Genomic DNA, 56,600 nt, shown 5'->3' with positions numbered 1-56,600 from the left:
AGTGCAGGGCATCAACCTCGACGACCCGATCGAAGAGATCATCGCCCAACTGCGCCTGAACAAACGCACCCGGCTACCGGTATTCCACAGTGATATCAATCAGGTCGAAGCGGTGCTCAACACCCGGCAGATCCGCCACCTGCTGCCCGACGCCAGCCTGACCAAGGAAGCCCTGCTGGCCGCCTGCCACGAACCCTACTTCGTCCCCGAAAGCACCCCGCTGCAACTGCAACTGCTCAACTTCCACAAGCAGCAACGGCGCCTGGGCATGGTGGTGGACGAATACGGCGAAGTGCTGGGCATCGTCACCCTGGAAGACATCCTCGAAGAAATCGTCGGCGAGTTCGAAAGCGAGCACAGCCTGGACAACCCCCACATCCACCCGCAGGCCGACGGGCGTTATGTGGTGGAAGGCGCGGCCTCGATTCGCGAACTGAACAAGAGCCTGGGCTGGCACCTGCCCAGCGACGGCCCCAAGACCCTCAACGGCCTGGTCACCGAAGCCCTGGAAACCATTCCCGACAGCGCCGTGTGCCTGAAGATCGGCCGCTACCGCCTGGAGATCCTCGAAACCGAGGAAAACCGCGTCAGCCGCGTGCTGCTCTGGCACACCAGCAGCGTTCCCGCCCGGGTCTGACTCGCAGCCGATACGCCACAGGCGCTGATGCCGGCGCCCTGTCCCGCCTGCAACGGGCTCTCGTGGCCTTGCGCAGTGACGCAAACCCGGCAACGAGCACAGGCCTTGTTGGATCGTTAGCAGCCTTTCTATAATCGCGCTGCTTACCCAAGCCCCGCAGATCCGCGTGCTACCCGCACCGCAGACGATCCTGCAGGCATCACCCGCCACCGTTCGACGTCACTCCCATCCCGAGTGACGAGCGCGCCAAACCCACATCCCTGGGTGCTCGACCATAATAATTCGCTCCACAGGAGCACAGACTGTCAGGGATATCCGCATGACGACCAGCACCACCTACAGCACCGCGGCGCCTGCCCAACCGAGCAACTCCGCCTCTCGGGTGGCCACCGCCAGTTTTATCGGCACCGCCATCGAGTTCTACGATTTCTACGTCTACGCCACCGCCGCCGCGCTGGTGATCGGACCGGTGTTCTTCCCCCAGAGCTCCGGCACCGCGCAAATGCTCTCGGCCTTCTTGACCTTCGGCATCGCCTTTCTCGCCCGCCCCCTGGGTTCGGCGCTGTTCGGCCATTTCGGCGACCGCATCGGGCGCAAATCGACCCTGGTCGCTTCACTGCTGCTGATGGGGGTCTGCACCACCCTGATCGGCGTGTTGCCGGGCTATGACAGCATCGGCGCCTGGGCACCGATCCTGCTCTGCGTGCTGCGCTTCGGCCAGGGCCTCGGACTGGGCGGTGAATGGGGCGGAGCCGCTCTGCTGGCCACGGAAAACGCCCCGGCTGGCAAACGCGCCTGGTTCGGCATGTTCCCGCAACTGGGCCCCTCCATCGGCTTTCTCGCCGCCAACGGCCTGTTCCTGGCCCTGGCCATGGGCCTGGACGACGAGCAGTTCCGCGCCTGGGGCTGGCGCATTCCGTTTCTGCTCAGCGCCGCGCTGGTGATGGTGGGGCTCTACGTGCGCCTGAAGCTGCACGAAACCCCGGTGTTCGCCAACGCCGTGGCGCGCCAGGAGCGGGTGAAGATGCCGCTGGTGGAACTCTTCAGCCAATACTGGATGCCGGTGCTGCTGGGCGCCGCCTCGATGGTGGTGTGCTACGCGCTGTTCTACATCTCCACGGTGTTTTCCCTGAGCTACGGCGTCGCCACCCTGGGTTACAGCCGCGAGACGTTCCTCGGCCTGCTGTGCTTTGCCGTGCTGTTCATGGCCGCGGCGACCCCGTTGTCGGCCTGGGCCAGCGACCGCTTCGGGCGCAAGCCGGTGCTGGTGGTTGGCGGCGTGCTGGCGATTCTGTCCGGCTTCACCATGGAACCGCTGCTGACCCAGGGCTCCACCGCCGGTGTAGCACTGTTTCTGTGCATTGAGCTGTTCCTGATGGGGGTGACTTTCGCCCCGATGGGCGCGCTGCTGCCGGAGCTGTTTCCGACCCATGTGCGCTATACCGGCGCTTCGGCGGCTTACAACCTGGGGGGCATTGTCGGTGCTTCGGCCGCACCCTTCTTCGCCCAGAAACTGGTGGCGATGGGTGGGTTGAGCTGGGTAGGCGGGTATGTGTCGGGGGCGGCGATCCTGAGCTTGATCGCGGTGCTGTGCTTGAAGGAAACGCGCAATAACGATCTGAATCGGGTCGTCTGAGCGGCCGCTTCGCGAGCAAGCTCGCTCCTACAGGTTCAATCCGGACCTTGTAGGAGCGAGCTTGCTCGCGATGCGTCTCAGAGTTCGACGACGACCGCTTGCGCAGCACGGGTCGCCTTGGCCCGGGCTGCTTCGATCGACTCGTCACGGGCCAGAGCCACGCCCATGCGCCGCTGGCCATTGACTTCCGGCTTGCCGAACAGGCGCAGCGCAGTGTCCGGCTCGCTCAGGGCGACGCCGAGGTTGGCGAACGCGGTCTGGGTGGATTTGCCTTCTACCAGAATCACTGCCGAAGCCGATGGACCGAACTGACGGATCAGCGGAATCGGCAGGCCGAGAATCGCCCGCGCATGCAGGGCGAACTGCGACAGATCCTGGGAAATCAGGGTCACCAGGCCGGTGTCGTGAGGGCGCGGCGACACTTCGCTGAACCACACCTGATCGCCCTTGATGAACAGTTCCACGCCAAACAGGCCGCGGCCGCCCAGGGCTTCGGTCACCGCCTTGGCCACACGCTCGGATTCGGCCAGGGCTTTGGGGCTCATGGCCTGCGGCTGCCAGGATTCCTGGTAGTCGCCCTTCTCCTGACGATGACCGACCGGCGCGCAGAAGGTGGTGCCGCCCACGTGGCGCACGGTCAGCAGGGTGATTTCGTAGTCAAAATCGATGAAGCCCTCGATGATCACCCGGCCCTTGCCGGCACGCCCGCCTTCCTGGGCGTAGTCCCAGGCTTTCTGCACGTCATCGACGCTGCGCAGCAGGCTCTGGCCCTTGCCCGAGGAACTCATCACCGGCTTGACCACGCACGGGAAGCCCAGGTCTTGCACGGCCTTGGCATAGTCTTCGAAGGTGTCGGCGAAGTGGTACGGCGAGGTCGGCAGGTCCAGCTCTTCGGCGGCCAGGCGGCGGATGCCTTCGCGGTTCATGGTCAGCGAAGTGGCCCGCGCGGTCGGGATCACGGTAAAGCCTTCAGCTTCCAGCTCCACCAGGGTCGCGGTGGCGATGGCCTCGATTTCCGGAACGATGAAGTGCGGCTTCTCGGCTTCGATCACCGCCCGCAGCGCTGCACCATCGAGCATGTTGATCACGTGGCTGCGATGGGCCACTTGCATCGCCGGGGCGTTGGCGTAGCGGTCCACGGCAATCACCTCGACACCCAGGCGTTGCAGCTCGATCACCACTTCCTTGCCCAACTCACCACAGCCACAAAGCAAGACGCGGGTCGCGGTTGGCGACAATGGAGTTCCGATACGAGTCATCTGAAGGTCCTCAAAGGAGCGAATCATCGAGGGCCGAGCGCCAGGCGGACGACCCAAGGGGGAAAGAGCGCGGCATTTTACATGAACCGCGGCCTTTGGCTCAGCCGGCGCACGCCGCTTTGCGCAAACGCCAGGCCATGGCTAGCCAGACCACGGTGACCCCGGCGAACTTCGAGCCCAGGGCGGTGAGGATCACCCCCGGGGTCATGGCATCGATCATGCCGTAGAAGATGAAGGTATCCAGGGGAATGCTCAGGGCCGAACTGATCCACAGGCGATCATGCAGGGGCCGCTTGGTGATGCTGAACACCAGCCAGTCGATGCATTCCGAGACGGCGAACGCGCTGGCGCTGGCCAGGGCAATGGTCGGGTCGGAGGTGACATAGGACAACACCAGGGCCGCCAGCATGGCGACGACGGCGCCATGGCCGAAGCGAGTCTGCACCATGTCCCGCAGGACAAACACCAGCCCGCCCCAGGCCGACCAGACGATATCCAGCTGCGGCGCGACGGAAAAGGCGTAGTTGATCAGCACGACACTGCTGATATAGGTGATCAGGAAGAGCATGGGGCGAAGAGTACCTGTCGGGAAGGCGCACAGGTTACTGCAGGCCAGGGGTTGGGCCAAGAAACCCTTGCGCCGGCAAGCTGGCTCCCACGCATCGTCTGCAGGAGCCGGCGAATGGCCGGATCAGCTGGCCGAGCTGGAACCGACCATCCACAAAAGTCCACTGGACTTGGCCCGCTCGTGGCACAGGGCCAGGACGGCGCGGCGCTCGTTGTTGTCCATGCGACTCCAGCGGGTGATTTCCTCCACCGTGCGCTGACAGCCGGTGCAGATGTCCTGTTCATCCAGGGCACAGATGCTCACGCAAGGCGAGGCGACGGGTCTTTCAGGGGCAGTCATTGTTCTTGCTCAACCAGATCTCGGGCATAACGCTGGCCATTATGAACGTAGTGGGCGGCGCTGGCTTCGAGCATTTTCTTCTGCGCCTCGGTCAGCTCGCGCACCACCTTGCCGGGCGACCCCATGACCAGCGAGCCATCGGGGATTTCCTTGCCCTCGCCGATCAGCGCGTTGGCGCCGATGATGCAGTACTTGCCGATCTTCGCGCCATTGAGCACCACCGCATTGATGCCGATCAGGCTGTAGTCGCCCACGGTGCAGCCATGCAGCATGGCGTTATGGCCGATGGTCACGCCGGTGCCCAGGGTCAGTGGAAAGCCCATGTCGGTGTGCATCACGGCCCCGTCCTGGACGTTGCTGTGCTTGCCGATGAGGATCAGTTCGTTGTCGCCACGCAACACGGCGTTGAACCACACACTGGCCCCTTCTTCGAGCTTGACCTTGCCCACCAGGGTGGCATTCGGGGCCACCCAGCTCTGTGGATGGGTGTCGACTCGGGCGTCGCCCAGGCGGTATTTCATCTTGTTGTCCTTATGGTTCAGGCAGCCGCGGTTTATGCCATGCCAAGCCATGGCTTCAGGTGTCGATAAAGGATTTCGGCGGGTGATGCAGGCTGATATCGGCGTCGTACAGCAGGTTGACCAGTTCGACCACCATGATCGCGGTCAGGCCCCAGATCTTGTACTCGCCGAAACGGTAGCTGGGGACATACCAACTGCGGCCCTGGTAGTCGATACGGTGAGTGTGTTCGCGCGGGTCCTGGCGAAAAAACTCCAGGGGCACGCTGAAAACAGCGGCAATCTCGGCATCATTGGCCCGGTATTCGACGTAGTCGGGAATCACCCCGACGTAAGGCGTGACCTTGATCCCATGCAGGGAAATCAGCGGACTTAAGGGGCCGATGACCTCCACCAGTCCCGGCGGCAGACCGATCTCCTCCTCGGCCTCGCGCAGGGCGGTGAAGATCAGGTCCGGGTCTTCCGGATCGCGCCGGCCACCGGGGAAGGCCACTTCACCACCATGGGTCGACAGCCCGCTGGCACGCAGGGTCAGCACCAGTTCCGGTTCGTCGCTGCGGGTGATGGGAACCAGCACCGCAGCCTCGGGGAAACGTCGGTCGGTCTCCAGGGTTCGTGGGGTGTAATGGCTTACCCGATGAAGTAGCTCGTCCAGCATGAGGCATCTCGATCTGTTGGCTACCGTGCATCATGCACCAATCCAATCGGTGGCCCAACCCCCGCTCCCGGGCATGTCGCTTAACGACAACTTGCCGACAACCGGACGGCGCGCCAAGATAGCCCCAGCCTTTTCGGATACCCCTCATGAAATTTTGCAGCCAGTGCGGCAACCCGGTGACCCAGCGCATTCCCGACGGCGATTCGCGCCTGCGCTTTGTCTGCGATCACTGCCAGACCATCCATTACCAGAACCCCAACATCGTTGCTGGCTGCCTGGCGACCTGGGAAGGCAAGGTGCTGTTGTGCCGCCGCGCCATCGAACCACGCCTGGGCTACTGGACCCTGCCGGCGGGCTTCATGGAAAACGGCGAGACGGTGGAACAGGCGGCCATCCGCGAAACCTTCGAGGAAGCCTGCGCGCGGGTGCGCAACCTGAATATCTACACCCTGATCGACGTGCCGCACATCAGCCAGGTGCATGTATTCTTTCGCGCCGAGCTGGCGGACCTGGACTTTGCTGCCGGTCCCGAGAGCCTGGAAGTGCAGTTGTTCGAGGAAGCCGATATCCCTTGGTCCGAGCTGGCTTTCCGCACCGTCGGTCGTACCTTAGAATGCTTCTTCGCTGACCGGCGGGCACAGGCTTATGCCGTACGCTCCGAATCCATTCCGCCGCTCTCTCAGCCTGCCATCAGTTAAACAATAAAAACGTGCACGGAATCTGTGCGCGCCTGGGGATATCGTGTCAATGCGCTGGTTGCTTGCCCTGCTGTGCTGTTCCGTCGTCACTCTGTCTCAGGCCTCCACGGTAGAAACCCTGGACGGCAAGGTCATCGAAAAGGTCCTGGTGCTCAAATCCGCCCATCAACTGCAGTTGATCAATGGCGGCAAGCCACTGAAAACCTACCGGATTTCCCTGGGCAAGAAGCCCAAGGGGCCCAAGCTCATGGAAGGCGATAAACGCACCCCGGAAGGCCTCTACTGGCTCGACTGGCGCAAGACCAGCGACCGCTACAACCTGGCCATGCACATCTCCTACCCGAACATCACCGATGCCGCCCGCTCGCGTCGCGAAGGGGTCAATCCCGGCGGCATGATCATGATCCACGGCACCCCGGACACCGAAGAGTTTCCCGAGCAGTACTTCCACACCCTGGACTGGACCGATGGCTGCATCGCCATGCGCAACGTCGACATGCGCGAAGTCTGGGGCCTGGTGAAAGACGGCACGCTGATCGAAATCCGCCCTTAACGGCCTCCCGGCAAAAAATATTTCTCCCCCCGCCGCCCTCCCCGGGCGCGCATACCACTTGGCGGCCCGCTGCGGGTCGCCACCTCGACTCAAGGCCTTCGCGGCCAGACCTGCCTAATACCACTTCAATCATTTATCCTCTCAGGCACCCCGAAAGCGCCGGATTTACTGCACTTCAGCCCGATAGGTGGCGTTGACATGGTATTTAAGTGGTATTAGTTTTTCGGCATTACCGGGCGACAACAACCTAATAACCGCATCGGAAAACCTACAGATGAATCACCTCCTGACCCTGCGTCCCGACGACTCCCAGCCGACCCCGCTGTACCTGCAACTGGCCCGCAACCTGGAAGCGGCGATCCACTCCGGCCAATGGAAAGCCGAGCAGGCACTGCCTTCGGAACGCAACCTCAGCGAACTGCTGGGCATCTCCCGGGTGACCGCGCGCAAGGCCCTGGAAGTGCTTTTCGAGCGAGGCCTGATTCGTCGCAGCCAGGGCTCGGGCACCTTCATCACTCCGCGCCTCGAACAGCCCCTGTCGCGCCTTTCCGGCTTCAGCGAGATGCTGCGCCTCAAAGGCTTCGTCCCCGGCTCGCAGTGGCTGGAACGCACCCTCACCCCGCCGACCCACGAAGAGCTGATCCGCCTCGGCCTGTCGCCCAACGACAAGGTGGCGCGGCTCAAGCGCCTGCGCAAAGCCGACGATGCGGTCATGGCCATTGAGATGAGCACCCTGCCGGCCAGCATCATTGCCAGGCCCGAGGCGGTGGGTGATTCGCTCTACGAGTACCTCGACAGCATCGGCCGCCCCGTGGTCCGGGCCCTGCAGCACATCCAGGCGATCAATGCCTCGGACGAGTTTGCCGCCCTGGTGGGCATTGCCCCCGGCACCGCCATGCTGCTGATGACCCGGGTCGGCTACCTGGAAGACAACACGCCGATCGAAGTCACCGACACCTATTGCCGCAACGACTACTACGACTTCGTCGCCGAGCTGCGACGCTGAATCCGCCCCCTGGAGCCAGAGAAACGCCCATGTCCGAAGACAACATCCTCACGCCCCAAGGCTGGGTCCGTGGCCGCCTGGTCCATGAGCACGGCAAGGTCGTGGCCATCGAAGGCAGCCCCTGCGACCCGGCGGACAATGACCTGCCCTACCTGCTGCCGGGCTTCATCGACCTGCACGTCCACGGCGGTGGCGGCCAGGACGTCATGCAAGGCCGCACAGCTTTCGAAACCATCACCCGTACCCACGTGCGTTTCGGCACCACCTCGCTGCTGGCCACCACCATGACCGCCCCCAGCGCGGAAATCAGCCAGGTCCTGGCCGAGCTCGGGGTCTACGCCGAGCAGCGCCCCCAGGGCTGTGCCCGAGTGCTCGGCGTGCACCTGGAAGGCCCCTACATCAACCCCGGCAAGCTCGGCGCCCAGCCCAACTTCGCCCACACCGCGCTCATGGCCGAAGTGGAGAAGTACCTGCAACTGGCGCCCATCCGGGTGATCACCATTGCCCCGGAAATCGCCGGCCACGACGCGCTGATCCGCGAACTCAGCGCCCGCGGCGTGCGCATGCAGATCGGCCACACCCTGGGCAGCTACGAAGAAGGCGTGGCCGCCCTCGCCGCCGGCGCCACCAGCTTCACCCACCTGTACAACGCCATGAGCCCCCTGCATCACCGTGAGCCGGGCATCGTCGGCGCCGCCCTGGCCCATGCCCAGTACGCGGAGCTGATCCCCGACCTGCTGCACGTGCACCCCGGCGCCATGCGCGTGGCCCTGCGCTCGATCCCGTGCCTGTACTGCGTCACCGACTCCACCGCCGCCGCCGGCATGCCCGACGGCGAATACCGGCTCGGCAGCCACACCGTGACCAAGTGCCTGGGCGGCGTGCGCCTGGCGGACGGCACCCTGGCCGGCAGCACCCTGACCATGGATCAGGCCCTGCGCAATCTGGTGAAGATCGGCTTGCCCCTGGCCGAGGCCTCCCAGCGCCTGTCGCAATTTCCCGCCGATTACCTCGGCATCCCCGAACGCGGCCGCCTGCAACCCGGCAGCTGGGCCGACAGCGTGCGCCTGGACCGCGCACTCACACTGACCGCCGTCATGGTCGAAGGAGAAGACATTGACTTCAAAAATGCTTGAAGAGGCGCTGTCCTCGCACAGCGCCGTCCGCAGCCAGTTGCAGCACCTGGACCCGTCCCTGGTCGAGGTCGCCGGCCGCCTGCGCCGCCAGCCGCCACAAGTGGCCATGACCGTGGCCCGGGGCAGCTCCGACCATGCCGCCAGCTACTTCGCCTACCTGACCATGCAACAGGTGGGCATCCCGGTGGCCTCGCTGCCGATGTCGGTGGTGACCATGCAACAGGCGCCCTTGCGGGTCAGCGGCCAGGCGGTGTTCGCCTTCTCGCAATCGGGCCAGAGCCCGGATCTGGTGAACAGCGTGCGCCTGCTGCGCAAGCGCGGGGCCCTCAGCGTGGCCATGGTCAATGCCGAGCACAGCCCCCTGGAGGCCGCCAGCGAATTCTCCCTGCCGCTGTACGCCGGCACCGAGCAGAGCGTGGCGGCGACCAAGAGCTTTATCGCCACCCTCAGCGCCAGCGCCCGGCTGATCGGTCACTGGAACGAGGACAGCCACCTGCTGGAGGCCGGCCTGGCTCTGCCCGAGGGCCTGCAACAGGCCGCGACCCAGGACTGGAACCTGGCGGTCAATGCCCTGCGCGATTGCCAGCGCTTGATGGTGATCGGCCGTGGTGCCGGCTTCGCCATCGCCCAGGAAGCGGCGCTCAAGCTCAAGGAAACGTCGGCGATCCAGGCCGAAGCCTTCAGCAGCGCCGAAGTGCGCCACGGCCCGATGGCCCTGATCGACCACGACTACCCGTTGCTGGTGTTCGCCCCCCGGGGCGCCGAACAGGGCGGCCTGTTGAGCCTGGCGGCGGACATGCGCCAGCGCGGCGCCAAGGTGCTGCTGGCGGCGCCGGATGACATCGGTGAGCGGGACCTGACCCTGAGCCGCGCGGAACACCCGGTGCTGGACCCGATCCTGGCGATCCAGAGCTTCTATGTGATGGCCGCCGGCCTGGCCGAGGCCCGCAGCATGGACCCGGATCAGCCGCGCCACCTGAGCAAAGTGACCCGCACGCACTAAGCCCCTTTGATCGATGAGTACTGCGCCATGCACAACAACAATAACGACCTGACGCTCAGTGCCCCCCTCAGCGGGCCTGTCCTGCCGCTGAGCAGCGTCCCCGACCCGGTGTTCGCCAGTGGCGCCATGGGAGACGGGATTGCCATCGACCCGCTCAACGACACGCTGCACGCGCCCTGCGCCGGGCAAGTGGTGCAGATCGCGCGCACCGCCCATGCGGTGACGCTGCGGGCCGCCAACGGTGCCGAATGGCTGCTGCACCTGGGCCTGGACACCGTCGAACTGCAAGGCGAAGGCTTTGCCCTGCTGGTGGAACAAGGCCAGCAAGTCAGCGCCGGCCAGCCCCTGCTGCGGTTTGACCTGGACCATGTGGCGCAGCACTGCCGGAGCCTGATCAGCCTGATGATCCTGACCAACGGCGAACACTTCGAACTGCGTCACCTGAACCTGTCTTCGGTCAAGGTCGGCGAGCCGCTGCTGCATCTCAGCCGCCGCACGGATGCCGCCAGGCCGGAGCTTTCCCGGGCCGACGCCAGCGAGCAGGCCAGCGCCCGGATCAGGGTCGCCCACCGCGGCGGGCTGCACGCTCGCCCGGCCGCGCTGGTGCGCCAGACCGCGGCGGCATTCAACAGCCACTCACAGCTGAGCTTCAAGGACAAAAGCGCTCCCTGCACCAGCCTGATCGCCCTGATGGGCCTGGGCATCGGCGAACAGGATGAAGTGTTGGTCAGTTGCCAGGGCGATGATTGCCAGGCCGCCTTGCAGGCGCTGCTCAAGACGCTAGGCAGCGCCCTGGCGGACGATGCCCACGCCGCAGCGCCGGCCGCGCTCCAGGTGCTGCGCCCGGCCACCGAGGCTGGCGTGTTGCAAGGCGTCTGCGCGGCACCCGGGCTGACTTGCGGCCCCCTGGTGCGCCTCAACGCCATGGAGCTGCCCAAGGACAGCGGCCAGCACCAACCCGAGTCGCAGCGCCAGGCCCTGAGCGCGGCCCTGGAGCAGGTGCGCGGGGATATCCTGCGCACCCTGGAACAGGCCCGGCAACGTCGGGATCAGCAGGAACAGGACATCTTCAACGCCCACCTGGGGCTGCTGGAAGACCCGACCCTGCTGGACGCCGCCGACGCCGCCATCGCCCAGGGACGCGCCGCCACCCATGCCTGGAGCGCCGCCATCGCCGAGCAATGCCAGGTCCTGCAACAACTGGGCAATCCGTTGCTGGCCGAGCGCGCCAACGACCTGCGGGACCTGCAACAACGGGTGCTGCGGGCCTTGCTCGGCGAAGCCTGGCAGTACCAGTTGCCCCCGGGGGCCCTTGTCGCCGCCCAGGAGCTGACCCCGTCCGACCTGCTGCAACTGAGCGCCCAGGGCGTGGCCGGCCTGTGCATGGCCGCCGGCGGCGCCACCTCCCACGTGGCCATCCTCGCCCGCAGCAAAGGCCTGCCTTGCGTGGTGGCCCTGGGCCCGGAGCTGCTTGAGCTGGAGCACCTTCCGGCAGTGGTACTCGATGCCGATGGCGGACGCCTGGAACTGGCACCGGACCCGCAACGCATCGCCCGGGTGCAAGAGGTCGTTGCGGCCCGGAGACAGCGCCGCGAGCAGCAACGCCAGCAAGCCGGTGACGCGGCCCTGACCCGGGACGGCCAGTCGATCGAGGTGGCGGCCAACGTCGCCTCCAGCGCCGAGGCCCGGGACGCGCACCAGGGTGGCGCCGATGGCGTCGGCCTGCTGCGCACCGAGTTCCTGTTCGTCGATCGGCAGACCGCCCCGGACGAAGCCGAGCAACGCCAGGCCTACCAGGCAGTGCTCGACGCCATGGGCGACAAGCCGGTGATCATCCGCACCATCGATGTCGGCGGCGACAAGCAGCTGGACTACCTGCCATTGCCGGTGGAAGCCAACCCGGTGCTGGGCCTGCGCGGCATCCGCCTGGCTCAGGCAAGACCGGAGCTGCTGGACCAGCAATTGCGCGCCCTGCTGCAGGTCAGCCCGGTGCAACGTTGCCGGGTGATGCTGCCGATGGTCACCGAAGTGGCCGAGCTGTTGCACATCCGCCAGCGCCTGAAACAGCTCGCCGCCGAACTGGGCCTGACCCAACAGCCGGAACTGGGGGTGATGATCGAAGTGCCGGCCGCGGCCCTGATGGCCGAGCAGTTGGCGGAACACGCCGACTTCCTCTCCATCGGCACCAACGACCTGTCCCAGTACACCCTGGCCATGGACCGCGACCATGCCGGACTGGCGGCGCGGGTCGACGCCCTGCACCCAGCCCTGCTGCGACTGATCGCCCAGACCTGCAGCGGTGCCGAGCGCCATGGGCGCTGGGTCGGCGTCTGCGGCGCCCTGGCTTCCGATCCCCTGGCCACCCCGGTGCTGATCGGCCTGGGCGTGCGCGAACTGTCGGTGAGCCCGCCGCAGGTGGGGGAAATCAAGGACCGGGTGCGCCAGCTGGATGCCGCCGAATGCCGCCGGCTGAGCCAGCCGCTGCTCGACCTCCAGGGTGCGGTCGCGGTGCGAGAGGCCTGCGCCCGGCACTGGCCGCTGAACCCATAACAAGCATTCCAGGAGAGACGCCATGTACCAGTACTTCATCGAGGGCCTGCAACGCCTCGGCCGCGCCCTGATGCTGCCCATCGCCATCCTGCCGATCGCCGGCCTGCTGCTGCGCCTGGGCGACACCGACCTGCTGAACATCGCCATCATCCACGATGCCGGGCAATCGATCTTCGGCAACCTGGCGCTGATCTTCGCCATCGGCATCGCCGTGGGCTTTGCCCGGGACAACAACGGCACCGCCGGGCTGGCCGGGGCCATCGGCTACCTGGTGATGATCTCGACCCTCAAGGTGCTGGACGCCAGCATCAACATGGGCATGCTCGCCGGGATCATCAGCGGCCTGATGGCCGGCGCGCTGTACAACCGCTTCAAGGACATCAAGCTGCCCGAATACCTGGCGTTCTTTGGCGGCCGGCGCTTCGTGCCCATTGCCACCGGCTTCAGCGCCGTGGGCCTGGGGCTGGCGTTCGGCCTGATCTGGCCGCCGATCCAGCACGGCATCAACAGCTTCGGCCAGTTGCTGCTGGAAAGCGGCAGCTTCGGCGCCTTCGTCTTCGGCGTGTTCAACCGCCTGCTGATCGTCACCGGCCTGCACCACATCCTCAACAACATGGCCTGGTTCATCTTCGGCAGCTTCACCGACCCGAGCACCGGCGCGGTGGTCACCGGCGACCTGACCCGCTACTTCGCCGGGGACCCCAAGGGCGGCCAGTTCATGACCGGGATGTTCCCGATGATGCTGTTCGGTCTGCCCGCCGCCTGCCTGGCGATGTACCGCAACACCTTGCCGGAACGGCGCAAGGTGATGGGCGGGATCTTCCTGTCCATGGCCCTGACCTCGTTCCTTACCGGGGTCACCGAACCCATCGAATTCGCCTTCATGTTCCTCGCCCCATTGCTGTATCTGGTGCACGCGCTGCTCACCGGCCTGGCCATGGCCCTGACCAACCTGTTGAACATCCACCTGGGGTTCACCTTCTCCGGCGGCGCCATCGACATGGCCCTGGGCTGGGGACGCTCCACCAACGGCTGGAAAGTGTTCCCGGTGGGGCTGCTGTACGCGGTGGTGTACTACCTGGTGTTCGACTTCTGCATCCGCCGCTTCAACCTCAAGACCCCGGGACGCGAGGACAGTCCATCCGGGGACAAGAGCGAACTCAACGCCGATCAGCGCGCCGCCGCCTATATCAAGGCCCTGGGCGGTGCGGCCAACCTGATCACGGTCGGCGCTTGCACCACGCGCCTGCGCCTGGAGCTGGCGGACCGCAACCTGGCCGCCGACGCAGAATTGAAAGCCCTGGGCGCCCTGGCCGTGGTGCGCCCCGGCAAGGGCGGCAGCTTGCAGGTGGTGGTGGGACCGATGGCCGACAGCATCGCCGACCAGATCCGTCTGGCGCTGCCGGCGGCAGCCCCGGTCGCGGCGCCAGCGCCACCAGTCGAGGCCCCCCAATCGCTCGAAGTCTCCACCCAGGAAGCCCAGCAGTGGCTCAACGCCCTGGGTGGCCGGGACAATCTGTTGCAGGCCGACTGCGTCGCCCTGACCCGGTTGCGGGTGCAACTGAGTGACAGCCGCAGCCTGTCGGAGTCGGCGCTCGACGCCCTGGGCTGCCAGGGTATGCGGCGCATGGAGGGGGATGTCTGGCACGTGCTGATTGGCCAGAAGGCCGGGGGATTGCAGGCCGCTCTGCAAACGCTGCTGCACAAGAAGGTGGGGGCGAGAGCCTGAAGACGCCTTCGCCGGCAAGCCGGCTCCTACGCTGATCCCGTAGGTGCCGGCCTGACTGAAAAGTCCCACAAAAAAGCCCGCTGACCGTCTCCGGTGCAGCGGGCTTTTTATCGGTGGATCACTTCAGAACGTTTCAAGACGCCAGACTTCATAAGCCGGCGTCTCGTAGGGATGGCTCTGCTTGAGAGCCGCCACTGCATTGGCGATCAGTTCATCGGCCACCACCAGCTCGACCTTCCATTCCTCCACCCGCTCCACCTGACCGGTCTGCCCGAGAAACGGCTGGCTGCCGTCCAACGGGCGAAACTGGCCCTGGCCGAGCACCTGCCAGGCGCACTGGTCATAGGCGCCGATACGTCCGCCACCGGCGGCAAATACGGCGCTCTTGACCTGCTCCACATGGCTGGGAGGCACGAAGAAGCTGAGCTTGTACATCAGCCTCAGTTCACCCAGGCACGTGCGTTGCGGAACATGCGCATCCACGCCGCGTCTTCGTTCCAGTCATCCGGACGCCAGGAGTTCTGCACAGCACGGAACACCCGCTCAGGGTGCGGCATCATGATGGTGACGCGACCGTCGCGGCTGGTGAGGCCGGTGATCCCGCGCGGCGAGCCGTTCGGGTTGGCCGGGTAACGCTCGGTGACCTTGCCGTGGTTGTCGACGAAGCGCAGGGCCACGCAGCCGGACAGATCGGCTTCCAGCAGGGCCTCCTCGCTTTCGAATTCCGCATGGCCTTCGCCGTGGGCGATGGCGATCGGCATCCGCGAACCGGCCATGCCCTGCAGGAAGATCGAGTTCGACTCCTGGACCTGGACCATGGCTACACGGGCTTCGAACTGCTCGGAGCGGTTGCGCACGAAGTGCGGCCAGAACTCGCTGCCCGGGATCAGCTCGTGCAGGTTGGACATCATCTGGCAACCGTTGCACACGCCCAGGGTGAAGCTGTCGGTGCGCTCGAAGAAGCCCTGGAAGGCGTCACGCGCGCGGCTGTTGAACAGCGCCGACTTGGCCCAGCCCTCACCGGCGCCCAGTACGTCGCCGTAGGAGAAACCGCCGCAGGCCACCATGCCCTTGAAGTCGTTGAGGTCGACACGACCGGCGAGGATGTCGCTCATGTGCACGTCGATGGCGTTGAAGCCGGCGCGGTCGAAAGCCGCCGCCATTTCCACCTGGCCGTTGACGCCCTGCTCACGCAGCACCGCCACCTGGGGACGCACGCCTTTCTTGATGTAAGGCGCGGCGATGTCCTGGTTGACGTCGAAGCCCAGCTTGACGCTCAGGCCCGGGTTGTCTTCTTCCAGCAGGACGTCGAATTCCTGCTCGGCGCACTCGGCGTTGTCCCGCAGGCGCTGGATCTGGTAGCTGGTTTCCGCCCACTGACGCTGCAGCAGACGGCGCTGGCCGGTGAACACGCTTTCGCCGTTGTAGGAGATGCTCACTTCACCGTTGTTGATCGGCTTGCCGATCACCGCCACGCAGTCGCCCAGACCGGCAGCGCTGAACTGAGCCAGCACGCCTGGGGTCGCATCCTGCCGCACCTGGATCACCGCACCCAGTTCTTCGTTGAACAGAATGGCGGCGATTTCCGCGGCGTTTTCCGCCACGGCGTCGAGGGTCAGGTTCAGACCGCAGTGACCGGCGAAGGCCATTTCCAGGGCGGTTACCAGCAGGCCGCCATCGGAACGGTCGTGGTAGGCCAGCAGGTGGCCGTCGGCGTTGAGGCCCTGGATCACGGCGAAGAAGGCTTTCAGGTCTTCGGCGTCATCGACGTCCGGCGCTTGCTTGCCGAGCTTGCCGTGGGTCTGGGCCAGGATCGAGGCGCCCATGCGGTTCTGCCCGCGACCGAGGTCGATCAGGATCAGATCGGTGGTGCCCTTGTCCATGCGCAGTTGCGGGGTCAGGGTCTGACGGATGTCCGCCACAGGCGCGAAGCCGGTCACGATCAGCGACAGCGGCGAGGTGACGCTCTTGTCCACGCCTTCTTCGTTCCAGCGGGTGGCCATGGACATCGAGTCCTTGCCCACCGGGATGGTGATGCCCAGCTCGGGGCACAGTTCCATGCCCACGGCCTTGACGGTGTCGTACAGACGCGCGTCTTCACCCGGGTGGCCGGCGGCCGACATCCAGTTGGCGGAGAGCTTGATGTCGCTGATCTTGTTGATCCGCGAGGCGGCGATGTTGGTCAGGGTTTCGCCGATCGCCATGCGGCCGGACGCCGGGGCATCCAGCAGGGCCAGCGGCGTGCGCTCGCCCATGGCCATGGCTTCACCGGTGTAGACGTCGAAGCTGGTGGCGGTCACGGCCACGTCGGCCACCGGCACCTGCCATGGGCCGACCATCTGGTCACGGGCCACGAGGCCGGTGATGGTGCGGTCGCCGATGGTGATCAGGAAGCTCTTGCTGGCCACGGCCGGGTGGTGCAGGACGCGCTCGATGCTCTCGGCGATATCCAGGGTGCTTGGATCGAAATCATCACCCAACTCGGTTTCCCGCACGGCCGAACGGTGCATGCGCGGGGCCTTGCCCAGCAGCACTTCCAGGGGCATGTCCACCGGGCTGTTGCCGAAGTGGCTGTCGGTCACGGTCAGCTGTGGCTCGGCAGTGGCTTCGCCGACCACCGCGAATGGGCAACGCTCGCGCTCGCAGATGGCCTTGAAGCGCTCGAAGTCTGCTGCGCCCACCGCCAGGACATAACGCTCCTGGGATTCGTTGGACCAGATTTCGTGCGGGGCCATGCCCGGCTCGTCGTTGGGAATGTTGCGCAGTTCGAAGCGACCACCGCGGCCGCCATCGTTGACCAGCTCCGGGAAGGCGTTGGACAGGCCGCCGGCGCCGACATCGTGGATGAAGCTGATGGGGTTGTTGTCCCCCAACTGCCAGCAACGGTCGATGACTTCCTGGCAACGGCGCTCCATTTCCGGGTTTTCACGCTGTACCGAGGCAAAGTCCAGGTCCGCCGAGCTGGTGCCGGTGGCCATGGAGGAAGCGGCACCACCGCCCAGGCCGATGAGCATCGCCGGGCCGCCGAGGACGATCAGTTTCGAACCGACGGTGATCTCGCCTTTCTGTACGTGCTCGTCACGGATGTTGCCCATGCCGCCCGCCAGCATGATCGGCTTGTGGTAGCCACGCACTTCATCGCCACGGGGGGTGTTGATGGACTGTTCGAAGGTACGGAAGTAACCGGTCAGGGCCGGACGGCCGAATTCGTTGTTGAACGCAGCGCCGCCCAATGGGCCTTCGATCATGATGTCGAGGGCGTTGACGATGCGCTCGGGCTTGCCGTACGGCACTTCCCACGGCTGTTCGAAGCCCGGGATCTGCAGGTTGGACACGGTGAAGCCGGTGAGGCCGGCTTTCGGCTTGGCGCCGCGGCCGGTGGCGCCCTCGTCACGGATCTCGCCGCCGGAACCGGTGGAAGCCCCCGGGAACGGAGCGATGGCGGTCGGGTGGTTGTGGGTCTCGACCTTCATCAGAATGTGCACCGGCTCCTGCACCGCGCCGTACTGGCGGGTTTCAGGGTTCGGGTAGAAGCGCCCGGCAACGGAACCGACGATCACCGCGGCGTTGTCCTTGTAGGCGGACAGCACACCTTCGCTGTGCATCTGATAGGTGTTCTTGATCATGCCGAACAGGCTTTTTTCCTGGCTCTGGCCGTCGATGTCCCAACTGGCGTTGAAGATCTTGTGGCGGCAGTGCTCGGAGTTGGCCTGGGCGAACATCATCAGTTCGATGTCGTGGGGATTACGCTTGAGGCCCTGGAAGGCGCTCATCAGGTAATCGATTTCGTCTTCGGCCAGGGCCAGGCCCAGTTCGCTGTTGGCTTTTTCCAGCGCGGCGCGGCCGCCGCCGAGGATGTCGATGGCGGTCAGCGGCTTGGGTTCGGCGTGGCTGAACAGGCCGGCGGCCTGCTCCAGGTTGGCCACCACGATCTGGGTCATGCGGTCATGCAGGGCATCGGCAATCGACTGGGCGTCGGCGTCGCTGAACTCACCGGTCACGTAGAAAGCGATACCGCGCTCCAGGCGCTGGACTTTGGCCAGGCCACAGTTACGGGCGATGTCGCTGGCCTTGCTCGACCAGGGCGAGATGGTGCCGAAACGCGGCAGGACCAGGAACAGACGACCGCTCGGCTCTTGTACCGGAACGCTGGGGCCGTACTTCAGAAGGCGCGCAAGCACCTGCTGTTCGTCGCCGGTCAGGACGCCGGTGACTTCGGCGAAGTGAGCGAATTCAGCATACAGGCCACTGACAGCTGGAACCTTCTGGCTCAGTTGTTCAAGGAGTTTGCTGTGGCGAAAGGCAGAAAGGGCAGGAGCGCCGCGCAGGATCAACATCTTCGGGACAGCCTCGGGAAGGGGGTGTGCTTTGAGGCCGTGCATTCTAACGTAAACCGTTGCCATCGGCACTCGAAACCCAACCCCGGGTGGCGCCCGGACGTCGGCCCGGCCCAGGCGCCCTATAACAAAGGCTCATCAGGGTCATTGCCGCGGGTTATTTTAATCGTCACATCAAGCACCGAGGCCCCATTCTTGAGGCCTCCAGCCCAGACCGCCGCTGGCTAGCAGACAAGCCCTTCGCTGTCGAGATATGGCGGCCGTTATCCTTTGCGTATACTGCGCCAATGTTTTCCCCTATGGCTTTACGTCCGCGCTGCGCCAAGTGGCTCATCGTAACCGGACTCTTCCTGATGCTCGGCGCCTGCGTTGAAAAACCCAGCACCCTTGAGCGCGTAAAGGAGGATGGTGTGCTGCGGGTGATCACCCGTAACAGCCCCGCCACCTACTTTCAGGACCGCAACGGCGAAACCGGCTTCGAATACGAGCTGGTGAAGCGCTTTGCCGACGATCTGGGCGTGGAGCTGAAGATCGAGACCGCCGACAACCTCGACGACCTGTACAACCAGTTGGGCCAGCCCAAAGGCCCGGTGCTGGCTGCCGCTGGCCTGGTGAGCAGCGAGCAGCGCAAACAGCAGGTGCGGTTTTCCCACCCTTACCTGGAAGTCACCCCGCAGATCATCTATCGCAACGGCCAGTCCCGCCCTACCAGCGCGCAGAACCTGGTGGGCAAGCACATCATGGTGCTCAAGGGCAGCAGCCACGCCGAACAACTGGCGGAACTCAAGCTCAAGTACCCCGGCATCGACTACGAAGAGTCGGACGCCGTCGAGGTCGTCGACCTGCTGCGCATGGTGGACGAAGGGCAGATCGACCTGACCCTGGTGGACTCCAACGAACTGGCGATGAACCAGGTGTACTTCCCCAACGTACGGGTCGCCTTCGACCTGGGGGATGCCCGCAGCCAGAGCTGGGCGGTAGCCGCCGGCGACGACAACAGCCTGCTCAACGAAATCAACAGCTTCCTCGACAAGGTGGAAAAGAACGGCACCCTGCAACGCCTCAAGGACCGCTATTACGGCCACGTGGACGTGCTCGGCTATGTCGGTGCCTACACCTTCGCCCAACACCTGCAGCAGCGTCTGCCCAAGTACGAGAAACACTTCAAGAATTCGGCCAAGCAGGAGAAGCTCGACTGGCGCCTGCTGGCGGCGGTGGGCTACCAGGAATCCATGTGGCAGGCCGAGGTGACCTCCAAGACCGGCGTGCGCGGGCTGATGATGCTGACCCAGAACACCGCCCAGGCCATGGGCGTGTCCAATCGACTGGACCCCAAGCAGAGCATCAGTGGCGGGGCCAAGTACCTGGCTTATATCAAGGAACAGCTGGACGACAAGATCGAGGAGCCGGACCGCACCTGGTTCGCCCTCGCCGCCTACAACGTCGGTACCGGCCACCTGGACGACGCCCGCAAGCTGGCGGAAAGGGAAGGCCTGAATCCGAACAAATGGCTGGATGTGAAGAAAATGCTGCCACGGCTGTCGCAAAAGCAGTGGTACAGCAAGACCCGCTATGGCTACGCCCGGGGCGGCGAGCCGGTGCATTTCGTCGCCAACATCCGCCGCTACTACGACATCCTGACCTGGGTGACCCAGCCGCAGCTGGAAGGCGATCAGGTCGCCGAGGGCAACCTGCACGTTCCCGGGGTCAACAAGACCAAGCCGCCGGAAGACAATCCGCCGCTTTAACAGCCCTGGCCGGCCAGCCGACTCCTACAGAGATGGTGCAGGAGCCGGCTCGCCGGCGAAGGTCATTCAGGCCTTGGCCGCAGCCGCCAGAATCAGGGCCTTCATCTCCGCTACCGCACCCTTGAAGCCGACGAACAGGGCATGGGCCACCAGGGCGTGGCCGATGTTCAGCTCGTTGATGCCCTTGATCGCCGCCACCGCTTCGACGTTGTGGTAATGCAGGCCGTGGCCGGCATTGACGATCAGGCCCTGGGCCAGCCCCACGGCAACCCCGTCGACGATGCGCTGCAGCTCGCCCGCCACTTCACTCGGCGTCTGGGCATCGGCATAACGACCGGTGTGCAACTCGATGGCCGGCGCGCCGACGCGCTTGGAGGCTTCGATCTGGCGCTCGTCGGCGTCGATGAACAGCGACACTTCAGAACCGATTTTCGACAAGCGCTCCACCGCCGCCTTGATCCGTGCCTCCTGACCGGCCACGTCAAGACCGCCTTCTGTGGTCAGCTCCTGACGGGTTTCCGGCACCAGGCAGATATGCGCCGGGCGAATGCGCTCGGCGAACGCCATCATCTCTTCGGTGACGCCCATCTCGAAGTTCATGCGGGTCTGCAGCACGTCCTTGAGCAGCAGCACGTCGCGCTCCTGAATGTGCCGGCGATCTTCGCGCAGGTGCACGGTGATGCCGTCGGCACCCGCCTCTTCCGCATCCAGAGCGGCCTTGACCGGGTCAGGGTAACGCGTGCCGCGGGCCTGACGCAGGGTGGCAACGTGATCGATGTTCACGCCGAGAAGAATGCGATTGCTGGTGGTCACGGAAGCGCTCCTGGGTAAATGAAAATTCGCCGCACAGCATACGGGGAGAACAGGGTCTGTTGCCATTTGCACGAACGCAGAATGAGCGCTGCGCGTGGCCGGCCGCCGCCAACGGATGAGCGGCAAGTACGCCTAGGGTTTGCGAAACAGCTCGCGACTGACCAGGGGCCGCCCGCCCAGGTGCACGGCCAGGGCCTGGCGCATCAGGCGCTTGGCGGCCGACAAGGCACCGGGAGCGCTCCAGTCGGCCTCGGCCATGGCCAACAGTTCGGTGCCATTGAACAGGCCCGGTTGCAGCAGGAAGACCTGCTCCAGTCCGGCATCCACCTGCAGGCGATACAGGCCATCGGCAGCGATGGGCGCGCCGTGGATGTCGCTGTCCAGGGCGAAACCGTAGCCCAGATCGTCCAGCAGCCGCCACTCAAAGGCCCGCAGCAGGGGCTCCAGGGGCCGGCCTTCGGCCAGGGCCAGCAAGGTGGCGGCGTAGTGGTCGAACACCGCCGGATGGGGATCTTCCGCCGGCAGCAGGCGGATCAGCAGCTCATTCAGGTACAGGCCGCTGAACAAGGCTTCGCCGTTGAGCCAGGCGGCGATTCCGGCACTTTCCATGCGCCCGACGTTCTTCAGCTCGCCGCGGCCGCGAAACTCGACTTCCAGAGGAACGAAGGGTCGCGCCAGGGTACCGGCCTTGCCTCGTGCGTTGCGCAGGACAGCGCGCAGGCGACCTTGAGGGGTGAGGAAATCCACCAGGGCGCTGCTTTCACGGTAAGCGCGGCTGTGCAGGACGTAGGCAAGCTGGCCGACTGGGGCGTTGCTGGACATGGTTGCGGGGGATCTCAGGGGCAGAGAGGGAACCGGGTCCGGAGAAGGAGGTGAAGCGGTTCGCCGACCAGCCGGCTCCTACAGGGTGTTGTTGGAGCCGGCTGGTCGGCGAAAGGTCTCAGAGGTCGCCGTAGCCCAGGGAACGCAAGGCGCGCTCGTCATCGGACCAGCCACCCTTGACCTTGACCCAGAGGTTGAGCATGACCTTGGAGTCGAACAGCAGCTCCATGTCCTTGCGCGCTTCCATGCCGATGCGCTTGATCCGCTCACCCTTGTCGCCAATGATGATTTTCTTCTGCCCATCGCGTTCGACAAGGATCAAGGCGTGGATATGCAGGGTCTTGCCCTGCTGCTTGAACTCTTCGATTTCCACGGTGATCTGGTACGGCAGCTCGGCACCCAGCTGGCGCATGATCTTCTCGCGCACCAGTTCGGCGGCGAGGAAGCGGCTGCTGCGGTCGGTGATCTGGTCTTCCGGGAAGAAGTGGTCGTTCTCCGGCAGGTGCTTGGCGATCAAGCCTTCCAGGGCTTCGAGGTTATGCCCCTGCTGGGCGGAGACCGGCACGATCTCGGCATTCGGCAGTTGCTCCTGCAGCCAGGTCAGGTGCGGCATCAGCTCGGCCTTGTCCTCGATGCGGTCGGTCTTGTTGATCGCCAGGATCACCGGCCCCTGCACGTACTGCACGCGCTCAAGGACCAGTTGGTCCTCGTCGGTCCACTTGGTGCGGTCGACCACGAAGATCACCACGTCGACGTCTTTCAAGGCCGCCGAAGCGGTCTTGTTCATGTAGCGGTTCAGCGCCTTCTCGTTGCTCTTGTGCATGCCGGGGGTGTCGACGTAGATCGCCTGGATGGCGCCTTCGGTCTTGATCCCGAGCATGTTGTGACGAGTGGTCTGGGGCTTGCGCGAGGTGATCGCCAGCTTCTGGCCGAGGATGTGGTTGAGCAGCGTCGACTTGCCCACGTTGGGGCGGCCGACGATGGCGACATAGCCACAGCGTGTTGCGGTTGAATCAGTCATGGCCATTCTCCACGCCCAGGGCAATCAGTGCTGCAGCGGCCGCTACCTGTTCGGCAATACGACGGCTCACACCCTGACCTCGGCTTTTTTCATTCAATAAGGTGACTTCACATTCAACGAAGAATGTCCGGCAGTGCGGCTCGCCCTGGATATCCACCACTTCGTAGCGCGGCAGTTCGCAGGCACGGGACTGGAGGAACTCCTGCAGCCGGGTCTTGGGGTCCTTGTTGGTGTCCACCAGGGTCAGGCTCTCGAACTCCGAGGCCAGCCAGGACAGTACGCGGTCGCGGGCGGTTTCCATGCCGGCGTCCAGGTAGATCGCACCAATCAGGGCTTCCAGGGCATCGGCCAGGATCGATTCACGACGGAAACCGCCGCTCTTCAATTCGCCGGAACCCAGGCGCAGGTATTCGCCCAGGTCGAAACCGCGGGCCAGTACCGCCAGTGTTTCACCTTTCACCAGGCGCGCGCGCAAACGCGACAGCTGGCCTTCACGGGCCTGGGGGAAGCGCTCGAACAACGCCTCGCCGGCCACGAAGTTGAGAATGGCGTCACCGAGAAACTCCAGGCGCTCGTTGTTGCGCCCGGCAAAGCTGCGGTGAGTGAGGGCCAGGAGCATCAGTTCCTGGTCCTTGAAGGAATAGCCGAGCTGACGCTCGAGACGGCTCAAAGAAACGCTCACGGTTTACCCACACTGATTTCGTTGCCGAAACTCGCCATCCTAGGGGCCGCGCACGAAGTGCGGGTGGCAATTAACGCTGTGTTCAAATCCACATCCTGAATATCGTTGACTGCATGCTTCTGGCGATAAGGCTGTTACGGATGACCCGAAGGCGCGCCGTTTTATACAAGAGCCAGAAAAGCATTCGGCGCTGTGTTCAACAGCGCCGTGTGTGATTACTTGATCAGGCCAACCCGCGAGAAATTCGGCAGGTGGCTGAGTTTCGGTTCGGGCCAGCTCATCCAGACTGCGAAGGCCTTGCCGACGATATTCTTGTCGGGAACCATGCCCAGCAGGTCTTTGGGAATACTCGGATCGTCCCAGTAGCGACTGTCGTTGGAGTTGTCGCGGTTGTCGCCCATCATGAAGTAGTGCCCGGCGGGTACCACCCAACGACCGTCCGGAGTGGCCCGATAGCGGCTCATTTCCTTGCGGATCAAGTGCTCGGCGGCACCGAGTTTCTCCTTGTACAGCTCAGCGCTGCCCAGGGTGCCGGGCTCAGCGCCGACCAACTGCTCCGCCACCGGCTGGCCGTTGACGAACAGATGCTTGTCGCTGGTGTAGCGCACTTCATCCCCCGGCAGGCCCACTACACGCTTGATGTAGTTGACGTTGGGGTCGCTTGGGTAGCGGAACACCATCACATCGCCGCGTTGTGGATCACCGATCTCGATGACTTTCTTGTCGATCACCGGCAAGCGAATCCCGTAGGAGAACTTGTTCACCAGGATGAAGTCGCCGACATCCAGGGTCGGTTTCATCGAGCCCGACGGAATCTGGAACGGTTCCACCAGGAACGAACGCAGCACCAGGACAATGAACAACACCGGAAAGAACGACTTGCCGTATTCAACCAGCAGCGGTTCCTTGTTCAGCTTCTCGACCACCAGCCCATCCGGCTGGCTGACGCTGCCCTGATAGTTGGCGATGGCCGCGCGTCGACGCGGTGCGAGAAACACCAGATCGAGCAACGCCAAGAAACCGCATACGAAGACAGCGATGACCAGCAACAGCGGGAAATTTAGTGACATAGGACCTAACTATCCAACCTGAGCACGGCAAGGAAGGCTTCTTGTGGAATTTCCACGTTGCCCACTTGCTTCATGCGTTTCTTACCGGCCTTCTGCTTTTCCAACAGCTTGCGCTTACGGCTGACGTCGCCGCCGTAGCATTTGGCCAGTACGTTCTTTCTGAGGGCCTTGACGGTTGTCCGCGCCACAATCTGCCCGCCGATGGCGGCCTGGATTGCCACGTCAAACATCTGCCGAGGAATCAGATCTTTCATCTTCTCGGTCAACGCACGCCCTTTGTAGTGGGCGTTGTCACGGTGCACGATCAATGCCAGGGCATCGACCTTGTCGCCGTTGATCAATACATCCAGCTTGACCAGATTAGCTGACTGGTAGCGATCGAAGTGGTAATCCAGCGACGCGTAGCCGCGGCTGGTGGACTTCAGGCGATCGAAGAAATCCAGTACCACTTCGTTCATCGGCAGATCGTAGGTCACCTGGACCTGGCTGCCCAGGAACAGCATGTCATGCTGCACACCGCGTTTCTCGATGCACAGGGTTATGACGTTGCCCAGGTGCTCTTGCGGCACAAGGATATTGGCCCGCACGATCGGCTCGCGCATGTCTTCGATCGACGACAGGTCCGGAAGCTTGGACGGGTTGTCGACATAGATGGTTTCACCGGTCTTGAGCAGCAGCTCGAAGATCACCGTCGGCGCGGTGGTGATCAGGTCCAGGTCGTATTCGCGCTCCAGGCGCTCCTGGATGATCTCCATGTGCAGCATGCCGAGGAACCCGCAACGGAAGCCGAAGCCCAGGGCATCGGAGCTTTCCGGGGTGTACTGCAGCGACGAGTCGTTGAGGGTGAGCTTCTGCAGCGCTTCGCGGAAATCCTCGAAGTCATCGGAGCTGACCGGGAACAGGCCGGCATAGACCTGGGGCTGGATGCGCTTGAAGCCTGGCAGCACTTCCACGTCCGGGGTCGAACTCAAGGTCAGGGTGTCACCCACCGGCGCCCCGTGAATATCCTTGATGCCGGCGATGATGAAGCCCACTTCACCGGCCTTGAGGTCGGCAGTGGCGGTGTGTTTCGGGTTGAATACACCGACGCTGTCCACCAGGTGGATCTTGCCGGTGGACTTGACCAGGATCTTGTCGCCTTTCTTGACCCGGCCGTGACGCACACGCACCAGGGACACGACGCCCAGGTAGTTGTCGAACCAGGAGTCGATGATCAGCGCTTGCAGCGGGTCTTCGATATTGCCGGTCGGCGCCGGAATGGTGGTCACCAGGCGCTCGAGCACCTCGTCCACGCCCAGGCCGGTCTTGGCGCTGCAGGTCACGGCGTCGGTGGCATCGATACCGATGATCTTCTCGATCTCTTCCTTGACCCGCTCCGGATCGGCCTGTGGCAGGTCGATCTTGTTCAGCACCGGCATCACTTCCAGGCCCTGCTCGATGGCGGTGTAGCAGTTGGCTACCGACTGGGCTTCAACGCCCTGGCCGGCATCCACCACCAGCAGCGCACCTTCACAGGCCGCCAGGGAGCGACTGACTTCATAGGTGAAGTCCACGTGGCCCGGGGTATCGATGAAGTTCAGCTGGTAGGTAATGCCATCTTTGGCTTTGTAATAGAGGGTGACGCTGTGGGCCTTGATGGTGATCCCGCGCTCACGCTCAAGGTCCATGGAGTCCAGAACCTGGGCTTCCATTTCGCGCTCGGCCAGGCCGCCGCACATCTGGATGAAGCGATCGGCCAGAGTCGACTTGCCATGGTCAATGTGGGCGATGATGGAGAAATTGCGGATATGACTCAAATCACTCACGGATGAACACTCAAAAAGGCTGCAGGCATGGCCCGCCGAAAAATAGCCGGGAATTGTACCTGATACTCGGCACGAGCGTCACGCTCGCCTGTCAGCGTTTGTCAAATGCAAAAACGCCCCGATCCAGAGACCGGGGCGCTGCGCTTAAAACCTGGCGGAACCGCTAAATCAACCGGCCCGGCGCAGCAGCCAGAAGCCTGCAATGGCGCAGATGCCTGCCGGCACCAGCACCGCAAACAGCGGAGAGAAGCCAAAAACCAGGCTCGAAGGCCCCAGCAGGTCCTGGGCGATGCGGAAAGTGAACCCCACCAGCACGCCGGTGAACACGCGCTGACCGAGGGTCACCGAACGCAGCGGGCCGAAGATGAAGGAAATCGCCATCAATACCAGGGCCGCCGTCACCAGGGGCTGCAGGACCTTGACCCAGAACGCCAGCCAGTAGCGACCGTTGTTCAGCCCCTGATCCGCCAGGTAATGGATGTAGCCCCACAAGCCAGTGATCGACAGGGACTCCGGCGCCATCACCACGGTGCTCAGCAGTTGCGGGCTCAGGGCCACGTCCCAGCGCTCGTCGGGCGCGCTGATGACTTCGGTGTGACCTTCACGGAAATAGGTGGTGGTGACATCCGTCAACTGCCAGTAGTTCTCGTGGAAGCGCGCCTGGCGGGCGAAGCTCGACGACAGCATGTGGTGATTGTCATCGAAGTGGTAGCGGGTCACGCCATACAGCAAGCCATTGGGTTGCACGGCGTTGATGTGGATGAACTCCTCGCCCTGACGGTGCCACAGGCCATGCTTGGAACTCTGGGCATCGCCGGAACCCTGTGCCAGGGCGCGACTGGCCTGGGCCTGGGTCTCGGTGGCCGGCGCCACGTACTCGCCCACCAGCACCCCCACCAGCATCAGCACCAGCATGGGCTTCATGACCGCCCAGACGATACGACCGACGGAGACACCGGCGGCACGCATGATGGTCAGCTCACTGTTGCTGGCCAAAGAGCCCAGGCCGATCAGACAGCCGATCAGAGCCGCCATCGGCAGCATCTCGTACACCCGGCGCGGAGCGGTGAGGACGACGTAGCTCATCACGTCCATCACGGTGTAGGTATCGCTGACGCTGCCCATCTCATCGATGAAGGCAAACAGCGAGGCCAGCCCGAGGATGATCCCCAGGACTGCAAGAATGGCCATGAACACACTGCTACCGATGTAGCGATCGAGCTTAACCACGAGCCATCTCCTTCACGCTGCGACGACTCGCCATTTTCAACCGCATCGGTTCCCAGTACATCAAGCCCAGGCCAATGGCCAGGAACAGCAGGTGAACCCACCACAGCCCCAGGGCAGGCGAGATCTTGCCTTTCTCCAGGGCACCGCGCACCGCGATCAGGATGGTCAGGTACGCCATGTACAGCAGAATGGCCGGGATCAGCTTGAGGAAGCGGCCCTGGCGCGGATTGACCCGGGACAGCGGCACCGCCATCAGGGTCACGATGAAGACCAGCAACGGCAGGGACAGGCGCCATTGCAGTTCGGCGCGGGCCCGCAGGTCGTCCTTGCCGATCAGATCGCGGGTCGGCATGGCGTCGCGATCAGTGACTTCGTCGCTGACGTCCGGACGCTCCAGCAGCACGCCGTAGGTGTCGTACTTGATCACCCGGTAGTTGGCCTCGCCCGGGTTGCCGTCATAGCGGTAGCCGTTCTCCAGGATCAGGTAACGATTGCCGTCGGGCCGGATGTCCTGATGGCCCTTCTCGGCCACCAGCACCGAGATGCCCTGGTCCTTCTTTTCCTGATTCAGGCGTTTTTCGGAGATGAACACCCCGGAAAGATTGGTCCGGTCTTCCGACAACTGCTCGGTGTAAGTCACCCGGCTGCCGTCATTGAGCGCCTGAAAGCGTCCGGCCACCAGGGTGTCGAACTCGGTCAGGGCATCCTGCTTGTTCAGCAGCAACTGGAACTGATTGGCTCCCTGCGGCGCCAGGCTCAGGCTCAGCCACGCCACCACCAGCGCCACCAGGGCCGCCGGAACCATGGTCATGCCCAGCAGGCGCTGCTGGCTCATGCCGGTCGCGGACAACACGGTCATCTCGCTTTCGAGATAAAGCCGGCCATAAGCCAGAAGAATGCCGAGGAACAGCCCCAGCGGCAGGATCAGTTGCAGGAAGCCCGGCAGACGAAAGCCCATGATCAGGAACAGCGAGCCCGGATCCAGAGCACCCGAGGCGGCTTGAGCGAGGAACTTGACGAAGCGCCCGCTCATGATGATGACCAGCAGCACCGCACTCACGGCACTCAGGGTCAGCAGGATTTCGCGGGATAGATAACGAAAGACGATCAAACCAGACACTCCAGGGTTGTCAGGCTAAGGCGGCCGAACAAGCAAACGTATCGAGCCGGCTCCAAATTGCAGAGCCGCCGAAAAAGATGGCGCATTATCCTGTGATTGCGCGCGCCTGTCACGGAGGATGCTCTCCCGGCGCTCTAAAGCGGCGAACTTGGCCGATACGAGGGTTGTCAGCCGCGACCGGCGAGGTTCAAACTGGCGGCTTTGTCGTCGCCAGCACGCGACGCCTTCTTCTATATAGATAAGCCCCGCGCCGGAGTCTTTCCTGCGCTCTTAGACCATTCATTCAGGGACCCGGACATGGAACTGGTTGTAAAAAGCGTTAGCCCGGAAACGTTGAAGACCGCCACCCTGGTGGTCGCCATCGGCGAAGACCGCAAGCTCGGCACCGTCGCCAAGCAACTCGACGAACTCAGCGGCGGCGCCATCAGCGCCGTGCTCAAGCGCGGCGACCTGGCCGGCAAGGTCGGCCAGAGCCTGCTGCTGCACGGCGTGGCCAAGCTCAAGGCCGAACGCGTGCTGCTGGTCGGCACCGGCAAGGATGGCGAACTGGGCGACCGCCCGTTCCGTAAGCTCATCAGTGGCGTACTGAGCACGCTCAAGGGCCTGGGCGGCAGTGACGCCGTGCTGGCTCTGGACGAAGTCGTGGTCAAGGGCCGCGACAGCTACGGCAAGACCCGCCTGCTGGCCGAAACCCTGGTGGACGGTGGCTATGTCTTCGACCGCTACAAGAGCCAGAAGGCCGAACCTCGCGCCCTGAAGAAAATCACCCTGCTGACCATCAAGGCCGCCGAGGCGGAAGTCCAGCGTGGCGTGACCCACGCCCAGGCCATCGCCAAGGGCATGGCCTTCACTCGCGACCTGGGCAACCTGCCGCCGAACGTCTGCCACCCGACCTTCCTCGGCGAACAGGCCAAGGCCCTGGGTAAAGAGTTCAAGGGCCTGAAAGTCGAAGTCCTCGACGAGAAGAAGATCAAGGAACTGGGCATGGGCTCGTTCTATGCCGTGGGCCAGGGCAGCGACCAGCCGCCACGCCTGATCGTCATGCAGTACAACGGCGGCAAGAAGTCCGAGAAGCCATTCGCCCTGGTGGGCAAGGGCATCACCTTCGACACCGGCGGCATCAGCCTCAAGCCCGGCGCCGGCATGGATGAGATGAAATACGACATGGGCGGCGCCGCCAGCGTGTTCGGCACCCTGCGTGCGGTGCTGGAGCTCAAGCTGCCGATCAACCTGGTGTGCATCCTCGCCTGCGCCGAGAACATGCCCAGCGGCGGCGCTTCCCGTCCTGGCGACATCGTCACCACCATGAGCGGCCAGACCGTGGAAATCCTCAACACCGACGCCGAAGGCCGCCTGGTGCTGTGTGACGCCCTGACCTACGCCGAACGCTTCAAGCCTCAGGCCGTGATCGACATCGCCACCCTCACCGGTGCCTGCATCGTGGCCCTGGGCGCCCATACTTCGGGCCTGCTGGGCAACAACGACGAGCTGATCGAGCAGCTGCTCAGCGCCGGCCGGCAAGCCGACGACCGCGCCTGGCAACTGCCGCTGTTCGACGAGTACCAGGAGCAGCTGGACAGCCCGTTCGCCGACATTGCCAACATCGGCGGACCGAAGGCCGGCACCATCACCGCCGCCTGCTTCCTCTCGCGCTTCACCAAGAACCTGAACTGGGCGCACCTGGACATCGCCGGCACCGCCTGGACCAGCGGCGGCAAGGACAAGGGCGCCACCGGCCGTCCGGTTCCCCTGCTGACCCAATACCTGCTGGACCGCGCCAAAGCCTGAAAACCATGACCGCGGAGGGTGTCGCTTGAAGGCGGCGCCCTCTCCGGCTCAGGAACCACAATGACCAAAGTCGACTTTTATATCCTTCCCAGCGCGGACCCCGCGGCGCGCCTGGATTTTGCCTGCAAGCTCACCGACAAGGCCTGGCGCATGGGCCACCGCATCTACCTGCATTGCAGCGATGCCGCGCAACGGGATGAACTCGATGCCCGCCTGTGGCGCTTCAAGGGCGAAACCTTCGTCCCCCACGGCCCGGCGGAAAGCGAACCCGAAGGCTTGATCGTCCTCGGCCTGGGCCAGGACCCCGGCGAACACAACGACCTGCTGGTGAACCTGGACCTGAAAGTACCGGCCTTCGCCCCGCGCTTTGCCCGAATTGCCGAGGTTGTGGTGGAAGACCCGACTATTCGTCAGGCGGCCCGCGAGAGTTTCCGTTTCTATCGCGAACAGGGCTATCCTCTGCAAGATCACCGTTTACAGCGACTCTGAGCACCCGATGGACACTCCCAACCCGCTGCAAAAACCCGCGCACCTGCTGGACGACCTCGAGTCGATCCGTCAACTGCTCGGTGATGACAACCTGCAACCACCGCTGCTGACCGAAACCGTGAGCAGTGAAGTGCAAATCCCCCTGCTGTTCGACATGGTGGGCAGCCAGCAACCGACTACCACCGAAACCGCCCCTGCCGTGCCAGCCAAACCGCAACCTGCGCCGACCCCGGCTCAAGTCGCAGCACCAGCACCAACCCCTGCTGCGCCCCCGGCTCCCGCGCCAACGCCGGCAGCCAAACCCGCAGCCGCCAGCAACAGTGCCGACGCCCTGCTGCATCTGGACACCGAGCTGCGCGCCGCCGCGCAATTGATCATGCAAGACGTGATCGACGACTTCGCCCCACACATCGAAACCGAGATCAAGCGTCGCCTCGACGCCCGCCTGGAACGCCTGCTCGCAGCAGCCACCAGCGGCAAACCATAAGCCACACGCAAAAGCCGGGCATGGCCATCTTGTCGCTTGCCGCTTGTGGCTTGCTGCTGCCGCCCTCCGCTATACTTCCCGGCTTTTCCTGAATAAATGCCAATAGGGTCCCGCCGCGCATGGATAAGACCTACCAGCCGCACGCCATTGAAACTTCCTGGTACCAGACCTGGGAGTCCGAGAACTACTTCGCCCCGCAAGGCGCGGGCGACTCCTACACCATCATGATCCCGCCGCCGAACGTCACCGGCAGCCTGCACATGGGCCACGGCTTCAACAACGCGATCATGGACGCCCTGATCCGCTTCCGCCGCATGCAGGGTCGCAACACCCTGTGGCAGCCGGGCACCGACCACGCCGGTATCGCCACCCAGATGCTGGTGGAGCGCCAGATCGAAGCCCAGGGCCAGAATCGTCACGATCTGGGCCGGGAAAAGTTCCTCGAAAAAGTCTGGGAATGGAAGGATCAGTCCGGGGGCAACATCAGCCGCCAGATCCGCCGCCTGGGTTCCTCCGTGGACTGGAGCCGCGAGCGCTTCACCATGGACGACGGTCTCTCGGAAGCGGTCAAGGAAGCCTTCGTGCGCCTGCACGAAGACGGCCTGATCTACCGCGGCAAGCGCCTGGTGAACTGGGACACCAAGCTGCACACGGCGATTTCCGATCTGGAAGTGGAAAACCATGACGAGAAAGGCTTCCTGTGGAACCTCAAGTACCCACTGGCCGACGGCGCCAAGACCGCTGAAGGCAACGACTACCTGATCGTCGCCACCACCCGTCCGGAAACCATGCTCGGCGACTCCGCCGTCGCGGTGAACCCCGAAGACGAGCGCTACAAGGCCCTGATCGGCCAGTTCGTCGAACTGCCCCTGGTGGGCCGGCGCATCCCGATCATCGCCGACGACTACTGCGACCCTGAATTCGGCACCGGCTGCGTGAAGATCACCCCGGCCCACGACTTCAACGACTACGAAGTCGGCAAGCGCCACAACCTGCCGCTGCTGAACATCTTCGACAAGAACGCCGCCGTGTTGCCGGCCTGCCAGGTGTTCAACCTGGACGGCAGCCTCAACGAAACCGTCGACGGCAAGATCCCGGCCGAGTACGTCGGCCTGGACCGCTTCGAAGCGCGCAAGCAGATCGTGGCCGCCTTCGACGCCGCCGGCCTGCTGGTCAGCGTCGACGACCACGCCCTGAAAGTGCCGAAGGGCGACCGCTCCGGCACCGTGATCGAGCCGTGGCTCACCGACCAGTGGTACGTCTCCACCAAGCCGCTGGCAGAGCCGGCCATCGCCGCCGTGGAAGACGGCCGCATCGCCTTCGTGCCCAAGCAGTACGAAAACATGTACTTCTCCTGGATGCGCGACATTCAGGACTGGTGCATCAGCCGCCAGCTGTGGTGGGGCCATCGCATTCCGGCCTGGTACGACGAGTCCGGCAAGGTCTATGTCGGCCGCGACGAAGCCGAAGTGCGGGCCAAGCACAACCTAGGTCCGGACGTTGCCCTGCAGCAGGACAACGACGTACTCGACACCTGGTTCAGTTCGGGCCTGTGGACCTTCTCCACCCTGGGCTGGCCGGAGCAGACCGAGTTCCTCAAGACCTTCCACCCGACCGACGTGCTGGTCACCGGCTTTGACATCATTTTCTTCTGGGTCGCCCGGATGATCATGCTCACCATGCACCTGGTGAAGAACGAAGACGGCACGCCGCAGGTTCCGTTCAAGACCGTGTACGTGCACGGCCTGGTCCGCGACGGCCAGGGCCAGAAGATGTCCAAGTCCAAGGGCAACGTCCTCGACCCGCTGGACATCATCGACGGCATCGACCTCGAAACCCTGGTGCAAAAGCGCACCACCGGCCTGATGCAGCCCAAGTTGCAGAAAGCCATTGAGAAGCAGACCCGCGCCGAATTCGCCGACGGCATCGCCAGCTATGGCACCGACGCCCTGCGTTTCACCTTCTGCTCCCTGGCCACCACCGGCCGCGACATCAAGTTCGACATGGGTCGCGTCGAGGGTTACCGCAACTTCTGCAACAAGATCTGGAACGCCGCGCGCTACGTGCTGGACAAGGGCGAGGACTGCGGCCAGAACGGCGAGGCCTACGAGCTGTCCCTGGCGGACCGCTGGATCATCTCGCAACTGCAGCGCACTGAAGCCGAAGTCACCCGCCAGCTCGACCAGTTCCGTTTCGACCTGGCCGCCCAGGCCCTGTACGAGTTCATCTGGAACCAGTACTGCGACTGGTACCTGGAGCTGTCCAAGCCGGTGCTGTGGGACGAGAACTCGCCGGTTGAACGCCAGCGCGGCACCCGTCGCACCCTGGTGCGGGTACTGGAAGTGGCCCTGCGCCTGGCGCATCCGTTCATGCCGTTCATCACCGAAGAGATCTGGCAGCGCCTGGCGCCGCTGGCCGGTAGCACCGGCAAGACCATCATGCTGCAACCCTGGCCGGTGGCTAACGAAGCCCGCATCGACCAGGCCGCCGAAGACGACATCGAATGGCTCAAGGGCCTGATGCTCGGCACTCGCAACATTCGCGCGGAAATGAACATCGGTCCGGGCAAGCCCCTGGCCCTGTTCCTGAAGAACGCCGGTGCCGAAGACCAGCGTCGCCTGACCGAGAACGAAGCCTTGCTGAAGAAGCTGGCCAAGCTCGAATCCATCACCGTACTGGGCGCCGGCGATGAAGCACCGCTGTCCGCCACCGCCCTGGTGGGCGAGATGGAAGTGCTGGTGCCGATGGCCGGCCTGATCGACAAGGGCGCGGAACTGGCCCGTCTGGACAAGGAAATCCAGCGTCTGCAGGGCGAAGTGCAGCGCGTGGGCGGCAAACTGTCCAACGCTTCCTTCGTCGACAAGGCACCGGCGGAAGTGATCGAGAAGGAACGCGCCAAACTGGCCGAGGCCGAACAGGCCCTGGGCAAGCTGGCGGAACAGCACGCACGGATTTCCAGCCTGTAACGAATATTCGCGCAGTGTGAAAAAGGGAGGCCCATACAGGCCTCCCTTTTTTATGCGCCTTGTCTTGGGCGGCGCGGAGGCTGGCATCACTTGTCGCTCACCGCTTGAAACTTACCGCTGCTCCTGTGTGACAATGCCCGCCACTTTGAACCAGCCCCGAATCGATCCCCCATGACCGCCCCCAGCACACCCAAGCCTGCGCGCAAAAAGCCCAAGCCCGCCGCCCCAAAAACCGCCGCGCCCCGGGAAAAGGCCAGCCTGCATCCGCGCAATCGTCACCAGGGGCGTTACGACTTCCCGCAACTGATCAAGAGCACCCCGGAGCTGGGGCAGTTCGTGATCCTCAATCCCTACGGCAAGGAAAGCATCGATTTTGCCGACCCGGCGGCCGTGCGGGTGTTCAACCGCGCCCTGCTCAAGGCCTTCTACGGCATTGCCCACTGGGACATTCCGGCGGACTTCCTGTGCCCACCCGTGCCCGGTCGCGCCGACTACGTGCATTTCCTCGCCGACCTGCTGGCCAGCCACAACCAGGGTGAAATCCCGCGTGGCGCGGCGGTACGGGTGCTGGACGTCGGGGTCGGCGCCAACTGCATCTATCCGCTGATCGGCTACAGCGACTACCGCTGGCAGTTCCTCGGTTCGGACATCGACAGCACCGCCCTGGCCGCCGCCAAGGCCATCGTCCAGACCAACGGCTTGAACAAGGCCATCAGCCTGCGCCAGCAGGGCAATCCCAGGCAGATCCTCAACGGCCTGCTGGAAAGCACCGAGCGTTTCGACCTGACCATGTGCAACCCGCCGTTCCACGCCTCCCTGGATGAAGCCACCCGCGGTAGCCAGCGCAAATGGCGAGCCCTGGGCAAGGCCGATCCCAAGCGCAAGCTGCCGGTGCTGAACTTTGGCGGGCAGGCCCGGGAGCTGTGGTGCGAAGGTGGCGAGATCCGCTTCGTCAGCCAGTTGATCAGCGAGAGCGCAAACGTCGGCCAGCAAGTGCTGTGGTTCAGCACCCTGGTGTCAAAGGCTTCGAACCTGCCGGCGATTGAAAGCGCACTGAAAAAGGCCGGCGCCCTGGAAAGCCAGGTGGTGGAGATGTCCCAGGGACAGAAACAGAGCCGCTTCGTCGCCTGGACCTTCAAGGACAAGGCACAGCAACAGGCCTGGAGTCAGGAACGCTGGGTCAGGAAGAACTGAGGAAAAACTTGAGAGGCGGGGGAGGCAAAGACGATTCACCTTGCGTGAATCGGTGTCACACAAACCGTGCCCGGAGAACTTCTGAGCACGGTTTCACTGCAAGTCTTACTTGTTAACAGCGTCGGTCAGGCCTTTAGCCACTACCAGCTTGATAACTTTCTTGGCAGCGATTTCGATGGCAGCGCCAGTCGATGGGTTACGGCCAGTACGGGCAGGACGCTCGGTCACTTTCAGCTTGCCGATACCTGGCAGAGTGATTTCGCCGCCATTTTCCAATTGATCAGCAACGATCTGGGCCAGTTGGTCCAGAGCGTTACGCGCGGTGGTTTTCGGCGCGTCGATAGCTTCAGCGATATCAGCGATCAGTTGGTCTTTAGTAATAGCCATTGTGGTGTTCCTTCCCTATCAAATTCATTTGGATTGCAGAGTGCAGTGTCAGCCATCGAGCCAGATCTTGTGAATCTGGCACCCCGGTTACAACCACGACAGATCGGGGTTATAGATACCGAAATCAGGGTTTGGTTCGACCCGACAAATGCTGAATGCACGCTTAACGCTGAGACATCGCGTAAGACGGGGCAAAACTAGCACACAGACGGGGAAATATCCGCCTCTACCTAGCCATTTGGTCAGCTTTATTGCTCTAAATCGGTAAAAAAATGCATAAGCGTTACCGACGAGCCGTTCATCGCCCGGCAAACCGCGCCCGAACCCTCGGCTGCGGTACACTGGGCACTTTTTCGGGGAGCCCGCCCTCCCCCTTCAATCAGCCGAGAAGCCCATGCCGATCCGTCATTGCATCGTCCACCTGATCGACAAAAAACCCGACGGCAGCCCCGCAGTTCTTCATGCCCGAGACTCCGAACTGGCAGAGTCCGCGGCCATCGAGAACATGCTCGCCGACCTCAACGAAAGCTATAACGCCAAACAGGGCAAAGCCTGGGGACTGTTCCATCCCGAGTCCGGCGCGTTTCCCTTCAGCGGCTGGCTGAAGGAGTACCTGGACGGCGGCCAGGACTTCACCGCGTTCAGCCGGGTGGCGGTGGAACACCTGCAGAAGCTGATGGAGGAATCCAACCTGTCAGTGGGCGGCCACGTGCTGTTTGCTCATTACCAACAGGGCATGACCGACTACCTGGCCATCGCCCTGCTGCACCACAGCGAAGGCGTGGCCGTGACCGACCAGTTGGACGTGACGCCGTCCCGCCACCTGGACCTGGGCCAGCTGCACCTGGCGGCGCGGATCAACATCTCCGAGTGGCAGAACAACAAGCAGTCCAAGCAGTACATCTCCTTTATCAAGGGCAAGAACGGCAAGAAGGTCTCGGAGTACTTCCGCGACTTCATCGGCTGCCAGGAAGGCGTCGACGGCCCGGGCGAAACCCGCACCCTGCTCAAGGCCTTCAGCGACTTCGTCGAAAGCGAGGATCTGCCGGAAGAGTCGGCCCGGGAAAAGACCAAGACCCTGGTGGACTACGCCAGCAGCCAGGCCAAGCTCGGCGAGCCCATGGGCCTGGAGGAGCTCTCGGAACTGATCGACGAAGACCGCCCCAAGGCCTTCTACGATCACATCCGCAACAAGGATTACGGGCTGTCGCCGGAGATTCCCGCGGACAAACGCACCCTCAACCAGTTCCGCCGCTTCACCGGCCGCGCCGAAGGCTTGTCCATCAGCTTCGAAGCCCACCTGCTGGGCTCGAAGATCGAGTACGACGAAGAAGCCGGGACCCTGATCATCAAGGGCCTGCCGACCCAACTGACCGACCAGCTCAAGCGCCGCAACTGATGCTCCAGGGGGTATTGAAGAAGTTCTTGCTGATCCTGCTGGTGGTGGTGATCTACCAGCACTGGGGCAAGATCGAGCGCCTGTTCAACCCTTCGGCGGTGGTCAGCGAAGCGATCCGCAGCCAGGCCCGGGTGGTGCTGTACGCCACCGACTGGTGCGGCTACTGCAAGGCCACCCGGCGCTTTCTCGATCAGAAGGGCATTCCCTACCGGGAGTTCGACATCGAGAAAGATGCCGAGGCGCGTCAGGCCTATACCGCCCTAGGCGGTGCCGGGATTCCGATCCTGGACGTGAATGGCAGCCTGATCCGTACCTACGACCCCGACGCGATCATGGCTGCGCTGAAACCTTAGTCGGAGCCGGCCGGGCGGCGCTCCGCTTGCCAGCGAAAGGGCCAGTAGATCGAGCATCGATCTTGAGGACGCCTTCGCTGGCAAGCCAGCGCCTACAGGTGTGGATCACTGTGCCTGGATACGGAAACCCAACCGCGGGAAGTGCACGTGGACCACACCGGCGCGCGAATCTTCGCGACGCAGGATCAACTCTTCAGTGCCGGCAAACAGCAACTCGCCCGCCACCGGATCGACGCCATAGTCGGTCGCAGCAATCACCACCTGCTGCCCTGCCACAAAGCCATTGGGATCGACAAACCGCTCATCCGGCAGCGGCGCCGGCGTAGCGCTGCGCGACACCTCAAGGGCCTCTTCGGCACTCAGCTCGGTGAAGGAGCCATGACCAAAGCCCAGCACCCGCGCCAACCAGGCGGATACCGCCGGATACTCGTCCACCAGCGGTGCGGTCACCGGCGTGCCCTTGAGGAACCACAGCGGGTGCGCCAGGGCGATATCGGCAATCGACGGTTCGCCAAACAGGAAGTCCCCCGGCTCGCGCTGCAGTTGCTGCTCCAGGCGCACCATGATGGTCGGCCATTGATGCTTGGCCACGTCCAGGGGCAGACGGCTGGCGCTGCCGCCACTGAACAACCCGGCGCGGTCGGCCATGAAGGCCTTGACCGCTTCCGGCGGCAGCTTGCCAAAGCGCACGGCTGCCGACTCGGGCTGGAACACCAGGGTCACCGCATGCTGGAACACCACCGAGTCGACCCAGGCGGCGAAGGTCGCGCTGATCATTTCCTGGCCTTCGGGGAACAGCGCCGGCGAGGCTTTCTCCCGCTCCAGGCGGCGCGCGATCAAGGCCGTGTCGCAATAGATGTCCGCCCCGATCTGCAACACCGGGGTCTTGCGATAGCCGCCGGTCAGGGCCGTCAGGTCGGGTTTGGGCATGACCGGGGAGATCTTCACGGAGCGCCAGGACAGGCCCTTGAACCCCAGGAGCAAGCGGGCTTTTTCCGCGAAGGGAGAGGTCGGGTAATGGTGGAGAATCAACTCTGACATGCTGGGGTCCGCCACAAGAGGGAGAGCGCTGAAGCTTAGCGCGCAATCCGTGGACGGCCTACAGATCCAACTGATGAGAACCTATCAGTCAGATTGATGCCGCTGCACTGGCCGCGGCCACCAGGCACTCCTTGGCGCTCTTCCTGAGTTTCTTGATCAGCCGCTCCTGGCGCAGGGCCTCGCTCTTGTCTCGGCAGGCTTCGGTGTAGACCAGGGCCACCGCCGGGCTGGAGAGAAAGAAACGCGCGCCCTTGCCACTCTGGTGCTTGGCAAAGCGCTTCACCGGGTCGTCGCTGATGCCGCAGTAGAGAGCGCCATTGGCCGCGCGCACCAGGTACACAAACCAGGGTTTGCTGGCAGGCGCAGGCCGCTCGGCGGCAATTGCGGGGGTTGGATCAGGGCTGCTCACAAAAAGAATCGGGGCCTGTGGATAACCAGCCGCGATCTTAACAGAGGATGGCTTTCAGCGACCGCCCTGGAAGGCCTTGAGGCCCTTGCGGGCCTGAGCGCGAACGGCGTTCTTGAGCAGCGGCGTCCAGCCCAGCAACAGGCCCTTGGCCCCGAGGGCCTGACGCGCCCAACGCCACATGTCGAAATGATCGTGGTGCTCGCAGATCTTGCCGTCGCGAAACACGAAGCGCGCCTGAATGTCATTGACCACGGTGTTGCCGGTCTGGCTGAACAGGTAGGTGGCCACCCAATGCGCGCTGCCGGTGTTCCCATCGGCACGCACCTGATCGAAGGTCAGGGAAAAGTCCTTGGCCCGGGACGTGAGCATGCGCCACATGTCACCGGCATCACGTCCGCGCAATTCACCGAAGGCCGGATCGCTGAACAGCACATCCTCGGTATAACAGGCGCTCATGGCCTCGGCATCGAGCCGCTGGAAGGCCTGGTAGAACTCGGTGATCAGGGCGCGCTGGGCATCACTCATGGACAGACTCCGGAAAGGCAAGGGAATGCCAGCACAATAATCCCCATGCCTCGGGAAGACTATCGGCATTTGCCAGGCAAATACCGACAGCGAAGTCCGTCAGATTTTCTCGCTTTGCACCTGCACATACAGCGAACGACCGGCGCCCAGGCCGGCGATGATCGCCCCGCTGCCCAACACGGCGAAGATCCAGCCCACGGCGTTCCAGCCACCGGTCCAGTCGTGCACCAGCCCCACCGCAAAGGGCCCCATGGACGCCAGGGTGTAACCGATGCCCTGGGCCATGCTCGACAGGTTGGCCGCCACATGGGTGTCCCGCGAGCGCAGCACGATCAGGGTCAGGGCCAGGCTGAAAGTGCCGCCCTGCCCCAGGCCCAGCAGGATCGCCCAACCCCACAAGCCGTCCAGCGGCGCATACAGGCAACCGAACAGGCCGCCCAGGGTCATCAGCATGACCATCACGATGGCCAGGCGCTGGTCCTTGCCGCGGGTCGCCAGCCAGGGCGCCGCCAGGGAGCTGGCCAGTTGCACGATCACCGATCCGGAGAGCACCAGTCCGGCCTGGGTCGGACTCAGCCCGCGGCCGATCAGGATCGACGGCAGCCAGCCAAACACGATGTAGGCCAGGGAGGACTGCAGGCCCATGTACAGGGTGACCTGCCAGGCCAGGCGATCACGCAGCAACCCGCGCACACGGAAGGCGACATGATGGGCGCCGTGTTTGTGCCCCACTTGCGGCAACCAGAACAGCGCCGCCGCCAGCGCCGGCACGACCCAGAACCCCAGGCCCATGGCCCAATTGCTACCGAAGTGCTGGCTCAGGGGCACCGTCGCGCCTGCCGCCATCGCTGCCCCCAGGCACAGGGCCATGGTGTAGACCCCGGTCATGGTGCCTGCATGGCGGGCAAAATCGCGCTTGACGATGCCCGGCAGCAGCACCCCGATCACGCCGATGCTGGCGCCGGCCAGGATGCTCCCGGCAAAGACGCCGAACTCCCCCAGGGAACTGCGCAGCACAATGCCCAGGGCCAGGGTCAGGAGAATCCCCAGCACCACCCGCTCGGCACCAAAACGCCGGGCCAGCAGCGGCGCCAAAGGCGCGAACAAGCCCAGGCACAGCACCGGCAGAGTGGTCAGCAGGCCGGCCTTGGCGGCTGACAGCCCCAGTTGCTGCGACACATCGCTGAGCAACGGCGCCATGCTCGACAGCGCCGGACGCAGGTTCAGCGCCACCAGAATCAGCCCCAGCAGCAACAGCCAGGGCCGGCGCACCGCGGGTGGGGCCTGCTGAAGCTCCTCGTCATCGGCCTCGGCGTCGATCAGCAGCTCTTCGAGTTCGGCAGGACGCCGAGGAGCAGACGGGGTATTCGGGGGTACCTGGTGATTGGACATGAAGGTCTCGGATTCAGGATTCGTTGATCAACTGGCGGGACAACTGCTTGGCCTGCTCGGGGTCGCCCTGTTCGATGGCATCCAGCAGATGCTGATGGAGATCGAAGACGTCCTGGCGACGCGGAGCCTGGGTCAAGGTCTGGCGCAACTGCGCGCCCACCACGCTGGAAAAATAGCGGTACAGCTGGCTGAGGGTCGGGTTGTGGGCGGCATCCACCAGGCGCTGGTGAAAGACCAGGTCGCAGGCGATGTAGCTCTCCAGGTCACCATGAAAATGCCCGCTGCTGGCCTGCAAGGCTTGGTTCAGGGCCTGCAGGTCCTCGTCGGTGCGGCGCAGGGCCGCCAGGCCGACCGCCTCCACTTCGAGGATTTGCCGGGTCTCCCGGGCCTGTTCCAGGGAGCACTGGGACAGGGCCTGGAGCATGTCCAGTGGATCGGCCACCGCTCGCAGGTAGCTGCCGTCGCCCTGGCGGATCTCGATCAGTCCGGAGAACGCCAGCACTCGCATGGCTTCGCGCACGGTATTGCGGCTGATGCCCAGTTCTTGGGCCAGTTCCGGTTCGGTGGGCAAGCGCTGGCCGACCCGCCAGGCACCGCTGTTGATGCGTTTGCGCAGTTGTTCCAGGGCCTGGTCAACCAGGGATTTTTTGATCAGGGGGGATGTTTCGCTCATGGGACTCGCTCAATCATCCAATCATCGGATGAATTGTCCGACATGGTATTCAGGCTTTTCCGAGAGTTCAACGATTTAGGCTGGAGGAGGCACTTTCGCCAAGGCAAACAGGCCTTGACAAAAAACCCTATAAGGGTAATTTCGGTCAAGCCTCAAGGGTGTCTCATGGAAAAGAAAACACCTCATTACGACCTGTCGCTGATCAAGGCACAGGTCGTTCGGCATGGAGCACACGCCTTCACTCGAAGCGCATTGCGCTGCGGCAAGGAACTCGGATTGTCCCTGGCCGCCATGCAACGAGTGATCGCCGGACTGCAGGGCAGCCTGTTCTACAAATCGATGACCACCTATGGCGATCACCGGCTGTGGCAGGACGTGTATTACACCCGCATCGATAACCGGACGCTCTACATCAAGGTCACCTACCGCCCCGGTGCAGGGCCTCCAGTGATCTCCTTCAAGGAGGCAGAGACATGAAACGACAACAATGCTACAGCTGCGGCGCTCCCACCGGCATGCTGGCCTTCGAGCAGCGCAGCGAGCTCATCGACTACCGGCACCTGCAGCGTCAGCTCCATGGCCTGGCGGGCTGGGAATGCCAGGAGTGCGGTGAAATCGAATTCGATGCCCAGAGTGCAGAGCGCTATGCCGCCGCGGGCGACCACTTGCTGGAGGAGTACCGGCAGAACGTCGCCGCCGACCTGAAGCGCATCCGCCGCAAGCTGCACCTCTCGCAGAAAGAAGCGGTCAAACTGCTGTCCGGCGGCGGGCACAACGCCTTTTCCCGTTACGAGCGCGGCGAAGTCGGCGTGCCCCAACCGCTGTACGTGCTGATGCGCCTGCTGGATCGCCACCCACGGTTGATGAAGGACGTACTGGAGCTTGGCGAACCACGGCTGGCGCCCTCAGCCTTGGGCGACCACCCCGAACCACAGCTCGGCGCTGCCGGCAGCTGAATGCCGGGCAAAAATAAACCCGGAGCCAGTCCGGGTTTATCGTCAGCGCCAGCCGTGCATCAGGATCAATGCAGGATCTGGCTCAGGAACAGCTTGGTGCGGTCGTTCTGCGGGTTGTCGAAGAAGTCGTTGGGGGCCGCCTGCTCGACGATTTCGCCCTTGTCCATGAAGATCACCCGATTGGCCACGGTGCGGGCAAAGCCCATTTCATGGGTCACGCAGAGCATGGTCATGCCGTCTTCCGCCAGGCCGATCATGGTATCGAGCACCTCCTTGACCATTTCCGGGTCCAGGGCCGAGGTGGGTTCGTCGAACAGCATGATCTTGGGCTTCATGCACAGCGCCCGGGCAATCGCCACCCGTTGCTGCTGGCCACCGGACAGCTGGCCCGGGTACTTGTTGGCCTGCTCCGGAATGCGCACCCGCTCCAGATAGTGCATGGCGATTTCCTCGGCCTTGCGCTTGGGCATCTTGCGCACCCACATCGGCGCCAGGGTGCAGTTTTGCAGGATGGTCAGGTGCGGGAACAGGTTGAAGTGCTGGAACACCATGCCCACTTCCCGGCGAATGGCCTCGATCTGCTTGAGGTCGTTGGTCAGCTCGACGCCATCCACCACGATGCGTCCCTGCTGGTGCTCTTCCAGGCGGTTGAGGCAGCGGATGGTGGTGGACTTGCCCGAGCCCGAAGGCCCGCACAGCACGATGCGCTCACCCTGCCTGACGTTGAGGTTGATGTCCTTCAACACGTGGAACTGGCCGTACCACTTGTTCACACCCTGCATCTGAATAATGCCTTCAGGGCCCACAGGCTTTTTGTTCGCTTCACTCATGGAGATACTCCTAACGCTTGTGGCCTGTGTCCAACTTACGCTCCAGATGCATGGAGTAGCGGGACATACCGAAACAGAAAATCCAGAACACCAGGGCCGCGAAGACATAGCCTTCGGTGGCCATGCCCAGCCATTTGGGATCGGCGGCGGCTTGCTTGACGCTGTTGAGCAGGTCGAACAGGCCGATGATGATCACCAGGCTGGTGTCCTTGAACAGGGCGATGAAGGTGTTGACGATGCCGGGAATCACCAGCTTCAGGGCCTGGGGCAGAATCACCAGGCCCATGGCCCGCCAATAACCCAGGCCCATGGCCGCAGCGGCTTCGTACTGGCCCTTGGGAATGGCTTGCAAGCCACCGCGCACCACCTCGGCCACATAGGCCGACTGGAACAGGATCACCCCGATCAGGGCCCGCAACAGCTTGTCGAAGTTCATGCCCTCGGGCAGGAACAGCGGCAGCATCACCGAGGACATGAACAGCACGGTGATCAGCGGCACGCCGCGCCAGAACTCGATGAAGGTCACGCAGACCACGCGAATCGCCGGCAGGTTGGAGCGTCGCCCCAATGCCAGCAGGATCCCCAGCGGCAGGGCTCCGGCAATCCCCACCGTGGCGATCACCAGGGTCAGCATCAGACCGCCCCATTGGCTGGTGGCGACATTGCTCAAGCCCAGGTAACCGCCATGCAGCAAGGTGTAGGCAACCACCGGGTACCACACCAGGAAACACAAGCCGTAGATCGCCTTGCGGGCAAAGCGCGAGATGAACAACGGCGCCACGCCGATCACCGCCAGCCACACGGTCAGGTCCACCCGCCAGCGCAGTTCCACCGGGTAGTAGCCATACATGAACTGGCCGAAACGCTGCTGGATGAACACCCAGCAGGCGCCGTCCTTGGTGCAATCGGCACGGGTGGTGCCGACCCAGTTGGCGTCGAGGATCGCCCAATGCAGGAGCGGCGGCACCACCAGGTAGATCAGGTAGAAGGCAAACAGGGTCAACAGGGTGTTGAGCCAGCTGGAAAACATGTTGGCGCGCATCCACGCCAGCACGCCGATACTGCGGCTGGGCGGCGGCATGTCGGGCTTGAAAGTATGAGTTGTCATGGGCGCTTCCTCACCGCTCGATCAGCGCAATGCGCTTGTTGTACCAGTTCATCAGCAGGGAAATGCTGATGCTGATCGCCAGGTACACGCTCATGGTGATGGCAATGACCTCGATGGCCTGGCCGGTCTGGTTGAGCACCGTGCCGGCGAACAGCGAAACCATTTCCGGGTAGCCGATACCCGCGGCCAGGGACGAGTTCTTCGCCAGGTTCAGGTATTGGCTGGTCAACGGCGGAATGATCACCCGCAGGGCCTGGGGAATGATCACCTTGCGCAGGGTCGGGCCGTTGCGCAGCCCCAGGGAGCGGGCCGCCTCGGTCTGGCCGTGGCTCACCGACTTGATCCCGGAGCGCACGATCTCGGCGATGAATGCCGCGGTGTAGACGGTCAGGGCCAGGGTCAGGGCCAGCAGCTCGGGAATCAGCACCCAGCCGCCAACGAAGTTGAAGCCTTGCAGCTTCGGCAACTCCCAATGCACCGGCGAACCGAACAACAGGGTGCACAACGCCGGAATCACCAGCAGCAGCGCCAATCCGCACCAGAACTTGTGGAACGGCACCCCGGTTTCTTCAAAGCGTTTGTTGGCCCAGCGGCACATCAGCACGATGGCGACGATGGCCAGCACCACACTCGCCACGAACGCCCAGAACCCCGGGGCCATTTGCGCCGCCGGCATGTTCAGGCCCCGGCTGCTGACAAAGAAGGTGTCGCCGAAGTTGTGGCTGTTGCGCGGCCCCGGCATGGTCAGGAACACCGCGAAGTACCAGAACAGGATCTGCAGCAGCGGCGGAATGTTGCGGAACACTTCCACATACACCGTCGCCAGCTTGTTGATGATCCAGTTCTGCGACAGCCGCGCCACCCCGATGATGAACCCCAGCAGGGTCGCCAGGATTACCCCGATAAAGGTCACCAGCAGCGTATTGAGCAGGCCGATGACGAAGACCCGGGCATAGCTGTCCGCTTCGGTGTAGGCAATCAGGTGTTGAGCGATGCCGAAACCGGCGCTGCGCTCAAGAAAGTCGAAACCCGAGGTGATACCCCGGTGCTGAAGGTTGGTTTGCGTGTTGTCGAACAGAAACCAGCCCAGCGAAACCACCGCCACGAGGGTGATGATCTGGAACAGCCAGGCGCGCACACGCGGATCGCTGAGGCTAAGCCTCTGCTTGGGTGCGCCGATAGAATTTTGCATGAAGTGCCCCAGGAATAATGGAACAGAACATCACCCGGCGGTTGGCCCGCCGGGTGATAGAACCATCAGCGCACAGGTGGTGCGTATTGGATGCCGCCGTTGTTCCACAGCGCGTTCAGGCCGCGGTCGATGGCCAGTGGCGTGCTCTTGCCGAGGTTCTTCTCGAACACTTCACCGTAGTTACCTACTTGCTTGACGATCTGTACTACCCAGTCCTTCGGCAGTTTCAGGTCTTTGCCGTATTCACCGTCCGCGCCCAGCAGACGTGCCACATCAGGGTTCTTGGTCGACTTGGCTTCAGCTTCGACGTTTTTCGAAGTGATGCCCGCCTCTTCGGCGTTGAGCATGGCGAACAGGGTCCACTTGACGATGCTGAACCACTCTTCGTCGCCCTTACGCACCACCGGGCCCAGCGGCTCCTTGGAGATGGTTTCCGGCAGCACGACATAATCGGTCGGGGTCGCCAGCTTGCTGCGCTGTGCGTAAAGCTGGGACTTGTCGGATGTCAGCACGTCGCAACGTCCGGATTCCAGGGACTTGGCGCTTTCATCGGAAGTGTCAAAGGTAATCGGGGTGTATTTCAGACCATTGCCACGGAAGTAGTCCGACACGTTCAGCTCGGTAGTGGTACCGGCTTGAATACAGATGGTCGCACCGTCCAGCTCCTTGGCACTTTTCACACCCAGTTTGTTGTTCACCAGGAAGCCGATGCCGTCGTAGTAAGTGACACCGGCAAACATCAGGCCCATGCCCGCGTCGCGAGAGCTGGTCCAGGTGGTGTTGCGCGACAGCACGTCGATTTCGCCGGATTGCAGCGCGGTGAAGCGCTCCTTGGCGTTCAACTGGCTGAACTTGACCTTGGTCGCGTCACCGAATACTGCAGCAGCCACTGCGCGGCAAACGTCGGCGTCGATCCCGAGGATCTTGCCGGTCGCATCCGGTACCGAGAAGCCCGGCAGACCATCACTGACGCCGCACTGTACGAAACCTTTCTTCTGTACTGCATCCAGAGTCGCACCCGCCTGTGCGAAACCGCTTGTAGCCAGGACCGTGGCCGCCGTGACAGCGGCCAGGGTGGATTTCAACATCTTCATTCAAACCTCCAGTTTTGCTCTTGTTGTGTCGGAGCTTGAGTCCTGCCGCACCCTCATGAGGCGCTGTTGACCCGTGTAGGCTTTTTTATGGGGTCAAGCGGCGTAAGACCTTCGCTATGAGTCTAGTAGGAGAAATCCACGTAATGGGGGGCCTACATCTCACCAATCGGCCGAACGGGCTGTAGCCCTTTGCAGTTCGCAAAGCCCGTAGCGGCCATTGGCGAACCTGTATCAGAGGAGGTTGGCTATGCCATCGCCCGCGGTAGCCTGTTAGTGTTACCGCCGGCAGAGAGTGCTATCACTTCCACTCCTCTTTCTGAGCCATAGCAAAGCCCGTACCACAGTTTCGGCTAAAGCGTTTCAGCCAGTGGTCAATAGCAAAACGTTCAACCGTGCGACATCTTCTTCACCGATCAACCGGGCGCGCCCCTTGACCTCGCACTCAATCAGCGCGCACGCACAAAAATGGAGCAGCCATGACCGAGCCCTTGATTCTTCAGCCCAGCAAGCCCGCAGATGCCTGTGTGATCTGGCTTCACGGCCTGGGAGCGGACCGTTACGACTTCCTGCCGGTGGCCGAGATGCTGCAGGAAAAACTCTTGAGCACCCGCTTCGTCCTGCCCCAGGCGCCGACCCGTGCCGTGACCATCAATGGCGGATATGCCATGCCCAGTTGGTACGACATTTTGGCCATGAACCCGGCTCGTGCGATCAGTCGTGAACAGCTCGACGAATCATCCGATGAAGTCATCAGACTTATCGAAGAGCAACGCGCCAGCGGAATAGACGCCTCGCGAATTTTCCTGGCAGGTTTCTCCCAGGGGGGCGCCGTCGTACTGCACACCGCCTTCCTCAAGTGGCAGGGTCCGTTGGGTGGCGTGCTTGCCCTCTCCACTTACGCACCGACCTTTGGCGACGAACTGCAACTTTCCGCCAGCCAACAGCGGATTCCGGTGCTGTCGCTGCATGGCCAGTACGACGAAGTGGTGCAAAACGCCATGGGCCGCACCGCCTACGAGTATTTGAAGCAGCATGGTGTCACCGTGACATGGCAGGAATACCCAATGGGGCACGAGGTGTTACCAGAAGAAATCAGCGATATCGGCACCTGGCTGAACGAGCGTTTGCGCTAGAAAATCCGCCTCCAACCGGGGGCCAGAGCAACAGACTACGCCGCGCCCGTTTCTTGCATTACACTGGCCGGCGTACATTCCTTAACCAATTGATGAGATGACCGTGCTCAAAGCACTCAAGAAAATCTTCGGTAAAAGCGAGGCTGAGCCGCTCGCGCCAGGCCCCAGTGCCCCTTCCCCCAGTTCCAGCAGCCGTAATGACGGCCGTCAGCCGGAACGGAGCGCACCCGCTACCGCAGCTAAAAAAGAACCGGTGAACACACCGGCCGCCCCTTCTGCTCCCAAAGCGCCACGCCAAGAGAAGCCCAAGGCCGAGCAACCCAAGCCTGAGCAGCCGCGCCGTCCGCGCGCACCCAAGCCGCCCGCCAGTACCTGGAAACTTGAAGACTTCGTGGTCGAACCCCAGGAAGGCAAGACCCGTTTCCACGACTTCAAGCTGGCACCGGAACTGATGCACGCCATCCAGGACCTGGGCTTTCCTTATTGCACGCCGATCCAGGCCCAGGTGCTGGGCTATACCCTGGCGGGCAAGGACGCCATCGGCCGGGCCCAGACCGGCACCGGCAAGACCGCCGCGTTCCTGATCTCGATCATCACCCAGTTGCTGCAGACCCCGCCGCCCAAAGAGCGCTACATGGGCGAGCCACGGGCGCTGATCATTGCCCCGACCCGGGAGCTGGTGGTGCAGATCGCCAAGGACGCCGCGGCGCTGACCAAGTACACCGGCCTCAACGTCATGACCTTCGTCGGCGGCATGGACTTCGACAAACAGCTCAAGCACCTGGAAGCCCGCCACTGCGACATCCTGGTAGCCACCCCGGGCCGTCTGCTGGACTTCAACCAGCGCGGCGACGTGCACCTGGACATGGTCGAAGTGATGGTGCTGGACGAAGCCGACCGCATGCTCGACATGGGCTTCATCCCGCAGGTGCGGCAGATCATCCGCCAGACCCCGCCCAAGAGCGAACGCCAGACCCTGCTGTTCTCCGCCACCTTCACCGATGACGTGATGAACCTGGCCAAGCAATGGACCACCGATCCGGCGATCGTCGAGATCGAGGCCGAGAACGTCGCCAGCGAAAACGTCGAACAGCACATTTATGCCGTGGCCGGGGCCGACAAGTACAAGCTGCTGTACAACCTGGTCACCGACAACGGCTGGGAACGGGTCATGGTCTTCGCCAACCGCAAGGATGAAGTGCGGCGCATCGAGGAACGCCTGGTGCGCGACGGGGTGAACGCCGCCCAGCTGTCCGGCGACGTGCCGCAGCACAAGCGGATCAAGACCCTGGAAGGCTTCCGCGAAGGCAAGATCCGGGTGCTGGTGGCCACCGACGTGGCCGGCCGCGGCATTCACATCGACGGCATCAGCCATGTGATCAACTTCACCCTGCCGGAAGTGCCGGACGACTACGTGCACCGCATCGGCCGTACCGGGCGTGCCGGGGCCGAGGGCGTGTCCATCAGCTTCGCCGGCGAGGACGACTCCTACCAGCTGCCCTCGATCGAAGCCCTGCTGGGACGCAAGATCAGCTGCGAGATGCCGCCCGCCGAACTGCTGCGCCCTGTAGAGCGCAAACGCCCGCAAGCCTGATCACGGGCGCACCCAAAAAACGCAGCCATTACCGGCTGCGTTTTTTTTCGCCTGGATATTGCCCGCAAAAACTAAAAGTCCATAATGGACAAATTAGTTTAATTTGATGGGAGCCCTTGCATGTCCAGCACGCCCTACCTGATGGCCCGACCCGAAGCCCGCCAGTGGCTCGGGCAAATCGACGTCCCGCAGATTTTGCGCAAACTGTTCCGCGACCTGGCCGCCGGACTCGCCGTGCAACCGGCGCAGCAGCTGGTGGAGTTTCCCCAGGGCGCCGGCGACTTCATCAACTACCTGGGGGTGCTGGCTGAAGATCGGGTGTACGGGGTCAAGACTTCGCCCTACATCGTCCGCGCCGAAGGCCCGCTGGTCACCGCCTGGACCCTGCTGATGTCCATGGACAGCGGCCAGCCGCTGCTGCTGTGCGACGCCGCCGAACTGACCACCGCACGCACCGCCGCCACCACGGCGGTCGCCGTCGAGGCACTGGCCACGCCCGAGGCCCGGCACCTGACGATCATCGGCAGCGGCGCGGTGGCCCAGGCTCACCTGCACTACGTGAAAGACCTGCGCCCCTGGCAGAGCATCCGCCTCTTTTCCCCAAGCCTTGCGAGCAAATCCGCCGAGGAGCTTGCGCGTCTCAAGGCCCTCGATCCGCGCCTGCAAATCGTCCCGCAGCTTGAAGAGGCTGTCGAAGATGCCGACGTGATCATGCTTTGCACTTCCTCCGCCGGGCCGGTGATCGATCCGCGCCGCCTCGGCAAGCCGGCGCTGATCACCTCCATCAGCACCAACGCACCACGGGCCCATGAAGTGCCGCCCGCGGCCCTACCGGAGCTGCAGGTCTACTGCGACTACCGGCGCACCACCCCGGGCTCGGCCGGCGAGATGCTGATCGCCGGCGAACAGCACGGCTGGGACAGCGCGGCGATCCTCGGCGACCTGCCGGAGCTGCTCAGCGGCCAGGCCCGGCGCCCCAATGCCGAGCGCCACGTGTTCTTCCGCTCCATCGGCCTGGGCCTGGAAGACATCGCCCTGGCCAATGCCCTGTACCACTTGCAACGCCAGCCCTAAGCCCCCGTCACCTGCATCTTTTCCGGAGTTATCAATGACCCAGGCAGACTTCATCATCATCGGCGGCGGTATCGCCGGGGCCTCCACCGGTTACTGGCTGTCGCGCCACGGCCGGGTCATCGTGCTGGAACGCGAGTCACACCCGGCCTACCACTCCACCGGCCGCTCCGCCGCGCTCTACACCGCTGCCTATGGCACTGCCCAGGTGCGCGCCTTGACCCTGGCCAGCCGGGACTTTTTCGACCACCCGCCAGAGGGTTTCTGCGAACACCCACTGCTGACGCCACGGGGCGAAATGACCGTGGACTTCAACGGTGACCCGGCCGAACTGAACAACCAGTACCTGAGCGCCAAGGCCACGGTGCCGGAGATGCAACTGCTCAGTGCCGACGAAGCCTGCGCCCGCCTGCCGATCCTGCGCCGTGAAAAGGTCCACGGGGCCCTCTACGACCCCACTGCCAGCGACATCGACACCGACGCCCTGCACCAAGGCTACCTGCGGGGCATTCGCCGCCATCAGGGCCAGGTCCATACCGACCATGAAGTGCTGGGGTTACGCCGTGATGAACAAGGGCTGTGGCAGGTCCAAACCAGCGGCCAGACCTTCAGCGCCCCCCTGCTGATCAACGCCGCCGGCGCCTGGGCCGACCAGATCGGCGCCATGGCCGGCGCGCGCCGCCTGGGCCTGCAACCCAAGCGCCGCGCGGCGTTTATTTTCGCGGGCCCGGAAGGGCTCGATATTCACCAGTGGCCGATGTTGGTGAGCCTGGACGAATCCTTCTACATGAAGCCCGACGCCGGCATGTTCCTCGGCTCGCCGGCCAACGCCGACCCGGTGGAGCCCCACGATGTGCAGCCCGAGGAACTGGACATTGCCCTGGGCATCTACCAGATCGAAGAAGCCACCACCCTGAGCATCCGACGTCCAACCCGGACCTGGGCCGGCCTGCGCAGCTTTGTCAGCGACGGTGATCTGCTGGCCGGTTTTGATCCACAGGTGCCCGGGCTGTTCTGGGTCGCCGGGCAAGGCGGCTACGGCATCCAGACCTCCCCGGCCATGGGCCAGGCCAGCGCCGCCCTGGTGCGGGGCCAGCCGCTGCCGGAACAGCTGACCCGCTTCGGCCTCACGCCCGCCATGCTGTCCCCTGCCCGCCTCGGCTGAAGGCCCTCAAGATAACGCGCCCGAACGATTGCGGCACACTCCCAGCGCCCGCCAACGGCGGGCGCCGATGCCGCCTGGAGTACGACCCATGACCTCACCCGCAAAGGACCCTGCCCTGGACAACTTCCGGGCGATTGCCGATGCCATTGCCACGCTGTTCTTCCCTCACGCCGAGGTGGTGCTCCACGACCTGCGCACGCAGAAGATCGACTACATCGCCAACAACCTGTCCAAGCGCGAAGTGGGCGACGATGCAGCCCTGGAAGACCTGCTCAGTGGCGACAGCGAGGAGCGCAATATCGGCCCCTATGAAAAGCTCAACTGGGACGGGCAGAAGATCCGCAGCCTCAGCAGCGTGCTGCGCGACAGCCACGGCCAGCCAATGGCCGTGCTGTGCATCAACCTGAACATCTCGCTGCTGGAAAACGCCAAGGCGGCGCTGGACCTGTTCCTCTCGCCGAGCAAACTGATTCCCCAGCCCGACTCGCTGTTTCGCGACGACTGGCAGGAACGCATCAACACCTTCCTGCACAACTGGCTGCGCGAACGCCAGCTGGGGCTGAACCTGCTGACCCGCGACCACAAGCGCGAGCTGGTGCTGGCGCTGCACGCCGAGGGCGCCTTCAAGGGCAAGAGCGCCTCCAACTACGTGGCCAACGTGCTGAACATGGGCCGGGCCACGGTGTACAAGCACCTGAAGGAATTGAAGGGACAGTAAAGGTTCGCGAGCAAGCCCGCTCCTACACGCAATTGCACAACACCTGTAGGAGCGAGCTCGCTCGCGAAGGCGTCCTCAAGAACACCGCAATGTCTCAATCCCCATAAATATCCGACTTGAAGTACTTGGCCTGGATCTTCTGATATTCGCCCTTGGCGCGAATCTCATCGATGGCCTTGTTCAACTCGCCCACCAGTTCACTGTTGCCCTTGCGCACCGCGACCCCCGCGCCCTCGCCGACGTACTTCGGATCCTTCAACTCGGGCCCGACAAAGGCGTAGTCGGCGCCGCGAGGCATCGACAGGAAATCGTCCAGGGGAATGGTGTCGGCGAAGATCGCGTCCAGGCGCCCGGCCGCCAGGTCCATGTAGATCTCTTCGTTGTTGCTGTAGCGCACCACCTTGATGCCCTTGGGCTCGAAGACCTCGGTGGCGAAACGATCGGTGGTGGTGGAACGCTGCACGCCCACGGTCTTGCCCTTGAGGCTGGCGTACTGGTCATCCACCACCGCGCCCTTCTTCATCACCAGGCGCGACGAGGTGAAGTAGTACTTGTGGGTGAAATCCACCGATTTACGGCGTTCCGCGGTGATGGTCATGGAGGACAGCGCGGCGTCGATCTTCTTCACCTTCAACGAGGGAATCAGGCCGTCGAACTCGCCCTCGATCCACTCGCACTTGACCTGCATCTGCGCGCACAGGGCATTGCCGATGTCGTAGTCAAAACCGCCGATCTTGCCGTCGGCGGTCTTGAAGGCGAACGGCGGATAAGCCGCCTCGATGCCCAGGCGCAGGGTTTTCTCGGCAGCCATCAGGCTGCTGCACGCCAACAGGCTCAAGGCCAGGCCACTGATGAGGGGGAATTTTTTCATGTTCGTTCTCTCGCGGGTTGTTGTTGGTTTGGCAAGACAGAAGGAAGGGGTGAAACGGGAGACGCTGTATTTGTACTTGTAATTCCATACTGGACTTTTACGTACATATCGTCAACGGCGCGCGCAGCGACTTATCCCCAGCGGTCGGCGGGAACAGTCGCAGTCGATTGCAGGCAGGATTGCGGCGGGATCCGGCCCCGCCGGCAGGCATCAGGGGATCAGGCTTTCCAGCGCTCGGCCGCAGCGTGATCACTGTCGCGGCCTTCCACCCAGCGCGGGCCGTCGGCGGTGTTTTCCTTTTTCCAGAACGGCGCGCGAGTCTTCAGATAATCCATGACAAAGGCACAGGCATCGAAGGCCGCCTGGCGATGGGCACTGGCCGCGCCGACGAAGACTATCGGCTCGCCCGGTTCCAGGGCGCCGACGCGGTGCAGCACCTGCAATTGCAACAGCGGCCAGCGCTGCTCGGCTTCGGCCGCAATCTTGCCCAGGGCCTTTTCGGTCATGCCCGGGTAATGCTCCAGGAACATGCCGTGCACGTCCTGGCCGTCATTGAAATCGCGCACGTAGCCGACAAAACTGACCACCGCGCCCACCCCGGTATTGGCGGCGTGCATGGCATTGACTTCGGCGCCGGGATCGAAGGCCGCGGCTTGCACACGAATCGCCATCTCAGCCTCCGGTCACGGTGGGAAAGAACGCCACTTCATCGCCGTCCGCCAGGGGTTCGTCCAACTGGCACAGCTCTTCGTTGCGGGCGCACATCAGGTTCTGTTCGGCGAGCACGGCGGCCCCGTCACGGGACAGCAGCGCCTGGCGCACATCGTCGACACAGGCAAAGTCACCCTCGACAAGCACACCATCGAGCTTCAGGGCCTCACGGTAGCGGGCAAAGAACTTCACCGAGATCTTCATGCGTCAGCCACCCGGTAATGGCCGCTCTTGCCGCCGGTCTTCTCCAGCACCCGCACGCCTTCGATGATCATGCCGCGGTCCACGGCCTTGCACATGTCATAGATCGTCAGCGCGGCGACGCTGGCGGCGGTCAACGCCTCCATCTCCACCCCGGTCTGCCCCGACAGCTTGCAACGGGCCACGATGTGTACGCTGTCTTCGCCCTCGGCACTGAGCTCGACCTTGACGCTGGTCAGCATCAACGGATGGCACAGGGGGATCAGCTCGCTGGTCTTCTTCGCTGCCTGAATCCCGGCGATGCGCGCCACGGCAAATACATCGCCCTTGGGGTGACCGCCACTGACGATCATCTGCAGGGTTTGCGGGAGCATGCGCACCCGGGCTTCGGCCGCCGCCTCGCGAAAAGTCACGGCCTTGTCGGTGACGTCGACCATATTGGCGCGCCCCTGGGAATCGAGATGAGTCAGCACGGCGTTACTCCTGATCAGGTGGGCCGATTGTAAACCTGCGGGTCAATTTTTCGCACGGGGCATCTGCCTGCGCCAAACGGCAATCAGCCCGACGAATAGGGCGCATCAGAACAACGAATTGGAGCCCGGCGCTGGATAACCGTACAACAGCGCCAACATCCAAAAAAGGAAGTCGCTTCATGGCCTTGTTCGTTTCAATCCTGCTCAGTCTGCTCGCCGGTTTCGCCGTGCCCCTCCAGGCCGGGACCAACGCCCGCCTGGGCACCCTGCTGGGGCATCCACTGTGGGCCACCGGTGTTTCGCTGCTGGTCAGCCTGCTGGTGCTGGGGGTCCTGCTGCTGTTCATCAAGGTGCCCAAGCCCAATCTCATGGCCGCCCTGCAAGGTCCCTGGTGGATCTGGATGGGCGGCCTGGCCGGGGTGCTGTACATCACCGTCGCGCTGTTGATGGCGCCGCGCCTGGGGGCGCTGAACTTCATCATGGTGGTGATCATCGGCCAGTTGCTGATCTCGCTGATCATCGACTACTTCGGGCTGGTGGGCCTGCCACGCAAGGACATCAGCCTGCAGAAGCTGATCGGCGTGCTGGTGGTGATCGGCGGCTTCGTCATCACCACCCGTGGCTGAAGTACCGCCTCAGTCCCTGGCTGCGCTGGCCAGCCTGACCTGCTCGCGCAACCAGCGATGCGCCAGGTCATCACTGAAACGCGAATGCCAGATCTGCACGAACTTGAAGGGCGCAATGTTCAGCGGCGGGGCCAAGCGCAGCAGTCCCTGCGGCAGCGGGATCTCGTCCAGGGTGCGGCTGGCCACGGTGAGGATCAGGTCGGTGCCACGGATCATGTTCGGCGCGGCCCCCCAATGGGGCACGCTGACCGCAATCTGGCGCTGCAGGCCTTCGTCGGCCAGGCGCTGATCGACCTCACCGTTGAAGCAACCGTCCATCGACACCTGCAAATGGGGACGCGCCAGGTAGGTGTTCAAATCCAGGTTTTGCTCCGCGCCCAAGGTGCTGCCATCCACCAGGCAAGAGAAGGTCTCTTCAAACAGCACCTCCTTGGCGATCTCTGCGCCGAGGCTGGGAAACACTCCCAGGGCCAGGTCGATCTGGCCCTGGGCAATCTGCTCGGACATCTCGTGGCGGCTGCCCTGGGTCACCACCAGGCGCATCAACGGCGCCTCACCGCGCAAGCGCACCAGCAGCCGGGGAAGGACGATGGCCGCCGCGTAATCCGACATCGCCAAATGAAAGATCCGCTGCGAGGTGGCCGGGTCAAAGTCCAGGGATTTGCCGAGCAAGGTCTCGATCTGGCTGAGAACCTCCTTGAGGGGCGCCTGCAGGCTACGGGCCAGCGGGCTGAGCAGCACCTCGTTGCCCTGGCGGATCAGCAGCGGATCATCCAGCAGCACCCGCAGCTTGCCCAGGGAATGGCTGATGGCCGG

55 protein-coding genes (2 of these 55 only partly in view) are annotated in these 56,600 nt (G+C 63.5%); 25 read left to right on the top strand and 30 right to left on the bottom strand.

Translation table 11 applies throughout. The features are described 5' to 3' along the window. Positions 1-637, top strand: partial view of an HlyC/CorC family transporter gene (locus POS17_RS05425; protein WP_060837686.1) — the 3' portion only. The gene continues 593 nt to the left of window position 1, outside the view; 637 of the gene's 1,230 nt are visible here — the last part of the coding sequence; the start codon falls outside the window, past its left edge; its stop codon occupies positions 635-637. A gap of 319 nt (positions 638-956) precedes the next feature. Further along, the gene (locus tag POS17_RS05420) at positions 957-2,273 is read left to right on the top strand and encodes an MFS transporter (protein WP_060837685.1); all 1,317 of its coding nucleotides are present in this window, start codon (positions 957-959) and stop codon (positions 2,271-2,273) included. A gap of 77 nt (positions 2,274-2,350) precedes the next feature. On the opposite strand, the gene purT is transcribed toward POS17_RS05420, so the two are convergent. The 5 genes from purT to POS17_RS05395 all read right to left on the bottom strand — a co-directional run bounded on the left by purT (position 2,351) and on the right by POS17_RS05395 (position 5,615). Then, positions 2,351-3,532 (bottom strand): formate-dependent phosphoribosylglycinamide formyltransferase, encoded by a 1,182-nt coding sequence (purT, locus tag POS17_RS05415; RefSeq protein WP_060837684.1) that lies wholly within the window; start codon positions 3,530-3,532, stop codon positions 2,351-2,353. Between the two features lie 100 nt (positions 3,533-3,632). Continuing rightward, the gene (locus POS17_RS05410) at positions 3,633-4,100 is read right to left on the bottom strand and encodes a VUT family protein (RefSeq protein ID WP_060837683.1); all 468 of its coding nucleotides are present in this window, start codon (positions 4,098-4,100) and stop codon (positions 3,633-3,635) included. A gap of 123 nt (positions 4,101-4,223) precedes the next feature. Then, positions 4,224-4,439 (bottom strand): DUF1289 domain-containing protein, encoded by a 216-nt coding sequence (locus POS17_RS05405; RefSeq protein WP_060837682.1) that lies wholly within the window; start codon positions 4,437-4,439, stop codon positions 4,224-4,226. Next, positions 4,436-4,960 (bottom strand): gamma carbonic anhydrase family protein, encoded by a 525-nt coding sequence (locus POS17_RS05400; protein WP_060837681.1) that lies wholly within the window; start codon positions 4,958-4,960, stop codon positions 4,436-4,438. The genes POS17_RS05405 and POS17_RS05400 overlap by 4 nt, the downstream gene beginning before the upstream one ends. A 55-nt stretch (positions 4,961-5,015) precedes the next feature. Beyond that, entirely contained in the window at positions 5,016-5,615 is a 600-nt protein-coding gene (locus tag POS17_RS05395) for a CoA pyrophosphatase (RefSeq protein ID WP_060837680.1), read from the bottom strand. Positions 5,616-5,761: 146 nt separating this feature from the next. Here POS17_RS05395 and POS17_RS05390 point away from each other — a divergent pair, with 146 nt between their 5' ends. The 7 genes from POS17_RS05390 (at position 5,762) to nagE (ending at position 14,290) form a co-directional block, all read left to right on the top strand. After that, positions 5,762-6,313 carry an NUDIX hydrolase gene (locus tag POS17_RS05390; RefSeq protein WP_060837679.1) on the top strand — a complete coding sequence of 184 codons (552 nt, stop codon included), beginning with the start codon at positions 5,762-5,764 and terminating at the stop codon, positions 6,311-6,313. A gap of 49 nt (positions 6,314-6,362) precedes the next feature. Further along, positions 6,363-6,866, top strand: a complete 504-nt coding sequence (locus POS17_RS05385; RefSeq protein WP_047301939.1) for a L,D-transpeptidase family protein — start codon at positions 6,363-6,365, stop codon at positions 6,864-6,866. 274 nt (positions 6,867-7,140) lie between these two features. Continuing rightward, entirely contained in the window at positions 7,141-7,872 is a 732-nt protein-coding gene (locus POS17_RS05380; protein ID WP_060837678.1) for a GntR family transcriptional regulator, read from the top strand. Positions 7,873-7,901: 29 nt separating this feature from the next. Continuing rightward, positions 7,902-9,008: an N-acetylglucosamine-6-phosphate deacetylase gene (gene nagA, locus POS17_RS05375; RefSeq protein ID WP_060837677.1), complete on the top strand. Its 1,107-nt coding sequence runs from the start codon at positions 7,902-7,904 to the stop codon at positions 9,006-9,008. After that, positions 8,989-10,011 carry an SIS domain-containing protein gene (locus POS17_RS05370; protein ID WP_108544403.1) on the top strand — a complete coding sequence of 341 codons (1,023 nt, stop codon included), beginning with the start codon at positions 8,989-8,991 and terminating at the stop codon, positions 10,009-10,011. The genes nagA and POS17_RS05370 overlap by 20 nt, the downstream gene beginning before the upstream one ends. A 27-nt stretch (positions 10,012-10,038) precedes the next feature. Then, complete coding sequence (gene ptsP, locus POS17_RS05365; protein WP_060837675.1) at positions 10,039-12,561, top strand: phosphoenolpyruvate--protein phosphotransferase; 2,523 nt, start codon at positions 10,039-10,041, stop codon at positions 12,559-12,561. Between the two features lie 22 nt (positions 12,562-12,583). Then, a complete protein-coding gene (nagE, locus tag POS17_RS05360) occupies positions 12,584-14,290 on the top strand; it encodes an N-acetylglucosamine-specific PTS transporter subunit IIBC (RefSeq protein WP_060837674.1) in 1,707 nt (568 codons plus the stop codon). Positions 14,291-14,413: 123 nt separating this feature from the next. On the opposite strand, the gene POS17_RS05355 is transcribed toward nagE, so the two are convergent. Beyond that, positions 14,414-14,725 carry a Nif3-like dinuclear metal center hexameric protein gene (locus tag POS17_RS05355; RefSeq protein WP_060837673.1) on the bottom strand — a complete coding sequence of 104 codons (312 nt, stop codon included), beginning with the start codon at positions 14,723-14,725 and terminating at the stop codon, positions 14,414-14,416. Positions 14,726-14,730: 5 nt separating this feature from the next. Beyond that, a complete protein-coding gene (purL, locus tag POS17_RS05350; protein WP_060837672.1) occupies positions 14,731-18,627 on the bottom strand; it encodes a phosphoribosylformylglycinamidine synthase in 3,897 nt (1,298 codons plus the stop codon). Between the two features lie 287 nt (positions 18,628-18,914). Here purL and mltF point away from each other — a divergent pair, with 287 nt between their 5' ends. Next, on the top strand, positions 18,915-20,375 hold the full coding sequence (gene mltF / locus POS17_RS05345) for a membrane-bound lytic murein transglycosylase MltF (protein WP_060837671.1): 1,461 nt from the start codon (positions 18,915-18,917) through the stop codon (positions 20,373-20,375). Positions 20,376-20,441: 66 nt separating this feature from the next. Here the strand turns inward: mltF and pdxJ are convergent, their stop codons facing one another. The 8 genes from pdxJ to lptF form a co-directional block, all read right to left on the bottom strand. Next, positions 20,442-21,188 (bottom strand): pyridoxine 5'-phosphate synthase, encoded by a 747-nt coding sequence (pdxJ, locus tag POS17_RS05340; protein WP_060837670.1) that lies wholly within the window; start codon positions 21,186-21,188, stop codon positions 20,442-20,444. Between the two features lie 132 nt (positions 21,189-21,320). Further along, positions 21,321-22,010 carry a DNA repair protein RecO gene (recO, locus tag POS17_RS05335; protein ID WP_060837669.1) on the bottom strand — a complete coding sequence of 230 codons (690 nt, stop codon included), beginning with the start codon at positions 22,008-22,010 and terminating at the stop codon, positions 21,321-21,323. A 118-nt stretch (positions 22,011-22,128) separates the two neighbouring features. Beyond that, complete coding sequence (gene era, locus POS17_RS05330; protein ID WP_019094760.1) at positions 22,129-23,031, bottom strand: GTPase Era; 903 nt, start codon at positions 23,029-23,031, stop codon at positions 22,129-22,131. Further along, a complete protein-coding gene (rnc, locus tag POS17_RS05325; RefSeq protein WP_011059421.1) occupies positions 23,024-23,713 on the bottom strand; it encodes a ribonuclease III in 690 nt (229 codons plus the stop codon). The genes era and rnc overlap by 8 nt, the downstream gene beginning before the upstream one ends. 215 nt (positions 23,714-23,928) lie before the next feature. Further along, positions 23,929-24,783: a signal peptidase I gene (gene lepB / locus POS17_RS05320; RefSeq protein WP_060837668.1), complete on the bottom strand. Its 855-nt coding sequence runs from the start codon at positions 24,781-24,783 to the stop codon at positions 23,929-23,931. A 5-nt stretch (positions 24,784-24,788) separates the two neighbouring features. Beyond that, complete coding sequence (lepA, locus tag POS17_RS05315) at positions 24,789-26,588, bottom strand: translation elongation factor 4 (protein WP_060837667.1); 1,800 nt, start codon at positions 26,586-26,588, stop codon at positions 24,789-24,791. Between the two features lie 168 nt (positions 26,589-26,756). Beyond that, positions 26,757-27,818: an LPS export ABC transporter permease LptG gene (lptG, locus tag POS17_RS05310; protein WP_060837666.1), complete on the bottom strand. Its 1,062-nt coding sequence runs from the start codon at positions 27,816-27,818 to the stop codon at positions 26,757-26,759. Then, positions 27,811-28,929, bottom strand: coding sequence for an LPS export ABC transporter permease LptF (gene lptF / locus POS17_RS05305; RefSeq protein WP_060837665.1), 1,119 nt, complete (start codon positions 28,927-28,929; stop codon positions 27,811-27,813). The genes lptG and lptF overlap by 8 nt, the downstream gene beginning before the upstream one ends. 306 nt (positions 28,930-29,235) lie before the next feature. Here lptF and POS17_RS05300 point away from each other — a divergent pair, with 306 nt between their 5' ends. The 5 genes from POS17_RS05300 (at position 29,236) to rlmF (ending at position 35,862) form a co-directional block, all read left to right on the top strand. Then, positions 29,236-30,726: a leucyl aminopeptidase gene (locus tag POS17_RS05300; protein ID WP_060837664.1), complete on the top strand. Its 1,491-nt coding sequence runs from the start codon at positions 29,236-29,238 to the stop codon at positions 30,724-30,726. Between the two features lie 60 nt (positions 30,727-30,786). After that, entirely contained in the window at positions 30,787-31,215 is a 429-nt protein-coding gene (locus tag POS17_RS05295) for a DNA polymerase III subunit chi (protein ID WP_060837663.1), read from the top strand. 7 nt (positions 31,216-31,222) lie between these two features. After that, a complete protein-coding gene (locus POS17_RS05290) occupies positions 31,223-31,702 on the top strand; it encodes a hypothetical protein (RefSeq protein ID WP_060837662.1) in 480 nt (159 codons plus the stop codon). Between the two features lie 119 nt (positions 31,703-31,821). Next, a complete protein-coding gene (locus POS17_RS05285; protein WP_060837661.1) occupies positions 31,822-34,668 on the top strand; it encodes a valine--tRNA ligase in 2,847 nt (948 codons plus the stop codon). Positions 34,669-34,839: 171 nt separating this feature from the next. Beyond that, positions 34,840-35,862 carry a 23S rRNA (adenine(1618)-N(6))-methyltransferase RlmF gene (gene rlmF, locus POS17_RS05280; protein WP_060837660.1) on the top strand — a complete coding sequence of 341 codons (1,023 nt, stop codon included), beginning with the start codon at positions 34,840-34,842 and terminating at the stop codon, positions 35,860-35,862. 105 nt (positions 35,863-35,967) lie between these two features. Here rlmF and POS17_RS05275 read toward each other — a convergent pair whose 3' ends face one another. Next, positions 35,968-36,249, bottom strand: coding sequence for an HU family DNA-binding protein (locus POS17_RS05275; protein WP_003440137.1), 282 nt, complete (start codon positions 36,247-36,249; stop codon positions 35,968-35,970). Positions 36,250-36,643: 394 nt separating this feature from the next. On the opposite strand from POS17_RS05275, the gene yejK reads away from it, so the two are divergent. Continuing rightward, positions 36,644-37,648: a nucleoid-associated protein YejK gene (yejK, locus tag POS17_RS05270; RefSeq protein ID WP_060837659.1), complete on the top strand. Its 1,005-nt coding sequence runs from the start codon at positions 36,644-36,646 to the stop codon at positions 37,646-37,648. Further along, positions 37,648-38,001, top strand: coding sequence for a glutaredoxin family protein (locus POS17_RS05265; protein WP_060837658.1), 354 nt, complete (start codon positions 37,648-37,650; stop codon positions 37,999-38,001). The genes yejK and POS17_RS05265 overlap by 1 nt, the downstream gene beginning before the upstream one ends. Before the next feature lie 105 nt (positions 38,002-38,106). Here the strand turns inward: POS17_RS05265 and POS17_RS05260 are convergent, their stop codons facing one another. The 5 genes from POS17_RS05260 to POS17_RS05240 form a co-directional block, all read right to left on the bottom strand. Next, positions 38,107-39,042: a glutathione S-transferase family protein gene (locus POS17_RS05260; protein WP_060837657.1), complete on the bottom strand. Its 936-nt coding sequence runs from the start codon at positions 39,040-39,042 to the stop codon at positions 38,107-38,109. Between the two features lie 88 nt (positions 39,043-39,130). Further along, positions 39,131-39,451: a GIY-YIG nuclease family protein gene (locus POS17_RS05255; protein ID WP_060837656.1), complete on the bottom strand. Its 321-nt coding sequence runs from the start codon at positions 39,449-39,451 to the stop codon at positions 39,131-39,133. Positions 39,452-39,505: 54 nt separating this feature from the next. After that, positions 39,506-39,976, bottom strand: coding sequence for a nuclear transport factor 2 family protein (locus POS17_RS05250; RefSeq protein WP_060837655.1), 471 nt, complete (start codon positions 39,974-39,976; stop codon positions 39,506-39,508). Between the two features lie 99 nt (positions 39,977-40,075). Continuing rightward, on the bottom strand, positions 40,076-41,368 hold the full coding sequence (locus POS17_RS05245; RefSeq protein ID WP_060837654.1) for a CynX/NimT family MFS transporter: 1,293 nt from the start codon (positions 41,366-41,368) through the stop codon (positions 40,076-40,078). A gap of 13 nt (positions 41,369-41,381) precedes the next feature. Then, positions 41,382-42,041, bottom strand: a complete 660-nt coding sequence (locus POS17_RS05240) for a FadR/GntR family transcriptional regulator (RefSeq protein ID WP_060837653.1) — start codon at positions 42,039-42,041, stop codon at positions 41,382-41,384. A 165-nt stretch (positions 42,042-42,206) separates the two neighbouring features. On the opposite strand from POS17_RS05240, the gene POS17_RS05235 reads away from it, so the two are divergent. Together POS17_RS05235 and POS17_RS05230 are read left to right on the top strand one after the other, a co-directional pair. After that, positions 42,207-42,518, top strand: coding sequence for a type II toxin-antitoxin system MqsR family toxin (locus POS17_RS05235; RefSeq protein WP_060841877.1), 312 nt, complete (start codon positions 42,207-42,209; stop codon positions 42,516-42,518). Beyond that, positions 42,515-42,997, top strand: a complete 483-nt coding sequence (locus tag POS17_RS05230; RefSeq protein ID WP_060837652.1) for a type II toxin-antitoxin system MqsA family antitoxin — start codon at positions 42,515-42,517, stop codon at positions 42,995-42,997. Before POS17_RS05235 ends, POS17_RS05230 begins: the two co-directional genes overlap by 4 nt. Before the next feature lie 65 nt (positions 42,998-43,062). Here the strand turns inward: POS17_RS05230 and POS17_RS05225 are convergent, their stop codons facing one another. The 4 genes from POS17_RS05225 to POS17_RS05210 all read right to left on the bottom strand — a co-directional run bounded on the left by POS17_RS05225 (position 43,063) and on the right by POS17_RS05210 (position 47,221). Beyond that, entirely contained in the window at positions 43,063-43,827 is a 765-nt protein-coding gene (locus tag POS17_RS05225) for an amino acid ABC transporter ATP-binding protein (protein ID WP_016965197.1), read from the bottom strand. Between the two features lie 10 nt (positions 43,828-43,837). Next, a complete protein-coding gene (locus tag POS17_RS05220; RefSeq protein ID WP_060837651.1) occupies positions 43,838-44,935 on the bottom strand; it encodes an amino acid ABC transporter permease in 1,098 nt (365 codons plus the stop codon). A gap of 10 nt (positions 44,936-44,945) precedes the next feature. Then, on the bottom strand, positions 44,946-46,127 hold the full coding sequence (locus tag POS17_RS05215) for an amino acid ABC transporter permease (protein ID WP_060837650.1): 1,182 nt from the start codon (positions 46,125-46,127) through the stop codon (positions 44,946-44,948). A gap of 65 nt (positions 46,128-46,192) precedes the next feature. Next, on the bottom strand, positions 46,193-47,221 hold the full coding sequence (locus POS17_RS05210) for an amino acid ABC transporter substrate-binding protein (RefSeq protein ID WP_016965200.1): 1,029 nt from the start codon (positions 47,219-47,221) through the stop codon (positions 46,193-46,195). 476 nt (positions 47,222-47,697) lie between these two features. Between POS17_RS05210 and POS17_RS05205 the strand changes: the two genes are divergently transcribed. The 5 genes from POS17_RS05205 (at position 47,698) to POS17_RS05185 (ending at position 52,902) form a co-directional block, all read left to right on the top strand. Further along, entirely contained in the window at positions 47,698-48,354 is a 657-nt protein-coding gene (locus POS17_RS05205; protein ID WP_060837649.1) for an alpha/beta hydrolase, read from the top strand. A 97-nt stretch (positions 48,355-48,451) separates the two neighbouring features. Beyond that, a complete protein-coding gene (gene rhlB, locus POS17_RS05200; RefSeq protein ID WP_060837648.1) occupies positions 48,452-49,948 on the top strand; it encodes an ATP-dependent RNA helicase RhlB in 1,497 nt (498 codons plus the stop codon). A 120-nt stretch (positions 49,949-50,068) separates the two neighbouring features. Continuing rightward, positions 50,069-51,022, top strand: coding sequence for an ornithine cyclodeaminase family protein (locus POS17_RS05195; protein WP_060837647.1), 954 nt, complete (start codon positions 50,069-50,071; stop codon positions 51,020-51,022). A gap of 34 nt (positions 51,023-51,056) precedes the next feature. Beyond that, positions 51,057-52,184, top strand: a complete 1,128-nt coding sequence (locus POS17_RS05190) for an NAD(P)/FAD-dependent oxidoreductase (RefSeq protein WP_060837646.1) — start codon at positions 51,057-51,059, stop codon at positions 52,182-52,184. Between the two features lie 88 nt (positions 52,185-52,272). Then, positions 52,273-52,902, top strand: coding sequence for a helix-turn-helix transcriptional regulator (locus POS17_RS05185; protein ID WP_060837645.1), 630 nt, complete (start codon positions 52,273-52,275; stop codon positions 52,900-52,902). A 94-nt stretch (positions 52,903-52,996) separates the two neighbouring features. Here the strand turns inward: POS17_RS05185 and POS17_RS05180 are convergent, their stop codons facing one another. The 4 genes from POS17_RS05180 to moaC form a co-directional block, all read right to left on the bottom strand. Next, a complete protein-coding gene (locus tag POS17_RS05180) occupies positions 52,997-53,773 on the bottom strand; it encodes an ABC transporter substrate-binding protein (RefSeq protein ID WP_060837644.1) in 777 nt (258 codons plus the stop codon). 218 nt (positions 53,774-53,991) lie between these two features. Next, entirely contained in the window at positions 53,992-54,444 is a 453-nt protein-coding gene (gene moaE / locus POS17_RS05175; RefSeq protein WP_060837643.1) for a molybdopterin synthase catalytic subunit MoaE, read from the bottom strand. Position 54,445: 1 nt separating this feature from the next. Further along, entirely contained in the window at positions 54,446-54,688 is a 243-nt protein-coding gene (locus tag POS17_RS05170) for a MoaD/ThiS family protein (RefSeq protein WP_060837642.1), read from the bottom strand. Then, on the bottom strand, positions 54,685-55,158 hold the full coding sequence (gene moaC, locus POS17_RS05165; RefSeq protein ID WP_060837641.1) for a cyclic pyranopterin monophosphate synthase MoaC: 474 nt from the start codon (positions 55,156-55,158) through the stop codon (positions 54,685-54,687). Before moaC ends, POS17_RS05170 begins: the two co-directional genes overlap by 4 nt. A gap of 179 nt (positions 55,159-55,337) precedes the next feature. Between moaC and POS17_RS05160 the strand changes: the two genes are divergently transcribed. Next, positions 55,338-55,784, top strand: coding sequence for a DMT family transporter (locus POS17_RS05160; protein WP_047301890.1), 447 nt, complete (start codon positions 55,338-55,340; stop codon positions 55,782-55,784). Positions 55,785-55,793: 9 nt separating this feature from the next. Here the strand turns inward: POS17_RS05160 and POS17_RS05155 are convergent, their stop codons facing one another. After that, positions 55,794-56,600, bottom strand: partial view of a LysR family transcriptional regulator gene (locus POS17_RS05155; RefSeq protein WP_060837640.1) — the 3' portion only. The gene runs 111 nt beyond the window's last position; the window shows 807 of its 918 coding nt (coding positions 112-918); its start codon lies beyond the right edge, outside the window — the gene reads right to left on this strand; the stop codon is at positions 55,794-55,796.

This window comes from Pseudomonas sp. Os17, assembly GCF_001547895.1.
In the GTDB taxonomy this organism is placed as follows: domain Bacteria; phylum Pseudomonadota; class Gammaproteobacteria; order Pseudomonadales; family Pseudomonadaceae; genus Aquipseudomonas.
The sequence above is the reverse complement of the archived record's forward strand: the minus strand, read 5'-3'. Positions and strand labels throughout refer to the sequence as shown.

Excerpts from the sequence above, each read along its gene's own strand:
- POS17_RS05420 (WP_060837685.1), top strand. The coding sequence starts at position 957 with ATGACGACCAGCACCACCTACAGCACCGCGGCGCCTGCCCAACCGAGC.
- purT (WP_060837684.1), bottom strand. The coding sequence starts at position 3,532 with ATGACTCGTATCGGAACTCCATTGTCGCCAACCGCGACCCGCGTCTTG.
- POS17_RS05410 (WP_060837683.1), bottom strand. The coding sequence starts at position 4,100 with ATGCTCTTCCTGATCACCTATATCAGCAGTGTCGTGCTGATCAACTAC.
- POS17_RS05405 (WP_060837682.1), bottom strand. The coding sequence starts at position 4,439 with ATGACTGCCCCTGAAAGACCCGTCGCCTCGCCTTGCGTGAGCATCTGT.
- POS17_RS05400 (WP_060837681.1), bottom strand. The coding sequence starts at position 4,960 with ATGAAATACCGCCTGGGCGACGCCCGAGTCGACACCCATCCACAGAGC.
- POS17_RS05395 (WP_060837680.1), bottom strand. The coding sequence starts at position 5,615 with ATGCTGGACGAGCTACTTCATCGGGTAAGCCATTACACCCCACGAACC.
- POS17_RS05390 (WP_060837679.1), top strand. The coding sequence starts at position 5,762 with ATGAAATTTTGCAGCCAGTGCGGCAACCCGGTGACCCAGCGCATTCCC.
- POS17_RS05385 (WP_047301939.1), top strand. The coding sequence starts at position 6,363 with ATGCGCTGGTTGCTTGCCCTGCTGTGCTGTTCCGTCGTCACTCTGTCT.
- POS17_RS05380 (WP_060837678.1), top strand. The coding sequence starts at position 7,141 with ATGAATCACCTCCTGACCCTGCGTCCCGACGACTCCCAGCCGACCCCG.
- nagA (WP_060837677.1), top strand. The coding sequence starts at position 7,902 with ATGTCCGAAGACAACATCCTCACGCCCCAAGGCTGGGTCCGTGGCCGC.
- ptsP (WP_060837675.1), top strand. The coding sequence starts at position 10,039 with ATGCACAACAACAATAACGACCTGACGCTCAGTGCCCCCCTCAGCGGG.
- nagE (WP_060837674.1), top strand. The coding sequence starts at position 12,584 with ATGTACCAGTACTTCATCGAGGGCCTGCAACGCCTCGGCCGCGCCCTG.
- POS17_RS05355 (WP_060837673.1), bottom strand. The coding sequence starts at position 14,725 with ATGTACAAGCTCAGCTTCTTCGTGCCTCCCAGCCATGTGGAGCAGGTC.
- purL (WP_060837672.1), bottom strand. The coding sequence starts at position 18,627 with ATGTTGATCCTGCGCGGCGCTCCTGCCCTTTCTGCCTTTCGCCACAGC.
- mltF (WP_060837671.1), top strand. The coding sequence starts at position 18,915 with ATGTTTTCCCCTATGGCTTTACGTCCGCGCTGCGCCAAGTGGCTCATC.
- recO (WP_060837669.1), bottom strand. The coding sequence starts at position 22,010 with ATGTCCAGCAACGCCCCAGTCGGCCAGCTTGCCTACGTCCTGCACAGC.
- era (WP_019094760.1), bottom strand. The coding sequence starts at position 23,031 with ATGACTGATTCAACCGCAACACGCTGTGGCTATGTCGCCATCGTCGGC.
- lepB (WP_060837668.1), bottom strand. The coding sequence starts at position 24,783 with ATGTCACTAAATTTCCCGCTGTTGCTGGTCATCGCTGTCTTCGTATGC.
- POS17_RS05300 (WP_060837664.1), top strand. The coding sequence starts at position 29,236 with ATGGAACTGGTTGTAAAAAGCGTTAGCCCGGAAACGTTGAAGACCGCC.
- POS17_RS05295 (WP_060837663.1), top strand. The coding sequence starts at position 30,787 with ATGACCAAAGTCGACTTTTATATCCTTCCCAGCGCGGACCCCGCGGCG.
- POS17_RS05290 (WP_060837662.1), top strand. The coding sequence starts at position 31,223 with ATGGACACTCCCAACCCGCTGCAAAAACCCGCGCACCTGCTGGACGAC.
- POS17_RS05285 (WP_060837661.1), top strand. The coding sequence starts at position 31,822 with ATGGATAAGACCTACCAGCCGCACGCCATTGAAACTTCCTGGTACCAG.
- rlmF (WP_060837660.1), top strand. The coding sequence starts at position 34,840 with ATGACCGCCCCCAGCACACCCAAGCCTGCGCGCAAAAAGCCCAAGCCC.
- POS17_RS05275 (WP_003440137.1), bottom strand. The coding sequence starts at position 36,249 with ATGGCTATTACTAAAGACCAACTGATCGCTGATATCGCTGAAGCTATC.
- yejK (WP_060837659.1), top strand. The coding sequence starts at position 36,644 with ATGCCGATCCGTCATTGCATCGTCCACCTGATCGACAAAAAACCCGAC.
- POS17_RS05265 (WP_060837658.1), top strand. The coding sequence starts at position 37,648 with ATGCTCCAGGGGGTATTGAAGAAGTTCTTGCTGATCCTGCTGGTGGTG.
- POS17_RS05260 (WP_060837657.1), bottom strand. The coding sequence starts at position 39,042 with ATGTCAGAGTTGATTCTCCACCATTACCCGACCTCTCCCTTCGCGGAA.
- POS17_RS05250 (WP_060837655.1), bottom strand. The coding sequence starts at position 39,976 with ATGAGTGATGCCCAGCGCGCCCTGATCACCGAGTTCTACCAGGCCTTC.
- POS17_RS05245 (WP_060837654.1), bottom strand. The coding sequence starts at position 41,368 with ATGTCCAATCACCAGGTACCCCCGAATACCCCGTCTGCTCCTCGGCGT.
- POS17_RS05240 (WP_060837653.1), bottom strand. The coding sequence starts at position 42,041 with ATGAGCGAAACATCCCCCCTGATCAAAAAATCCCTGGTTGACCAGGCC.
- POS17_RS05235 (WP_060841877.1), top strand. The coding sequence starts at position 42,207 with ATGGAAAAGAAAACACCTCATTACGACCTGTCGCTGATCAAGGCACAG.
- POS17_RS05230 (WP_060837652.1), top strand. The coding sequence starts at position 42,515 with ATGAAACGACAACAATGCTACAGCTGCGGCGCTCCCACCGGCATGCTG.
- POS17_RS05225 (WP_016965197.1), bottom strand. The coding sequence starts at position 43,827 with ATGAGTGAAGCGAACAAAAAGCCTGTGGGCCCTGAAGGCATTATTCAG.
- POS17_RS05220 (WP_060837651.1), bottom strand. The coding sequence starts at position 44,935 with ATGACAACTCATACTTTCAAGCCCGACATGCCGCCGCCCAGCCGCAGT.
- POS17_RS05215 (WP_060837650.1), bottom strand. The coding sequence starts at position 46,127 with ATGCAAAATTCTATCGGCGCACCCAAGCAGAGGCTTAGCCTCAGCGAT.
- POS17_RS05210 (WP_016965200.1), bottom strand. The coding sequence starts at position 47,221 with ATGAAGATGTTGAAATCCACCCTGGCCGCTGTCACGGCGGCCACGGTC.
- POS17_RS05205 (WP_060837649.1), top strand. The coding sequence starts at position 47,698 with ATGACCGAGCCCTTGATTCTTCAGCCCAGCAAGCCCGCAGATGCCTGT.
- rhlB (WP_060837648.1), top strand. The coding sequence starts at position 48,452 with ATGACCGTGCTCAAAGCACTCAAGAAAATCTTCGGTAAAAGCGAGGCT.
- POS17_RS05195 (WP_060837647.1), top strand. The coding sequence starts at position 50,069 with ATGTCCAGCACGCCCTACCTGATGGCCCGACCCGAAGCCCGCCAGTGG.
- POS17_RS05190 (WP_060837646.1), top strand. The coding sequence starts at position 51,057 with ATGACCCAGGCAGACTTCATCATCATCGGCGGCGGTATCGCCGGGGCC.
- POS17_RS05185 (WP_060837645.1), top strand. The coding sequence starts at position 52,273 with ATGACCTCACCCGCAAAGGACCCTGCCCTGGACAACTTCCGGGCGATT.
- POS17_RS05180 (WP_060837644.1), bottom strand. The coding sequence starts at position 53,773 with ATGAAAAAATTCCCCCTCATCAGTGGCCTGGCCTTGAGCCTGTTGGCG.
- moaE (WP_060837643.1), bottom strand. The coding sequence starts at position 54,444 with ATGGCGATTCGTGTGCAAGCCGCGGCCTTCGATCCCGGCGCCGAAGTC.
- POS17_RS05170 (WP_060837642.1), bottom strand. The coding sequence starts at position 54,688 with ATGAAGATCTCGGTGAAGTTCTTTGCCCGCTACCGTGAGGCCCTGAAG.
- POS17_RS05160 (WP_047301890.1), top strand. The coding sequence starts at position 55,338 with ATGGCCTTGTTCGTTTCAATCCTGCTCAGTCTGCTCGCCGGTTTCGCC.